Raw genomic sequence first — 57,671 nt, forward strand, 5'->3', positions numbered from 1 at the left:
AAGGGCGAAGCCAAGTCCGAGAAAAGCGAGAAGAAGCAGAAGAACAAGCCCGAGGCCAAACCTCGTGTGTTCGTGCTGGATTTCGACGGCGACATCAAAGCCTCGGCCACCGAGAGCCTGCGCCATGAAATCACCGCACTGCTGACCCTCGCCACGTCGAAAGACGAAGTCGTCCTGCGCCTGGAAAGCGGCGGCGGCATGGTCCACAGCTACGGCCTGGCGTCGTCGCAACTGGCGCGTATTCGCGAAGCCGGCGTGCCGTTGACCGTGTGCATCGACAAGGTCGCAGCCAGCGGCGGCTACATGATGGCGTGCATCGGCGAGAAGATCATCAGCGCGCCGTTCGCGATCCTCGGTTCGATCGGTGTTGTGGCGCAATTGCCTAACGTCAATCGCTTGCTGAAGAAGCACGATATCGACTTTGAAGTCCTCACCGCCGGCGAGTACAAACGCACCCTGACCGTGTTTGGCGAAAACACCGAGAAGGGCCGGGAGAAGTTCCAGGAAGACCTGGACATCACTCATCAGCTGTTCAAGAACTTCGTCGCCCGCTATCGCCCGCAACTGGCGATTGACGATGTGGCCACTGGTGAAGTCTGGCTCGGCGTCGCGGCGCTGGATAAACAACTGGTCGATGAACTCAAGACCAGCGATGAGTACCTCGCAGACCGGGCGAAAAAGGCCGAGGTCTATCACCTGCACTATGCCGAGCGCAAAAGCTTGCAAGAGCGCATTGGCATGGCCGCCAGCGGTTCAGTCGACCGCGTGCTGCTGAGCTGGTGGAGCCGCTTGACCCAGCAGCGCTTCTGGTAAATCGAACAGGCATAAAAAAACGCCGGTCACATGACCGGCGTTTTTTTGTTCGCGCTAAACCTGAAGACTTAGCGGCGACGGAACAGCGGCAGTGGCTCGTCGGTGGCGGCCTGATAGGTCACCGAGAAGTCCTTGAGACCTTCAAGGGCTTCGTACGGGTCTTTATCGGCGCGCACGGCGAAGGCGTCGAAGCCACAGCGGTGCATGTAGAACAGCTGATCACGCAGCACGTCGCCAATCGCCCGCAGTTCACCTTTGAAACCGTAACGGTCACGCAGCAGACGGGCGTTGGAGTAGTTGCGGCCGTCGGTGAACGCCGGGAAGTTCAAGGCAATCACCTGAAACTCGGCGACGTCTTCACCGATTTCTTCGGCTTCTTCGTCGGCGTCCAGCCACACACCCAGACCGCCGTCGCGAGCCTTGAGCATGCGGCTGTGTTCGCGCCACAGTTGCAGCGGCACGATCAGATCGTCGCAGTTGCTGATCTCGTCGATGTTGAAATCCTTGGGCAGCAAGTGCCAGGTTTCGTCGACGACCTCGTTGTTCTTAATGATTCGCTGCATAGACGCGTTCCTTGAAGAGGTCGATGCCAATACGCTGGTAGGTGTCGATGAAGCGCTCGTCTTCGGTACGTTGTTCAACGTACACGTCGATCAGCTTCGAGATCACGTCAGGCATGGCTTCCTGAGCGAAGGACGGGCCGAGGATCTTGCCCAGGCTCGCATCACGGCTGGCACTGCCGCCGAGGGAGACCTGATAGAACTCTTCGCCTTTCTTGTCGACGCCGAGGATGCCGATGTGGCCGACATGGTGGTGACCGCAGGCGTTCATGCAACCGGAGATGTTCAGGTCCAGCTCACCGATGTCGAACAGGTAGTCGAGATCATCGAAGCGGCGCTGGATCGATTCGGCAATCGGGATCGACTTGGCGTTGGCCAGCGAGCAGAAATCACCGCCAGGGCAGCAGATGATGTCGGTCAGCAGGCCGATGTTCGGCGTGGCGAAACCGCCTTCACGCAGTTCGCCCCAGAGGGTGAACAGTTGGCTTTGCTCGACGTCGGCAAGAATGATGTTCTGCTCGTGCGAGGTGCGCAACTGACCGAAGCTGTAGCGGTCGGCCAGATCGGCGACGGCATCGAGCTGCTTGTCAGTGATGTCGCCCGGGGCAACGCCGGTCGGCTTCAGCGACAGGGTCACGGCGACATAACCCGGCTTTTTGTGCGCCAGGGTGTTGCGGGTGCGCCAGCGAGCGAAACCCGGATGCTCTTTGTCGAGATCGCCGAGTTGCGCGGTCTGGTTTTCCAGCGCTTTGTAGTCCGGGTCGACGAAGTGCTTGGCCACGCGCTGCAGTTCGGCGTCGGTCAGTGTGGTCTGGCCACCGCGCAGGTGTTCCATTTCCGCATCGACTTTCTGCGCAAACACTTCAGGCGTGAGGGCTTTGACGAGGATCTTGATCCGCGCCTTGTATTTGTTGTCGCGACGGCCGTAGCGGTTGTACACGCGCAGGATGGCGTCGAGGTAGCTCAGCAGGTCCTGCCACGGCAGGAACTCGTTGATGAACGCGCCAACCACCGGCGTACGACCGAGGCCACCACCGACCAGAACGCGGAAGCCGAGCTCGCCGGCAGCGTTGTGCACCGGCTCAAGGCCAATGTCGTGGACTTCAATGGCGGCACGGTCAGCGGTCGAACCGTTGACGGCGATCTTGAATTTACGCGGGAGGTAGGCGAATTCCGGGTGGAATGTAGTCCACTGGCGGACGATTTCGCACCATGGGCGCGGGTCGATCACTTCGTCGGCGGCGACGCCGGCGAACTGGTCGGTGGTGACGTTGCGCAGGCAGTTGCCGCTGGTCTGGATCGCGTGCATCTGCACGGTGGCCAGTTCAGCCAGAATGTCCGGGATGTCTTCCACCGCCGGCCAGTTGAACTGCACGTTCTGCCGCGTACTGATGTGGGCGTAGCCCTTGTCGTAGTCGCGGGCAATCTTGGCCATCATGCGCGTCTGACGCGAAGTCAGCTGGCCGTAAGGCACCGCCACACGCAACATCGGCGCGAAGCGCTGGATGTAGAGGCCATTTTGCAGGCGCAGGGGGCGGAATTCTTCTTCGCTCAGCTCACCTGCCAGATAGCGTCGGGTCTGATCACGGAACTGCTTGACGCGGTCCTCGATGATCCGCTGATCGTACTCGTCGTATACGTACATATAAGTCCTGTTCTCAGGCTTTGGGCTACTCGGAAAACGCTGCGTTTTCGCTTGCTGAAGTCCGATGGTGCCTCTGCAATTCTGCGCGCACGGCCGCGCGCTCCCTAAGGGAGCCGGGGCAATATACCTGTTTGCAGTTATGCGCAAAAGTGATGTTTGAGTATATGGAAAGAACCAAATCGCCTAACGAGAATGGCTGTCAACTAACCCACATTTGTCGTGCGGACAATCATCGTCTTAACTGTGGTCGAGTCTTTCTGCAATCACCGATAAAACCGACAAGAGGCGATGCAATGAGCAACCCGACCAAGGCAAGAAAAAGCGACAGCAGTGTCGATGCGTGGGCCATTTTGTTCCTGATCATTCTCGTAGTAGGAACAGCGGTATTCTGGGTCAGCCATCAGTAAACGACCCATCCGGGCCCGCACCCGACGAATTGTCGGACAAAAACGGGATCAGGCATCAATAGCCGGTGGATCGATGGCTATAATGCGCGGCCATTTTTCCTTGGGCCCGGATGTTTCATGTTCAAGCTCTTCCACATCAGTCTTCTGTTGTTCGGTGCGTTGTTCCAGAGCGGCGCGCGGGCCGAGTCTGTGTTGTTTCTGAATCCGGGCTCGACGCAGGAAACCTTCTGGGTCAGTTACTCGCAATTCATGCAGGCGGCCGCCCGGGATCTGGGTATCGATCTGCACATCCTCTATTCCCAGCGCCAGCCCGAATTGACCTTGGCGCAGGCACGCCTGGCGTTGCAGGGGCCGAATCGTCCCGACTACCTGATTTTCGTCAACGAACAATACGTCGCCCCGCAAATCCTGCGCCTGGCCGAGAACAGCGGCGTGAAGCTCTTCATGGTCAACGCCGTGCTGACACCTGACCAACAGGCGCTGGTCGGCGAGCGTGACGATCGCATAGGCAGTCTGGTGCCGAATGACGAGGAGGGCGGCTACTTGATGATGAAGGAGTTGATCCGCCTGCATCCGGCTGCGGCAGGCACTGAGCCGATTGAAGTGTTGGCGTTTTCCGGGCTGAAGGTCACCCCTTCGGCGCAACTGCGCGAGCGCGGCATGCAGCGGGCGTTGGCCGAACATCCACAGACACGCTTGCGACAGCTGGTTTACAGCGGCTGGACGCAAGAACGCGCCTATGAGCAGGCCAAACAGCTGTTTGCCCGTTACCCGAAGGTGTCGCTGGTGTGGTCGGCCAATGATGAAATGGCCTTCGGCGCGATGCGTGCGTATGCCGAGACGGGCAAAGTCCCCGGCAAAGATGCATTGTTCAGCGCGGTCAACACCTCACCGGCAGCCTTGCAGGCATTGGTCGACGGACGCCTGAGCGCATTGGTCGGCGGGCATTTCACCCTGGGTGGCTGGGCGTTGGTCGAGGTGCATGACGTTGCGCAAGGCGTCGAACTGGATCGTTACGGTGGCCGCGACCGGCAGATTCCCTTGCTGCAACTGATCGACAAACAGCATGCCCGACAAATGCTGGCCATGGGCAAGTCGCCGGACTACGGCGTGAATTTCCGCAAGCTCTCAGCCAAGGGGCAGCCGGATTCCTACCGCTACCCGTTCAACTTGCAGACGCTGATGCGCTGACCGCGTCAGACCCCGGCGAAATGCAGCACCAGTTTGACGATGGCAAACAATGCCAGCGCAAACACCGCGGTGAAGAGAATGCCCAGGATGACGAAATGGCTGGGCTTGCCATGGGTGAAGTCCCTTGCCCGGTTCTTGCCGCTCTGCACACCGAATGCCGCAGCCATCACGCTGTGCAGCATCTGCCAGAAGGTCGGTGGCTTGTTGTCGACTGGATCGTCCATAAATCCCTCTTCGAAAATCGTGCCTCACAAGCATAGTCAAAATACGCGCATGCGCCTGAGGTGGCCGCCCAGACATATCGTTACAACTGCGTCATGGCGCGATAACTATGTACCGCAGAGGCGTTCGCCCGGGATGGTCTGCTGACGCTCCATTTACAGGAGCGATGTATGTCCCCCGATTCCAGCCCCCAGCAGGTCAACGACAAACCGGCCAAACCTGTGGTCACGGGCAGTCTCCACGCTGAGTATCTCGAAGGCGCGGTTGCGCAATGGCTGGTCGACGCTGCTGCGCAAAGGAAGAATGAGATCAAACAGGCCAGGCCAGTAATTCCGGCCTGGTACAGACAAGCGTCGTCGCAGCAACGCCAGGCGCTGGACAGCAGTTTCAGGGACAGTGTCATGGCCCAGTCTGCACTGGACAAAACAATGTCCCCGCTCAAGGACATCGACGCGTTTGCCCGGCCGCTACTGACGCAAGCGCTGCACGAGCACTACAAGATCACTGTCGATGTCGACAAGACTTTCCTCAGCCTCAGGCGTTCTTTGGCCGTGAGTATTTTCAGTGTGGAAATCGGCTCATTCGAAGTCTTGAACCTGACGATGCTTCAGGCTGCACTGCACAATTTCGAAATCCGCGAATGCCTGCCCGGTGCCTTTCACGACAGTTCGGGTTTTGAGGAAGAAACCACCACGGCCGGTACTTTTGCCCCGGTAACGGTCAACCTGAGCGTCATGGAGTTTCTGCGTTTGTGCCGTCATCTGGACCTTGGCGCGAAGTACCAGGCGTATCTCAAGGCGTTTTTCCACACTGCGGACCCAGACCTGGCAAAGACATTACGCACGCAGTTCATTGCCAGCCAGAAAGCCGCCATGCGGGCGGCGGCCGAGCAAGCGTTGCTGACCAAGGATATTCGGCCGGAAGATCACGCGATGATCCTCTCGGTCATCGCCGGTGAAAAACATCCTGAAGTGCGCGGCAGACAGGTCTGGTTTCATGATCTGGGCCTGATGCGACACAGACTGACCGGCTGCGTCGCTTTTGCTATCGGCCAGAGGCGTCGGGCCCCTGAAGCGGTCATTGTCTACGTGCCCAATGATCCTGAGCATCCGCTGAAGCGCTACACCGGGACGCAAATGGAGGAGACGTTCAAGCACCGGTTGACTGCCCGGGATGCACAAACCGCGCAGAGTGCCGAGCCGACGCCTTACCAGCGGTTCTTCAGCCAGTTCCTGCCTTACGACCAGCGCCCTTACTATTTCAGTCAGTTCGTGCGCGAGTCTGGCGATTCACCGCCGAGTGTCATTTCGTCGTCCTGGCGCAGAATTCCAGCGGCCTTCGGCTTGCTGTCGGCTTTCGTCGATTTCCGGGAATTGCCACCCGAACACCCGGAAATGCAGCCGGATCCTGATCCCTATATTGGCGTTTCGATCATTGCGCGAGACGAACACGATCCATGGGCTGAAAACAGCGACCTCTGGGCCAGGCTGTATGAGCGGCATCGCGACAAAGTACTGGCCGATGCCCGTAGTCATGCGGTGCCGTCGAGTGACATCGACGCCAAGGTGCGCGATGCAAAGCTTGCGGCCCTGCTGCAAGTCGGGCTGCTGGCGCTCAACCTGGTGTCCATGTTCGTGCCGGTTCTCGGCGAGGTCATGCTGGCGATCATGGCGGGGCAACTGCTGTACGAAACCTTCGAGGGCGCGCTCGAATGGAGTGAGGGCGACAAGCACGCTGCCAAGGCGCATTTGATCGATGTCGCGGAAAACCTCGCCCTCATCGGCGTAATGAGCGCTGCCGGGGCTGGGCTCAGCAAGCTCACGGCGGTCAAGCCGGAACCGGTGATCGAGGACTTGCACCCGGTGACCTTGCCCAACGGCGAAACACGCCTGTGGAAAGCAGATCTGAGTGGCTATGAGCAAGACATCAGCTTAAGCGACGCGACCGGCCCGGATCAGCTGGGCCGCTATCAACTCAACGGCAAAACGTATCTGCGTCAGGGCGAAAAGGTCTACGAGCTGATTGACGATCCGGGCACCGCGCAGTGGCGGATCAAACATCCCGGTGCGCCCAACGCTTACCAACCAGTGCTGCAACACAATGGCCAGGGTGCCTGGCGCCATACGCTGGAACAACCGATGAGCTGGAATCGCCTGACGCTGTTGCGGCGCATGGGGCATGTCACCGATGGGCTGTCCGATGAAACATTGCTGACGCTGGCCGATGTCAGCGGCGTCAGCGAAAACAGCTTACGCAAGATGCACCTGGATCACGCGTGCGCGCCGCCCGAATTGCGCGACGCCCTGCGCTTGTTCAAAGCCGATGCGCAGGTCGCGCAAATGATCGAGCAATTGCGCGGTGCGACACCGATTGATGATCGTTATTTGCTTGCTTTACCGCAGGTCACGCACATGCCGCGCTGGCCGTACGATCGGGTATTGGAGGTCTTCGCCGGCCCCGAGCTGTCGGGGCCGGCGATTGGCTATGGCAGCGAAAAAGCAGTGCCCGGCGTCAGCACCAAACCAGCGATCCAGCTCACGCGCGCGCAGGTGCTGAATGGGGAAATGCCTGAGCGGATTCTTGCGGCACTGGACGAGAACGAGATCAACTATTTGCTTGGCAGGGCCACCGCGCAATTTCGCGTAGCGAGGCCCGAGGCGTTCGGCCGGCAATTGCTGGAGCATGTTTATGCACGCCAGACTTCGATTGTTGACAGCCTGTACCGCAGCGGTGAAGCGGACAGTGCTCGCCTGCGTATCTTGCGACGGGAAACGCCCGGTCTGAGCGAGGCTGCCGCGCAGGATGTGCTCGATCACGCCACGCCGGCGGAGCTGGTGCGTCTGGACACCATCAAACGGGCACCGCTGAACCTGCTTGAAGAGGCGCGCTGGCATGCCGGTCGCGGTCGCCAGACTCGCGCATTTGCCGGTTTGCACAGCGAAAACCTTGCGTCGGCGGATAGCCGCCGCCTCGCTTTGCACGCGATGTCACAGTTGCCGGGCTGGCCGCAGTCGTTACGCCTGGAGATTCGCGAGGGCAGTCCGACTGGCGCGTTGCTCGACAGCCTCGGTGAAAACTCCGCGGCCAACCGAACCTATCTGATCAAGGACGGGCCGTTTTATCAGGCCTTCGACGACCGAGGGCAGCCGCTGAACAGCACGCCCAGACCGGCTGACAGCTTTTACCGCGCGATCATGCGCGTGCTGCCCGATGACGATGCTGCCGCGATGGGCTTGAGCGATGGCAGCCGAAGTCATCAGTTGCAGCGCAAGGTTATCGAGTCTGCGCTCAAGCACCGTGAGGGCGTTGCGCAATTGCTGGCGCCACAGGCCAAGCGGTTCAAAGCGCCGAGCCGAGTTGGCGCCACGCTGAAGGGCTATTACGCGAGTGGGCGAGGCTCCGGCCTGCGTCCCTCGCTTTGGGTGCGGGTGATGGACCTCTATCCGGGGCCGCAACAGGCAGAGGCATTTCTCCAGCAGCAACGTGGCCGGACTGACCAGCAAATCTACTCGGTGCTGCAGACGCGCCGACGTGAGTGGGAAGGGCTCAACGCTGCGCTTGACCAGTGGCAGGCCGGTCCGTCCGGCAGCGAGGCCGCGCAGGGCAGATTGCGGTTTGCCCAGGCCGTCCGGGACGCCTGGCGCAACGCACCTCTCGCCGCGCAGGTTGCGGACGCGGCACGCTTGTCGCTGGTGTGTGATGCGCCGTTGCCAGAGCTGAACACTTCTTTTGTTCACATACGCGAGCTTTCGGTGGCTGGCAGCGGCTTGACGGACGCTAATGCGAATGTCTTTCTGGCGCAGTTTCCCGAGGTGACTCATCTGTCGATAGGCAACCTTGAACGCGGTCTCGAATACCTGTCGTCCAGAACCCGTCCGCTCACGTCAGTGCCGTCGGCGGTCGCCCGGTTGCCCCGGCTTGTCAGCCTGCGCTTTTCCACCCATGCGCCGGTACTGGCGGCGGATTTTCCGGCAACGCTGGGCACGCTTACGTCGCTGGAAACGCTGCACCTCGACTATGCCGGCTTCGATGCCAGAAGCCTGCATGCGCTGGATCTGAGCCCTTTGCGGCACTTGCGTACCTTGCGCATCGACGCGCCCTATGCGTTATGGCAATGGCCGGCGTACGTCGAGGGGCTTGCGCAACTGCAACGTCTGGATCTGACGCACAGCGCAATCCGCGCGCTGCCCGAATCCCTGTATAGCGGACAAGAGCGGCTCTGGGCCGGTTTGTCGCTGGACTGGGCGGCGCTGGCTCCGGCGCAGTTCATGCGTGCTTACGAATATGTCCGCAACTACTCCGGTGAGCTCGGCCATCTGGTCGATCTGAATCAGATGGTCAGCCAGTATTGCCGGGCGGAGCTGGACTTCATGGCGACCTTGCCCGATCCGCACGATCCCTTACCGGCAAGCTTCGATGCCGCATGGACAACGCCCGAGGCGCGAATGACGGCGATTGCCCGACTCAGGGCTGAGCACGACGCAATCTTTGCCCGATTTCATATGCCGACCCATCCGCAGGCGATGCGCTTTACAGGGCTCCGCTGGCAATGGGCAACGGGGCGCAACGCGGCGACTTTACGCGCCCTCAAGCAAAGCTGGAATGCCGCCATCCGCCAACGTTATGGCGTGCCCGGCGACATTGCCACGTTTGAATTGCCGGTATCGAGAGTGGGGCTGGTTGAGCAGGCAGGCATGGAGCAAATCATCGAATTGCCTCCCTTGCCCGCCGGTAGCTTTGCCCACATCCGCACACTGCGTCTGGGGCAGCTGGATGTTCCCGTCGGGCAGGCCCGCGCCTTTATCCGGGGGTTCAGTGCGACCGAAACGCTGGTCATGACGGGGAACAACTTCACTGAGTTACCGTTTGCCGCTGCTGATCTGCCAGCGTTGATGCAACTCGACGTATCGGCCAACAGCATCGTGGTCACCCCGGCGGTGCAGGCGCAATTCAATGGTCTGCAGCGACTCAGAAGCCTGAACCTGCAAGCCAACCCGCTGGGCCAACTGGATGCAAGTGCCTTCAGCCAGCTTCAGGCGCTGAACCTCAGAGCGACGCGCTTGCAAGCCTGGCCTGCCGGTGCCGAGCGTCTTGAGCGGTTGTACTGGCTCGACTTGCGTGACAACGCGATCGCCGCGCTCTCGCCACAAGTCTTGGCCGATCCGCACGCGCTGATGAAAGTCAATCTGCGCGGCAATGCGTTCAGTCCTGCCGGTGAGGCTGCCCTGAACGCCGCGTTACAGCGCATCGAACACGACGTCGTGTTACCCGAAGGCTCACTCGCGCGTTTTGCCGAGGAGCCCGTCCCTGACAACACTTTGCCGAGCCAGTCGGGCTGGTCGTTGAGGAGCCTGTTAATGGCGCTTCCCGAACCCGCGCAAATCGCTCAATGGCATCAGGCTTGCGAAGGACTGATCCGGCAGTTGAACGGCTGGCTGTTTACGCGGGGTGTGTCCACGGGCGAGCGCCGAGTGTCTGCGCAAAGCCGTTCCCGCGCTGCGGTACGTATCCGCGATGCCTGGCTTGCGGGACTCGGACATGGCCCCGGTGCAGAAGGGCTGACGCTCAGCCTTGAGGGCTTGCAGACCGGCGATTTGCCAAGCCTGATGGTGCCGCTTGTGAGCGTCACCGTGCTGGATCTGAGCGGTGTGGGTATGACCACCGCCGGCGCATCCGGTTTTCTGCAAGCCTTTGCCAATCTCAGGACGTTGAGGCTCAGTGGCAATCAGCTGATGGGTGTTCCCCTGCCGTTACTGCACATGAGTCAGCTGGAGCGCCTGGAAATGCAGTATTGCGAGCTGTCCAGCGCCACCAGCGTCTATCCGTTGCTCGCTAGTACCCGGTTGCGCTGGCTCGACCTCAGTTATAACGATCTTCAGGTATTCAACCCGCCTGGATTAGCTGCTGTCGAAACGCTTGATCTGCGCTTCAACGAGCTGATTGATTGGCCCGGCGCTGTACTGGAGGCGCCAAACCTGCGGACGTTGAACCTCAGTGGCAACGACATCACCGACATTCCCGATGAAATCTTCGACGGTAGTCACGCGCAACTGATCGCGGGCACAGACTTGTCGGAGAACACGGAACTGTCACTTCACGCGTTGCAGCGACTCAGGTTCCACAGCCGCGTCAACCACGCTCCGGAGCTATTGGGCATTGCGCGCGAGGACATTGACGGCATGATCGACGCGCAAGTCTTTGGCATCGACGAAAGCGGTTTTTCAGAGGCGGGCAGTGACAGCAACGGTTCTGCCGAGGGAGCTGTCGGCATTGATATACATGCCGTGGTGGCGCCCGTTGAACCGCTCTTTAATCCGGCTCTGGCTATATCGCCTGAAGCATTGAATCCCTGGCTTGCGGGTGCTCCGTCGGCATTGGCCACTACGCGAACAACCCTTTGGACGCGGTTGGCGGAAGAACCGAATCACGAGCGTTTTTTTCAGCTGATCTACCTGTTGCGTTATGCCCAGGACTTTCGCCTTGCGCGCGCCGATCTGACCCAAAGGTTGTGGCGTGTCATGGAGGCTGCCAGTGAAAACAGCGAACTGCGCGAATTGATGTTCCACAACGCCGAGACGCACGGTGCGTGTCCGGATGGCCGAATTCTGACGTTCAGCGAGCTGGAGGTGCGCGCTTATGAATACACCGCGCTGCGCGATATTCCGCACGACCGCCCGGACCTTCGCGGGCGGGCCTTGCTCGATCTGACTCGACGGCTGTTTCGACTGGAGCGGGTCGACAGGTTGGCAGAAGCTGCCGGACGCCATCAGGACCGGGCGCAAATCCGCCTGCGCTACCGGATCGGCATGACTCGCGGCTGGCCGGACGGGCTGGAGTTGCCGGGCCAGCCGGAACACGCGCTGTACGACACGCCGATCAGCGGGCAGCGCTTGATCGACGCCCGGGCTGCGGTGTTGGCGGATGAGGCGTCCAGCCTGTTCCTCGACGACCTGATCTCGCGGGATTACTGGAGTCGTTACCTGAAAGATATTTACCCTGACGTTTTCGACGAACTGGAACGCAACGCCACACAACGCCTGGAAGAGGTCGAGGACGCCCATCCGGACAAACACGGCGATGACGCGTCACGCGAACGCTATCTGCAGGCCATGAACCTGCTGGAGATCGAGTTGGCGCTGGCACGCGCCGACAGGCTGAAGGAGCTGTCCCGAACGGAACTGCAAAAGCTGGCGACGGTGGTTATCGATGCACCCCCCGCGCCATCGTCACCGCAACCGGGGCCCTCAAGACGCCAATGAGTGACTGAACGGACCTGGGGCTGAGCGCCCAGGTCCTTGGCGGGTTTCAGTTGTCGTAGCCGAGGTTCGGTGCCAGCCAGCGCTCGGTCACGCTCAACTCCTGGCCTTTGCGCGAGGTGTAGCTGGCGACCTGATCCTTGTCGATCTTGCCCACGGCAAAGTACTGCGCCTGCGGATGGGCGAAGTACCAGCCGCTGACTGCGGCCGCCGGGAACATCGCGTAGTGCTCGGTGAGGAACACTCCGCTGCGGCCGGCGCGCATTTCTTCGGCTTCCGGGTCGAGCAACGTGAACAGCGCCGCCTTCTCGGTGTGATCCGGGCACGCCGGGTAACCCGGAGCAGGGCGGATGCCGCTGTATTGCTCTTTGATCAGCGCGTCGTTGTCGAGGGTTTCATCCTTGGCATAACCCCAGTGCTCTTTACGCACCTGCTGGTGCAGCCATTCGGCGCAAGCTTCGGCCAGACGGTCGGCCAAGGCTTTGACCATGATCGAGTTGTAATCGTCGCCAGCGTCCTGATAAGCCTTGGCCACTTCTTCGGCGCCGATGCCGGCGGTGGTGATGAAACCACCGACGTAGTCGGTCACTTCGCTGTCCTTCGGCGCCACGAAGTCGGCCAGCGAGAAGTTCGGTTTGCCGTCGGTCTTGATGATCTGCTGGCGCAGGTGATGCAGTTTGGCCAATGGCTGGCCGTCATCGCCGTACAGCTCGATATCGTCGTCATGCACCTGATTGGCCGGCCAGAAACCGAACACCGCACGGGCGCTGATCAGCTTCTCGTCGATCAGTTTGGCGAGCATCTCTTGCGCGTCCTTGTACAGCGCGGTGGCGGCTTCACCGACCACTTCGTCTTCAAGGATGCGCGGGAACTTGCCGGCCAAATCCCAGGAGATGAAGAACGGCGTCCAGTCGATGTATTCGGCCAGAACCTTGAGATCGATGTTGTCCAGCACCTTGCTGCCGGTGAAGCTCGGTTTGACCGGCTGGTACGCCGCCCAGTCGAACTGCGGCTTCTTGGCAATCGCGGCGGCGTAGCTCAGGCGCTCGGTACGGGCACTGCGATTCGAGGTGCGTTCGCGCACATCGACGTATTCCAGACGCGTCTTCTCGACGAAACCGGCCTTCAGTTCCTTGGACAGCAACTGGGTTGCTACACCTACCGCACGGGAGGCGTCGGTCACGTAGACCACGGCATCGTTGCTGTACTTCGGCTCGATCTTCACTGCCGTGTGCGCTTTGGAGGTGGTTGCGCCACCGATCATCAGCGGCAGATGGAAGTCCTGACGCTGCATCTCGCGAGCGACGTGGACCATTTCATCCAGCGACGGTGTGATCAGACCAGAGAGACCGATGATGTCGCACTTCTGCTCTTTGGCTACCTGCAGGATCTTCTCCGCCGGGACCATCACGCCGAGGTCGACGATGTCATAGCCGTTGCAACCGAGTACCACGCCAACGATGTTCTTGCCGATGTCGTGCACGTCGCCTTTTACGGTGGCCATGAGGATCTTGCCCTTGGCTTCCGGCTTGTCGCCTTTTTCCAGTTCGATGAACGGGATCAAGTGGGCCACGGCCTGCTTCATTACGCGGGCGGATTTCACTACTTGCGGGAGGAACATTTTGCCGGCGCCGAACAGGTCGCCGACGATGTTCATGCCGGACATCAGCGGGCCTTCGATCACTTCGATCGGGCGGGCGAACGACTGGCGCGACTCTTCGGTGTCTTCAACGATGTGCGTGGTGATGCCTTTGACCAGCGCATGTTCCAGACGCTTGTTGACCTCCCAGCTGCGCCACTCTTCGGTCTCGGCTTCCTTGACGCTGCCGTCGCCCTTGTACTTGTCGGCGATGGCGAGGAGGGCGTCGGTGCCTTCCGGGGTGCGGTTGAGGATCACGTCTTCCACGGCATCGCGCAGTTCCTGCGGGATCTGGTCGTAGATCTCCAGCTGCCCGGCGTTGACGATGCCCATGGTCAGGCCTGCGCGGATCGCGTACAGCAGGAACACCGAGTGAATTGCTTCACGCACCGGATTGTTGCCACGGAACGAGAACGACACGTTGGACACGCCGCCCGAGGTCAGCGCATACGGCAGTTCGTCGCGGATGTAGGCACAGGCGTTGATGAAGTCCACAGCGTAGTTGTTGTGTTCTTCGATGCCGGTGGCGACGGCAAAGATGTTCGGGTCGAAGATGATGTCTTCCGGCGGGAAGCCGACTTCGTTGACCAGAATGTCGTAGGAGCGTTTGCAGATTTCTTTCTTGCGCGCTTCGGTGTCGGCCTGGCCGGCTTCGTCGAACGCCATCACCACCACCGCAGCGCCGTAGCGCTTGCACAATTTGGCGTGATGGATGAACTGCTCGACGCCTTCTTTCATGCTGATCGAGTTGACGATGCCTTTGCCCTGAATGCACTTCAGGCCGGCTTCGATGACTTCCCATTTCGACGAGTCGATCATGATCGGCACGCGCGAGATGTCCGGTTCACCGGCGATCAGATTGAGGAAGGTCACCATGGCCTTCTTCGAATCGAGCATCCCTTCGTCCATGTTGATGTCGATCACCTGCGCGCCAGCTTCGACCTGTTGCAGGGCGACTTCCAGCGCTTCGGTGTAGTTGTCTTCACGGATCAGACGGGCGAACTTCGCCGAGCCGGTGATGTTGGTGCGCTCGCCGACGTTAACGAACAGCGAGTTGCGATCGATGGTGAACGGCTCCAGACCCGAGAGGCGGCAAGCCTTGGGAATGTCCGGAATTTCACGCGGTGCGTAACCGGCGACGGCTTTGGCGATGGCTTCGATGTGCCCTGGCGTGGTGCCACAGCAACCGCCGACGATGTTGAGGAAGCCGCTCTGGGCAAACTCTTCGATGACCTTCGCCGTTTCCGACGGCAGTTCGTCGTACTCGCCGAATTCGTTCGGCAGGCCGGCGTTCGGGTGCGCGGAAACGTGGGTGCTGGCCTTGTTCGACAGCTCTTCCAGGTACGGACGCAGTTCACTGGCGCCGAGCGCGCAGTTGAGGCCGACGGAGATTGGCTTGGCGTGCGCCACCGAGTTCCAGAACGCTTCGGTGGTCTGGCCCGACAGGGTGCGGCCGGAAGCGTCGGTGATGGTCCCGGAAATCATGATCGGCAGTTCGATGTGCAGCTCTTCGAACACGCCTTGCACAGCGAAGATCGCCGCTTTGGCGTTGAGGGTGTCGAAAATGGTTTCGATCAGGATCAGGTCCGCGCCGCCCTCGATCAGGCCTTTGGTGGCTTCGGTGTAGTTCTCCACCAGCTCATCGAAGGTGACGTTGCGATAGCCGGGGTTGTTGACGTCCGGCGACAGCGAACAGGTGCGGCTGGTCGGACCGAGCACGCCGGCGACGAAACGCGGCTTGGCCGGGTTCTCGGCGGTCTTGGCGTCGGCGACCTTGCGGGCCAGACGTGCGCCTTCTACGTTTAGTTCGTAGGCCAGTTCTTCCATACCGTAGTCGGCCATGGAAATGCGCGTAGCGTTGAAGGTGTTGGTCTCGAGGATGTCGGCGCCGGCATCCAGGTAGGCTTTCTCGATGCCGCCGATCACGTCCGGACGGGTGATCACCAGCAGGTCGTTGTTGCCCTTGACGTCACTCGGCCAGTCCGCGAAGCGCTTGCCGCGATAATCCTGCTCTTCGAGCTTGTAGCTCTGGATCATCGTGCCCATACCGCCGTCGAGTATCAGGATGCGCTCTTTGAGAGCTTGCTTGAGAGCTTGAAGGCGGACGCTGCGATCGGACATTTGGACTACTCGGAAAGACCATTACGAAGGAGCGGGATCATAGCAAACCTGTGCGCTTTTAGAGCATGTAGGGCTTTTGCATGAATATCACTCATGTTGGTACGAGCGTCATACTGTAGAATCGCGGCGTTTTTTTCAGGATCGGGATCAAGGGCATGTCGTACCGCGTCATCAGCATGGTTTTGCTGTTCTTAAGCTGGGGCGCCGTTGCGCAAGAGCCCACGATCTCATACAGCCGTGATATCCAACCGATCTTCACCGAGAAGTGCGTGGCCTGCCATGCCTGCTACGACTCGGCCTGCCAGTTGAACCTGGGCAGTGGCGAGGGCGCGGCCCGTGGCGCGAGCAAGATGCCGGTCTATGACGGCGAGCGCACACAAGCGGCACCGACCACTCGGCTGTTCTACGACGCCTTCGGCAAACGTGCCTGGCAGCAGAAAGACTTCTATTCGGTGCTCGATGCGCAGGGCAGTCAGGCGGCGCTGATGGCGCGCATGCTCGAGCTGGGGCATAAAACGCCATTGACGCCGAACGCCAAACTCCCGGAAGAGATTGTGCTGGGCCTGAACCGCGAGAACATGTGCTCGCTGCCCGCCGAGTTTGAAGGCTACGCCGGTGCCCATCCGAAAGAGGGCATGCCACTGGCGGTGACCGGGCTGACCGATCAGCAATATCAGACGCTGCAGCGCTGGCTGGCCTCGGGTGCGCCGATTGACGAACAAGGCCTGGCGCCGAGCGCGAAAGAGGCGCTGCAGATCGTCCAGTGGGAAAACCTGCTCAACACCCCCGGCGCCCGGCAAAGTCTGGTCGGCCGCTGGTTGTACGAGCACTGGTACCTCGCGCACATCTACTTCAAGGACGGCGAGCCAGGGCATTATTTCCAGTGGGTGCGATCACGTACACCCAGCGGTCAGCCGATCGACCTGATTGCCACCCGTCGTCCCAACGACGATCCGGGCACTCAGGTGTATTACCGCTTGTGGCCGGTGCAGGGCGTGATTGTGCATAAAACCCACATCACCTATCCGCTGAGCGCGGCGAAGATGGCGCGGGTGAAAAGCCTGTTCTACAGCGGCAACTGGCAGGTCAATGCGTTGCCCGGTTACGGCCCGCAGAGCCGTGCCAATCCATTCGCGACGTTCGAAGCGATTCCGGCGCAGGCGCGTTACCAGTTCATGCTCGATAACGCCGAATACTTCGTCCGCACGTTTATTCGCGGCCCGGTGTGCCGGGGGCAGATTGCGACCGACGTGATCCGCGACAACTTCTGGGCACTGTTCCAGGCACCGGAACACGACCTCTATATCACCGACCCGAATTATCGCGGTCAGGCCACACCGTTGCTGGCCATGCCGGGGCAGAACGACGATGTCGGCAGTGTGTTGAGTCTGTGGCACAACTATCGCAACAAACGTAATGAGTACGAGGCCCTGCGCCGCGACAGCTACGCCGATGTGCCCGCGCCGAGCTGGTCGACGTTGTGGGCCGGCAACGACAACGCGTTGCTGAGCATCTTCCGCCACTTCGACAGCGCTTCGGTGACCAAAGGCTTGATTGGCGAGGTGCCGCAGACGATGTGGCTGTTCGACTATCCCTTGCTCGAACGCACCTATTACCAGTTGGCGGTCAACTTCGACGTGTTCGGCAACGTCTCCCATCAGGCGCAAACCCGCCTGTATTTCGATCTGATCCGCAACGGCGCCGAGCAAAACTTCCTGCGCCTGATGCCCGCCGATTCCCGCGAGGATTACCTCGACGATTGGTATCAGAGCAGCGGCCAGTTCAAGATGTGGCTCGATTACGAAGCGATTGACGACGATAAGCCGACCGCGCTGAAACTCGACGAGAAAGACCCGAAATACGACTTCGCCATGCAATTACTGGCGCGTTACGGCGATCTCAATGCGCGGCCCGATCCGATCAATCGCTGCGATGGCGCTTATTGCTCGCGGCCGAATATCGACCCGGGGCTGCAAAATGCCGAACAGGCCTTGAGTCGCCTGACCTCACGTCCGGCGGCCGGTTTGAAGGTGATCGAGCAGTTGCCGGAAGCGACGATGCTGCGCATTGAAACCGCCAGCGGCAAACGCGAGGTCTACAGCCTGCTGCGCAATCGTGCACACAGCAACGTGGCGTTCCTGCTCGGTGAGTCGCTGCGCTATCAGCCCGGGCTGGACACACTGACCATTTACCCGGGCGTGCTCAGCAGTTATCCGAACTTCATCTTTAATGTCCCGGCCGATCAGGTGCCGGCGTTTGTCGATGCGATGGAAAACGCCAAGGATGCCAATCGTTTCGAGAAAATCGTCGAACGCTGGGGAATCCGTCGCAGTCATCCGCAATTCTGGTTCTATTTCCACGATTTGAGTCAGTACATCCACGAAACCGAACCGGTGGAAGAGGGCGTGCTGGACATGAACCGCTACGAGAATCTTTGATCGTTTGAAACAGGCCGACTGTCACAGCTTCAGGTAACACACAAATCCCCCTGTAGGAGTGAGCCTGCTCGCGATAGCGGAAAATCAGGCACTTGAGATGTTGAATGTGCCGCCGCCATCGCGAGCAGGCTCACTCCTACAAGGGATCTGCGGTGGTTTCAGGAATTGTGATCGGGAGCAGGTGATGTTGATTTCAGTGCAAGCCCTGCGTGCGCTTGCCGCGTGGACGGTGGTCTGCCATCACTTCATGCAGATTTTCTTCGACTTCAAGGCACGCGGGCCGATCGGGCAACTGTTCATCGACAAAGGCGCAGTGGGCGTGGATATTTTCTTCGTCATCAGCGGCCTGGTGATTTTCCTCTCGACCGAAAACAAACCGCTGCCGCCCGCGCGTTTTCTGCTTTATCGGCTGTTTCGCATCGTCCCGGCGTATTGGCTGTACACGCTGTTGATGGCGGTGCTGGTGGTATTCGCCCAGCCGTTGCTGCCTGACCAGACCGTGGATTGGGGTCATCTGCTGTTGTCGCTGCTGTTCATTCCGACTGAGAACCCTGGCGGTTACGGCATCTATCCGACGTTGAACGTCGGCTGGACGCTCAATTACGAAATACTTTTCTATGTGCTGTTCGCCTGGGCGCTGCTGTTTCGCTTGCAGGTGCGCCTGCTGGTGGTCGCGGCGCTGCTGTTTGCAGTGAGTCAGGCGTGGACCGGGTTTGGCTGGATTAGCGAGTTTTACCGTTCGGACATCGTCTACGAGTTTCTGCTGGGGATCGGCATCGGCATGCTCTATCGCCGGGGCTGGATTGGCCCGGGTTTCTGGCTGCCGCTGACCGCGATTGGCGCTGCGTTGCTGGCGATCTATCACTGGGCACCGGCGCCGAGGCTGTTGAATTGGGGTGTGCCGAGCGCCGTACTGGTGATGGCGTGTATCTCGCTTGAGCGTTATGTCGAGCGCAGTCGCGTGCTCAAACTGCTCGGCGATTGCTCGTATTCGGTGTACTTGATGCACGTTCTGGTGCTGTCGGTGGGTGGATTTATCGCGCGACGCTACGGCATCAACCCGTATTTGATGTTTGTCGTGTGTGCGCTGGCCATCGGCGTCGGCTCCTGGTTGAGCTACGAATGGGTGGAAAAACGCAGCTATCGCTGGCTCAAGGCGCGAATCGACGACGAGCCCGACGAGAATCTTTCCCGACAAAAATACTAGGACTTTGTCCGGCGCAACGATTGGCGTAAACTGCGCCCAAGCCTGCGAGGAGTTTCCATGACCGCTATTACCATTACCGACGCCGCCCACGATTACCTGGCTGATCTGCTCTCCAAGCAGAACACCCCGGGCATCGGCATCCGCGTCTTCATCACCCAGCCTGGCACCCAGTACGCCGAAACCTGCATTGCCTACTGCAAGCCGGGCGAAGAAAAACCTGAAGACACCGCGCTGGGGCTGAAAAGCTTCACCGCTTATATCGATCATTTCAGCGAAGCGTTTCTCGATGACGCCGTCGTCGACTACGCCACCGACCGCATGGGCGGCCAGCTGACCATCAAGGCGCCAAACGCCAAAGTCCCGATGGTCAACGCCGACAGCCCGGTCAACGAGCGCATCAACTACTACCTGCAAACCGAGATCAACCCGGGGCTGGCCAGCCACGGCGGTCAGGTCAGCCTGATCGATGTGGTTGAAGACGGCATCGCCGTGTTGCAGTTCGGTGGCGGTTGCCAGGGCTGCGGTCAGGCGGACGTGACCTTGAAGGAAGGCATCGAGCGCACCTTGCTTGAGCGTATTCCTGAGCTGAAGGGCGTACGCGACGTGACCGACCACACGCAGAAAGAAAACGCCTATTACTAAGGTGTTCGCTGCGGACATGAAAAACGGCGCCCCGTGAGCGCCGTTTTTTTATGGCTGAAATTCAAGAAAGCCTTCGCGAGCAAGCTCGCTCCCACATTTGATCGCATTCCCAATGTGGGAGCGAGCCTGCTCGCGAAAGGGCCTTCAAGGTCGATAAAGATGCGCATGCCCGGCGCGATACAGCGATGATTCGCTAAACACCTCACTGCCCAAAACGCGACCCACCAGAATCAACGCCGTACGCCGAAACCCTTTGGCCTCGACCTTCCCGGCGATATCCGCCAGCGTTCCCACCACCCAATCCTGATCCGGCCACGTCGCCCGGTGAATCACCGCAATCGGGCAATCCGCGCCGTAATGCGGCAGCAGTTCCACCAGAATCTTCGGCAAATGGTTAACCCCCAGATGAATCGCCATGGTCGCGCCATGCTGCGCCAGACTGCCGAGTTCCTCACCGGCCGGCATCGCGGTTTTATCGGCGTAGCGGGTCAGAATCACGCTTTGCGAGACGTCCGGCAACGTCAGTTCCGCACCCAGCAACGCCGCACAGGCTGCCGTTGCCGTCACTCCCGGAATAATCTCGAACGGAATATTCAGCTCGCGCAGATAGCGAATCTGCTCACCAATCGCGCCATACAGGCTCGGATCACCGGAATGCACGCGCGCCACATCATCACCGTTGGCGTGCGCGGTTTTGATCAATTCGATGATCTGTTCCAGATGCAATTCAGCGCTGTTGACCACGGTTTGCGCCTGATGACCGTCCAGCACCGCCGCCGGTACCAGCGAGCCTGCATAAATGATCACCGGGCAGCTGCGAATCAGCCGCTGGCCTTTGACAGTGATCAGTTCCGGGTCGCCGGGGCCGGCGCCGATGAAGTAGACGGTCATGGTTGAATCCTGTGAAAAAGGGGTACGGCAATCGCTTCAGATGAAGATTGCTCATGATCAGTGGCGGGGATTATCGGGAATTTATGCTGCGCCGGCCAATGCGAAGGTGGCCTGAGCGTATTTTTGCCGGGAAATCAGCAGTTTTGCCGGTGCCTGAATCAGCTGTTCGGCAAGGGCCAGCGCGGCACTTTCGGCGACGCCATAGCAACCGGTACGTTCGTAAGCGATCTCGGATCGGTGGCTGAGTCGTTCCTGATAACTGGCCAGTTCTGCGCTGCTGAAGTACAGCAACGGCAGCGCCAGCTGTGCGGCGAGTTCCTGGAGACCGGGCTCATCACGCTTCAGGTCGATACTGGCCAAGGCCTTGACTGCTTGCAGCTCAATCCGATGAGCCTGTAACGCCTGATCAAGTAACGCGCGCAGCGTACTGGCCGGGCAGCCGCGCTGGCAGCCCAGGCCGATCACGAAGGTCGGCGCTGCGCTGTCATCGGTCATGCGTGGTATTGGCCATCGCTTTTGCGGCGGAACAACCAGGCGCTGATCAGGCCGAGGGCCAGCCAGAACACCACGTTGGTCAACTGCGAAGCGATTTTGAACTGAGCTTCCAATGCCTCGGGAGCGAGCATCGAATGCACTTGCGGCTGGGGGGCACCGATTACGTGCGGCACAGCAAGGATGGCCACGCCGAGGATTTTCATCAGCCAGTGACGGCTGAACGCAATCAACGACAGGCCGACAGCGGTCGAAGCGGCCGTGCCGATCCACCACATCTGGCGCGAGGCCAGATCAGCAGCGGCAGTGCCCGGCAATTCAGGTGGCAGGCCCATCGTCGGTGCCAGTACGAATGTCGCGTAACCGGCCAGGCCCCAGAGCAAGCCTTGCGAGGTTTTGGTCGGTGCGCGCAGGGTGTACAGGCCCGCGAGCATCAGGGCGAAACCCACCGCCACCACCAGGTTGCCGCCAGTGGTCGAAACCACGCGCTGCCAACCGTCTTCCGGCTCCCAGGCTTCAGCATCGTGGGTGTGCGCAGCGGTGCCTGCGGCGTGTTCATGAACTTCAGCGACCGGTTCGGCTTTCTCGAAGGTTTCCGCCTGAAGGATCAACGGCGAGACCCAGAAACTTTGCAGCAGGGTGAGGAGCAGGGCGGCCAGCAGACCGGTGAAACCTGCGGTTTGCGCAATACGCTTGATCATGTCGACAGGTCTCAGTGGCACGGGAACGCGGCGCTGTGGCGGGTATCGTGGGCGGCGTTGTGCACCGCTTCGATGTGCGAGAAACCGGCAAAGTAGACCAGGCTGGCGCCGAGGATCGACGCGAAGATCGCGGCGGCCAGGCGTTGGCTCAGGGTGGTGGTGCTGGCGATTTTGTCCGTGTTGCTGCCGGTGCTGCTGATGATCGACATGGCGCTTCCCTCTGGAATGTCAGTGGGTGAATCGAGCGCATAAAAACCCCTGCGGGTCGGGCTCGCAGAGGTTCGAACAGCGCCCGCCCACCGCGGGTTTGTTATGTTCAGCGACGCACAAGGTGCGGGCTGTGTGTTGCGGGCCGGTCTCCGGGCTCACGAGGGGTTGGCGTCAGGCCGACCTGCAAGCGTCACCTTCCCATGCCGTACAGACACAGTGGTTTTGACGCTTCGCTCGCTTACCGTTGCGGGGGCAGCACCGGACTGACATGGCTCTGAGTAAAGCACATGATTCACCGGTTTCCCGTTTCACCCTGTGAAGGGCACCCGTAACAAGGTGTGTAGGAGAGCATGGGGGTGGGGTTTTGGTCAATTTTTGGGTGTATATCCGTTGCTGCGGGTGTGGCTGATTAGGGTTCCGCCCTTACGGCGGGTCACTTTTTCCAGACGCCGAAAAAGTAACCAAAAAGGCTTGCTCCTGCGTGCGGCCCGCTCGCTGGGGCTCGGGGTTCCTTCGCTCCGGGATCGATCCGGGCGCAGCGCCTACGGTTTGCTTCGCTGCACCTCCTCTCGCTGTGTTTGGCTGCGCCAAACGGTCGCTACGCTCCCACGCCCGGATCAATCCCTCCACTCAGCCTTCCGACGTCGCCCGTGGATCAAGATCAAGAGCAGGCGAGCTGACACTCGGCCTATTGAGTGGTGAAGAGCGGGGCGTGGTCGGCTTTGGATTTGTGGTGGTGCTTCCCCTCACCCCAGCCCTCTCCCGAGGGAGAGGGGGCCGATTTTTGGGCTTTTCAAAGCTTGAGTTCAACTCGGTATCGCACGTCGGCGTAGCTCTCCCAAACACCTCGGTCAGTCCCCTCTCCCTTGGGGAGAGGGCTAGGGTGAGGGGCTCTTGATCTGGTTTTTGATCCTGCTTTGGCTTTGGCTTTGGCTTTTGATCTTTTGCCCCTTCGGCAGGCCGAGCGAAGGTGTTCATCCGGGGGTAGGCGCGCAGCGCCGTGCGGCGCAGCCGCATTCATCGAGAGGAGGTGCAGCGAAGCAAACCGTAGGCGATGCCCCCGGATGGACACCGTAGCGAGGGAACACTGAGCCTAAGCGAAGTGCCGTACGCCAGGGGCAAAGCCTTTTGGTTCCTTTTTGGCGTTTGAAAAAGGGACTCGCTGTAAGAGCGAAACCGCCGGCGGCAGCACCCGCAGCAACGGATATGCCCCCAAAACCAAAACTCAACGCCCATTGACCCACCCTTAGACGATGCGTAGCCTTGCGCTTTCGAGGTTCTTCGGCCGTTGCCGAAGCTAAGAAGGGAACGCGGTCAATGCCGCGGCTGCCCCCGCAACTGTGAACGGTGATGTTCGCTGCCACGCCACTGCCAGCTCAATCGATGAGCCAGCGGGAAGGCGCAGCCAACGCCAGGCCCAATGCCTGAACACCGTCAGCCAGGAGACCTGCCTCGTCACAGATTCTCACTACAACCGGGCGGGGTGATCCGGTGGCGAACGCTTCCGGCGCGCACGCGCGTGGCCGGTTCTCGTCCCGTATGCCCGCCGCTTGCCAAAGGGCATACCGATGAAAACACTGGCCAAACTCCCCGTCACCATCGTCACCGGCTTCCTCGGCTCGGGCAAAACCACGCTGCTGCGGCACATGCTCGATAACGCCCAAGGCCGTCGCATCGCGGTGATCGTCAATGAGTTCGGCGAGCTGGGCATCGACGGTGAAATCCTCAAGCAATGCACCATCGGCTGCACCGAAGAAGAAGCCACCGGCCGCGTCTACGAACTGGCCAACGGCTGTCTGTGCTGCACCGTTCAGGAAGAATTTTTTCCGGTGATGCGTGAACTGGTCGCGCGTCGCGGTGACCTCGATCACATCCTCATCGAAACCTCGGGCCTGGCCCTGCCGAAGCCACTGGTGCAAGCCTTCCAGTGGCCGGAAATCCGCAGCGCCTGCACCGTTGACGCGGTGATCACCGTGGTCGACAGCCCGGCCGTAGCCGCTGGCACCTTCGCCGCGTTCCCGGATCAAGTCGATGCGCAGCGCAAACTCGACCCGAACCTCGATCACGAATCGCCGCTGCACGAACTGTTCGCCGACCAACTGGCCAGCGCCGACCTCGTCATCCTCAACAAGGCCGACCAGACCAGCCCCGAAGACTTGGCCCGTGTACGCGCCGAAGTCGCCGAAGAACTGCCGCCCGCCGTCAAAATCATCGAAGCCAGCAACGGCCGTCTGCCACTGGACGTGCTGATCGGCCTCGGCGCCGGTTCCGAAGAACACATCGACAGCCGCCACAGCCACCATGATCACCACCACGGTGAAGGCGATGACGACCACGATGACCACGATCACGACGCCTTCGATTCGATCTCCATCGAACTGCCACAAGCCGACGAAAGCCTACTGCTCGATGCCCTGACGCAACTGGTGGTCAAGCACGGCATCCTCCGTGTCAAAGGTTTCGCTGCCATTCCGAACAAACCGATGCGCCTGCTGATCCAGGGCGTGGGCACGCGTTTCGACAAGCACTTCGACCGTCAGTGGGGCGCCGATGAAGCGCGCGTGACGCGTCTGGTGCTGATCGGTCAGGAACTCGACGCCGCCCAACTCGAAGCGCAACTGCGCGCTGCGCTCAGCGTTTAACCATGCACCTGCTCAGGACTCAGCCCGGCGGTTTCGTCTCGGATGACAACATTGCCGACCTTGGCCAAACCCCCGCCGAGCTGGTGATCCTGTGCAGCGGCGACTCCAGCCTGGCGCTGCTCGCCGAAGCCGCGCAGCAGTTGCCGGAAGATTATCCGAGCCTGCGTCTGGCCAATCCGATGCAGGTGCAGAATCACGCTTCGGTCGATCTGTACGTCGACGAAGTGCTGCGTCACGCCAAGGTCATTCTGATCTCGCTGCACGGCGGCATTGCCTATTGGCGTTATGGCGTCGACCGCTTGGTCGAGCTGGCCGAACGTGGCGTGCAGGTGATTCTGGTACCGGGCGATGACCGTCCCGATCCGGAGCTCAGCGACTTGAGCACCGTCAACGCCGAAGATCGCGACCGGCTCTGGCAATTCCTGCGACAGGGCGGCCTGGGCAATGCGCTGGATTTCTTCCGCTGTCTGGCCAGCCGTTGGCTCGCCCGCGATTACGCCTGGGAAGAACCGCAAACCCTGCCGCGCACGGCGATTTACCACCCGAACAAAACCAGTGCCGCACTGAGTGACTGGCAAGCCGAATGGCTGCCGGAAAACCCGGTGGCGGCGGTGCTGTTTTACCGCTCGCACCTGCAAGCGGCGAACACCGCGTTCATCGATGTTTTCTGCCAGCGCTTGCAGGCAGCGGGGTTGAATCCGCTGCCGATCGCGCTGGCCAGTCTGAAAGAACCCGGCTGCCTGGCGGTGGTCGAGGATTGGCTGGATGAAGTCGAGGCGGGGGTGATTCTCAACACCACCGGATTCGCTCAGTCCAGCCCTGAAGCGCCGCATCTGCGGCCGTTTCGCCGCAATATTCCGGTGATTCAGGCGATCTGCGCGCAGGACAACGAGCCCGGCTGGCGTGACAGCGAGCAAGGTCTGGGGCCACGGGATCTGGCGATGCACATTGCCTTGCCGGAACTCGACGGGCGCATCATCAGCCGGCCGATCAGTTTCAAGGATCTGGCCTGGCGCAGTGAGCGCAGCCAGTCCGATGTGGTCTGCTACCGCGCGCAGCCTGAGCGCATGGATTTTGTCGCGGAACTGGCGCGGCGCTGGATTGCTCTGGCACGGGTGCCGAATGGCGAAAAACGCATTGCGCTGATTCTCGCCAATTACCCGACCCGCGACGGACGCATCGGCAACGGCGTCGGCCTCGACACGCCCGCAGCGGCGCTGAATATCCTGCGCGCGTTGCAGGCTGAGGGTTATCCGCTCACCGCTGAACTGCCGGGCAGCGGCACCGAGTTGATCCAGCAATTGCTCGGCGGCGTCAGCAACGATCTCGACACGATTGATCTGCGCCCGTGCCAGCAAAGCCTGGCGATGGACGCGTACCTGACGATGTTCAATGCGCTGCCCGAGGCCAATCGCGCCGCCGTTGTCGAACGCTGGGGCCCGCCGCAAAACGATCCGATGTGCCGCGACGGGCGGATGATGATTGCTGGTCTGCGCTTCGGCCTGACCTTCGTCGGCATTCAGCCGGCGCGCGGTTATCAGGTCGATCCGAGCGCGGTCTATCACGATCCGGATCTGGTGCCGCCGCACGGTTATCTGGCGTTTTATTTCTGGTTGCGCAACACCTACGGCGCCCACGGCGTGATTCACGTCGGCAAGCACGGCAACCTCGAATGGCTGCCGGGCAAAGGCGTTGGCCTTTCGGAAAACTGCTGGCCGGACGCATTGCTCGGGCCGCTGCCGAACATCTATCCGTTTATCGTCAATGACCCGGGCGAGGGCGCCCAGGCCAAGCGGCGTACGCAAGCGGTGATCATCGACCACCTGATGCCGCCGCTGACCCGCGCCGAAACCTATGGGCCGTTGCGCAATCTGGAGCTGCTGGCCGACGAATATTACGAAGCGCAGTTGCTCGATCCGCGTCGCGCCCGCGAGTTGCAGCGCGACATTCTGCAACTGGTGCGGGACACGCAGATCGACCGCGAACTGCAACTCGACGCCGGGATGGACAGCGACGCCGACGCGGCGATCTGGTTGCCGCGTCTCGATACCTATTTGTGTGATTTGAAGGAATCGCAGATTCGCGATGGCTTGCACATTTTTGGCGAGTCACCGAGCGGGCGATTGCGCATTGATACGTTGTTGGCGTTGTTGCGTATTCCGCGCGGAGACGGGAAGGGCGCGCAGTCGAGCCTGCTGCGCGCACTGGCCAAAGCATTCGAACTTGGTTTCGATCCGCTCGACTGTGCGTTGGCCGATCCATGGACCGGCCCGCGTCCCGCAGAGCTGCAAGAGCAAAGCGACGAAGTCTGGCGCACCGCCGGCGACACCCGCGAACGCCTCGAATTGTTCGCCACTGAACTGATCTTCCAGACGCTGCAATCCCCTTGTAGGAGTGAGCCTGCTCGCGATAGCGGAGTGTCATTCGATACAGATTTGCCTGATACACCGCCATCGCGAGCAGGCTCACTCCTACAAGGACCGCGTTGGGCTGAAGTCGGCGCAATCATCGACAATCTGCGCGAAGTCGTCGCCCCACGCCTCGATGCCTGCGGCCCCGCTGAAATGCGCGGCCTGCTCGACGCCCTCAGCGGTCGTTTCGTCCCCGCCGGCCCGAGCGGCGCGCCCAGCCGTGGTCGCCTCGACGTGCTACCGACCGGACGCAATTTCTACTCGGTCGACGTGCGCAATCTGCCGACCACCACCGCATGGCGCATCGGTTTCCAGTCGGCGACGTTGATTCTCGAGCGTCACCTGCAGGACCACGGCGATCACCTGCGTCAGCTCGGATTATCGGTGTGGGGCACCGCGACCATGCGCACCGGCGGCGACGACATCGCCCAGGCCATGGCGCTGATGGGCGTGCGCCCGGTGTGGGCCACTGGCAGTCAGCGTGTCGATGATTTCGAGATTCTGCCGCTGAGCCTGCTCGACCGCCCGCGCGTTGATGTCACCCTGCGAGTCTCCGGATTCTTCCGCGATGCCTTTGCCAACCTGATCCGCCTGTTCGACGCCGCTGTGCAAGCAGTGGCGGCACTGGACGAGCCGGATGATCTCAATCCGCTGGCGGCTAAAGTGCGCGCCGAGCGCGAGTCTTTGCTGCAATCGGGTCTTGATGACGAAACGGCGCGGCGTCAGGCCGGTTGGCGAATCTTCGGGGCCAAGCCCGGTGCCTACGGTGCGGGCGTGCAGGGCGCTATCGACGGGCGTTTGTGGCAGAGCCGCGAGGATCTGGCCGAGGTTTATCTGAATTGGGGCGCCTACGCTTACGGCGGTTCCGACGAAGGCACCGCCGCCCGTGAACAATTCGTGCAGCGCCTGAGTCAGGTGCAAGCGGTGTTGCAAAATCAGGACAATCGCGAGCACGACTTGCTCGATTCCAACGACTATTACCAGTTCCAGGGCGGCATGCTCGCCGCCGTGGAAACCCTGCGCGGCGAAGCGGCGGCCAGTTATCACGGCGATCACAGCCAGCCGGATCTGCCGAAGATTCGCACCTTGAAAGAAGAGCTGAACCGGGTGATTCGCTCACGTGCGGCCAATCCGAAATGGATCGACGGGGTCAAGCGGCACGGCTATAAAGGCGCGTTCGAACTGGCGGCGACGGTTGATAACCTGTTTGCGTTTGACGCCACCACGCAGTTGATCGATGACCACCAGTACGCATTGTTGGCGGATGCCTATTTGCTCGACCCGGCGACTCGGGAGTTTGTCCGCGAGCATAATCCGCATGCGCTGCGGGATATGACCGAACGCATGCTTGAGGCGCAACAGCGGGGGATGTGGCAGGAGCCGGGGGCTTATAAAGAGGCGCTGGAGAATCTGCTGCTGGATATTGAGGAAGATATGTAGCGTCCTCAGGAAAGTCACCCCCTCACCCCAGCCCTCTCCCCCAAGGGGCGAGGGGGAAAGGGAGCCGATTTGTGTGCTGTTCAGAATCGAAGTCAACTCGATAATTCAGGTCGGCGTACCTTGCAAAAGCAACTCGGTCAGTTCCCTCTCCCTCTGGGAGAGGGCCACCCCAACTGACACCCCACAATGCCAAGTACACCCACGACCACGACAGAGAAAACCCAAATGACCGACACACCACATTTCCCGCTCTCCGCCGTGGTCGGCGCCGATGACTTGAAACTCGCCCTGTGCCTCACCGCCATCGACCCGAAAATCGGCGGCGTGTTGATCGAAGGCCCGCGTGGCATGGCCAAGTCCACGCTGGCCCGTGGCCTGGCCGATCTTCTCGCCAGTGGTCAATTCGTCACCTTGCCGCTGGGCGCCACCGAAGAACGTCTGGTCGGTACCCTCGACCTCGACGCTGCCCTCAGTGAGGGGCGTGCGCAGTTTTCGCCGGGTGTGCTGGCCAAGGCTGACGGCGGTGTGCTCTACGTCGATGAAGTCAATCTGCTGCCAGATCACCTCGTCGACCTGCTGCTCGATGTCGCCGCCAGCGGCACCAACCTGATCGAGCGCGACGGTATTTCCCATCGGCATTCGGCGAAGTTCGTACTGATCGGCACCATGAACCCGGAAGAGGGCGAGTTGCGTCCACAGTTGCTCGATCGCTTCGGCTTGAACGTCGCCCTCAGTGGCCACACCGCACCGACCGAACGCGGTCAGATCATTCGCCGGCGACTGGATTTCGACAGCGACCCGCATGTGTTCTGCGCGCAGTGGGAAGCTGAGCAACAAGCCCTGCGTACTCGCTGCGAAACCGCTCGCGTTGCCTTGGTAAACATAGCGCTGGACGACGTGTCGCTGGCACAGATTACCGAGCGCTGTTTTGCCGCCGGGGTCGATGGTCTGCGTGCCGACCTGGTCTGGTTGCGCGCCGCCCGGGCTCATGCTGCATGGCGCGGGGCTGAGGTGATTGGTGAAGAAGATATCGACGCCGTGGCCGAGTTTGCCCTGCGCCATCGTCGTCGTGAGCAACCGGCATCGAGCCCTCAACAGTCAGCACAATCACCCGCCGAGGCTCAGGCTTCGCCGAGCGAAGGGCAGGGCCAGTGGGGTGACATGCCGGCGCCCGCGCTCGCCACGGGCGCTCGCCGTGAAGTGCCGAGCTGGCCAAAAAAGCCTTAGGCATTCGCCCCCGGTCCGACGCGGGGGCGAATGCCAGACCCCGCGCCGGACGACTGGACAACGGACGCCAAGGCAAGCGTCATGTCGCTCGCAGCGGTACGGTGAACTGGCCGGGCACGTTGCTCAACGGGCGTCCTCGGGGGCGTGAGGATCTGCTGTTTCAACTGCGCACGCGCTCGCCGCATGAACTATGGCTGGTCATCGTCGATGCGTCGGCCTCGACACGGCGCCATCAGGCTTTGAGCGATGCCAAAGGCCTGCTCGCGCAACTGTTCGATGACGCTTACCGCCAACGTGCGCGCCTGGCGTTGTTGACGGCCAGTGGCGCGGCGCCGAAATGGCAGGTGCAAGGGTTGAAAGCGTCGAGCGGCTTGCGCGTCTGGCTGGAGACTTTGGGTGCCGGCGGCGGCACGCCGTTAATGGCGGCACTGATGCAGGCCGAGCAATGGCTGGCGGTGCGGCGCAAGCGTTTTCCTGCGGAGCAGCAGCGGTTGCTGGTGGTGACCGATGGGCGTTTGAAACAGTGGTCGGGATTGCCGACGCTGGCGTGTCCGGGGTTGTTGATCGATATCGAGCGCGGGCCGATCCGGTTGGGCCGGGCGCGGGATCTGGCCGAGGCGTTGGGGTCAGAGTATCGACATATCGATGAGCTGAATTCTCTCTGAGCTTTTCGGCGATTGTTCGAACGTCTTCGCGAGCAGGCTCGCTCCCACCCTGGAATGCGTTCAAATGTGGGAGCGAGCCTGCTCGCGAAGGCATCACCTCGGTTTTTCATTTAAACACTCAAACCCGCATCCCTGCTCTATGCTGCACCCAGCCCCAATCACAAGGAGTGAGCGATGCGCGTACTGGTCAGAAATCCCGCAGACGATTTCCGCGTCAAAGCCTACGCCGGCACCAACGGCGTGCTGCTCGCCATGGATCTGGCCGAGCCCCGGCGCAAAGGCCTGCTGGGGTTTGCCATCGAAAAGCAGCAGGGCGCCAAACCCTGGTTGTTTCTGTTTAACAGCCTGACCTTCCCCGGCAAGCCGCACACCTTTGCGCAGTTCCACGCCACACCGAGCGATACCGCTCCGCTGCAGAAATTTCGCTGGGCTGATTACGCGGTCAATCCGGGCATGACCCTTCACTATCGTGTGCACCTGGCCTACGGCTCTGCCGACGCCGTGCAGTTGGGTGAATCGCTGGAGCTGACGATCACTTCCGATGACGGTCACCCGAGCAACCAAAGCGTGATCTTCAATCGCGCCGTTGCCGCCAGTCAGGCATTCCAGCGCAAGTTTCCCGATCTCGACGCACAGATCAGCGCCAACAAAAACATGCCCATCGAAGCCTGGCCCGATGCGGCCCGTCAGTGGCTGGAAAACGGCTTGCTCGGGCGCTTGCGGGGTTTTATCGAGCGTGCCGTCGATGAGCAATGGGCGCTGGACATTGCCATCTATGAATACCAGTTGCAGGCGATCATCGAGGCGGTGAACGCGGCATTCGCGCGGGGCGTAAAGGTGCGGGTGCTGTATCACGCGCGGCTGGATGACGAAGACACCACGATCAACCAAGCGAGTCTGGCGGCGCTGCCGCTCGCGAGCAAACGCGGGCGGGTGACCCATAACATCTTTCACAACAAGTTCATCGTTCTGAGTCGCGTCGATGGCAGCGGCGAGCATCAGCCTGCAGCGGTTCTGTGTGGCAGCACCAATTTCACCGCCAACGGGGTTTATCGGCAGGCCAACGTGGTGCATGTGCTCGACGATGAATCGGTTGCCGCCAGTTATCTGCAAATGTTCGAGCAGATCTGGGTGCAGCCGGATGATGTCGGTGTAACCCGCGACTGGGTCACCGAACACAACCCGATGAATGCGCAACAGCCGTTATTCGCCGGTTTTTCACCGCGTACCGGCGGGGCTGACCTGAAAGCGTTCGTTGAGATCATCAGCGCGGCAAAAAAGGACGTGCTGTTCGTCACGGCGTTTTCGCTGCCGGACGCGATTCTTAACGCGTTACTCGGCCAGCCGCACGATGACATTCTGCGTTATGGTCTGCAGAACACTGCCAGTCGCATCAGCGGATTCCACGCCGACCGCAGCGCCGAATTCGCCGCCACTGCGTTGCTCAATACCGGGCTGGAAGGCTGGCTGCGCGAGAACATGAAAGGCCAGAAAGGCAATCTGCTGGTGCACACCAAAGCGGTGGTCACTGACTTCACCACAGACACCCCGACCATCATCAGCGGCAGCCACAACCTCAGCGCTTCGGCCAGTAATGGCAATGATGAAAACTACCTGATCATTCGTGGCGACACCGATCTGGCGGATCGTTATGGCCTGGAGTTGCTGCGGTTTTATGAGCATTACCGATTTCGTTATTTTGCGAAAAAACTGGCGTTGAAGCAGGTGAACCCGTTAGCGGTGGATGACCGTTGGACCAATGATTACTACATCGAAGGGGATTTGCGGCAGCTGTCGCGGTTGCGCTTCGCTGGCCGTTGACACGGTACTGTAGGAGCCGCTGCAGGCTGCGATCTTTTGACTTTGGCATTAGAAAACAAGATCAAAGGATCGCAGCCTTCGGCAGCTCCTACAGGGGTATCTGGAGAGCTGTTACAGATTTTGAAATGATTTGCCGCTGTAGGAAATGTTCCCAAAGCCTGTACGCTCCAAGGCCATTTTTCATTCAGGATCTACATGAACACCCTCTCGGAGCCTCCCAGTTACCGCTTCCCCTCGCGCCATGGCGCGGTCTTGATGCACTCGCAACATTCAGTTTTCCGACATCCGACTATCGTTGCTAACGCGGCTCCAGAGCTTTCGCGTTGCGCTTTGCCGTGTCCGGCAGCCTGAATTCACTGAGAGAGATCGAGACGTTTTATGGAATGGTTAGCGGATCCCACAGCCTGGTTAGGCTTGTTGACATTGATCGTGCTGGAACTGGTGCTGGGTATCGACAACCTGGTGTTCATCGCAATCCTGGCGGACAAACTGCCGCCGCATCAGCGCGACCGTGCGCGGATTATCGGCCTGTCGCTGGCGCTGATCATGCGCTTGGGCCTGTTGGCGAGTATTTCCTGGCTGGTGACCCTCACGCAGCCGTTGTTCGAGGTATTCGACAAGAGCTTCTCCGGCCGTGACCTGATCATCCTGTTCGGTGGTGTGTTCCTGCTGTTCAAGGCGACCATGGAATTGCACGAACGTCTTGAAGGTCATGTCGGCGAACGCACGACCAACAGCGCTTATGCGATGTTCTGGCCGATCGTTGCGCAGATCGTGGTACTCGACGCGGTGTTCTCGCTGGATGCGGTGATTACCGCCGTGGGCATGGTCGATGAACTGGCGGTGATGATGATTGCGGTGATCATCTCGATTGGCTTGATGATCGTTGCCAGCAAACCGTTGACGCGCTTCGTCAACGCGCACCCGACGGTAATCATGCTGTGTCTGGGCTTCCTGATGATGATCGGTTTTGCCCTGACGGCCGAAGGTCTGGGCTTCCACATTCCGAAAGGCTATCTGTATGCCGCCATCGGCTTCTCGATTCTGATCGAGGTGTTCAACCAGATTGCCCGGGCTCGCCGCAAACGTTCGATGCAAGGCCTGCGACCGATACGCGAACGTACTGCTCACGCGGTCATGCGCTTGCTGGGCGGGCGCAAACTGGCGGCGGAAGACGTCGGCGAGGAAATCTCCGACCTGCTCGATGACGGTGACGCGCCAAGTGCCGAACTGTTCGACCGTCGCGAGCGGGTGATGATCAGCGGCGTGCTGCAACTGGCCGAGCGGCCGATTCGCGGGCTGATGACCGTGCGCGCCGATGTCGACACAATTGATCTGGCCGATGACCGCGAGGCGATTCGTACCCGCTTGATGCACTCGTCCTACTCGCGTCTGCCGTTGATTCGCAACGGTGCGGTGGATGAGCCGTTGGGCTTCGTGCACAAGAAGGAACTGCTCAAGGAGTACCTGGCCGGTACCGAGCCGAATCTGGAACATCTGGCGCGCAAGACCATCAACCTGCTCGACAGTTATTCGATCCTCAACGCACTGGAGCAGATGCGCGCTGCGTCGACGCACATTGCTTTCGTGGTTAATGAGTTCGGTGATTTTGTCGGCGTGTTGACCATGACCGACATTCTCGAATCGATTGCCGGTGAGTTGCCGGATGCCAGCGAAATCGAAGGCCCGGATGTCGTCGAGGAGCAGGGCGGGTTTATGGTCAGCGGTGCGCTCAACCTGGCGCGGGTGCGCCAACGCACCGGGTTTGGCGCCAAGCCGACCGAGGACTATCAGACCATGGCCGGGTTGGTGATGAGCCTTCTGGATCGATTGCCGGTGATCGGTGATCGTCTGGAGCTTGAAGGCTGGCACATGACGGTCAAAGCCGTGGAAGAGCGGCGGGTGACGCGGGTGCTATTGGAGCGCGCGCCAGCGTAATCCTGGAGTTCTCTACTCACTGTGCCGGCCTCTTCGCGAGCAGGCTCGCTCCCACACTGGAACGCGTTGCAAATGTGGGAGCGAGCCTGCTCGTGAATGCTTGGGTTCAGGCACCGCAGTATTTACTGATGAAAAGTGTGCGATCCTTCCTGTTCCCACCCAAGTGCGAGAAATATCTGACGGACAACACAGAAACGTCGTTGGAAATCACGTGGTATCGTCAAATGGATCGAAGTTAAGAGCTTCGAGGGTGCTATTTTAGGTGCTGTTAAAAGTACTTCAGGAAGCACCTTAATGGCACACATCGTTCTTTCTCACGTAGTAGCGAGTATTTCCGAATTGAAAAAAAATCCGATGGGCACTGTAGCTGCTGGAGGTGGACGCTCTGTAGCGATTCTCAACCGAAATGAACCAGCGTTTTATTGCGTACCTGCCAAAGAATACGAGGCAATGATGACGCGCCTTGATGATCTGGAGTTGATCGCGCTTTGCAAGGAGCGAGAAAACGACCCCACCATCAAGGTCTCAATAGATGACCTATGAGCTGGAATTTTCTGAAAAGGCCTGGAAAGAGTGGGAGAAGCTGGGCGCAGGTCTACGAGATCAGTTCAAGAAAAAACTAGCGGAGCGGCTGCTTAATCCACATGTACCGGCGGATCGACTCAAAGGCCTCGGTAATGCATACAAAATTAAGCTGCGGAGCGCCGGATATCGGATGGTGTATCGGGTCAAGGATGAAGTATTGGTGGTCGCGGTGATAGCCGTTGGCAAGCGAGCGCGAGGCGAAATCTATACAGAGGCTGCCAAGCGCTGAAATAGATTTCCAAAGGACGTCCGTTGCCTGACACGCTGGATTTATCCCCTGGCACCGAACAGGGATCTCCACCACACCACGATTCGCTCAAGAGTGTTTTTCGCTTCTCTAGTCTCCAGACTCATTAGCGTCAGACTGCCAAGTTGCGCGGCGGCGACGCCGATTGCTCCATCTGTCTGGAGTTTGACCGTGGCTCCGGTCGTGCCGGCTGGCGCGAGGATCCAGTCGGTTCGCACTTGCCAGTTGGGATCGTCTGTCAGCGCCAACTCAAGTTCGTCGCCAGCAGGATGTAGCGTCAATATCACGCGAGCCGTGGAGGCGGATGCAGTCTTCATTCTGGCGGACAGTGCATATTCTTCGGCTTCAGATTGGAAAATGACGTCCTGACTGATGTATCCGGGTGAAGTGATCTCGCAGTCATCCTTGTTAAATTTCACGTGCTCTGGAAGGCTCACTGACCAGTCTTTTTCGCCTTCGTAAAACTCGCCATTGCTGATCAAATTCGTCATGTCCTATCCTTCTCTGAGACTTTTTGGTTAACGCGGCGTCGGAACCTTCAGCCTGTTCAGCACTGACTCCGCAGACGCGCACGTGCAACAGTGCGCAGAGTACGAAGTGTCTGACGCAGCCAAGACAGATCATGCGTTCGCTTTCGGGGCGCAGTGGGCGCTTTGGTCTTGCCGATGTGCTCGGCAAAATCCCGTGCGAGGGTTTCTTCCGTGCCGATGCCTTTGAGTTTTTTCACCAGCCTGCCGTTCTTGTAGAACAGTACGGTGGGCGTACCGGTGACCAGCGGATGACGGGCAGTTTCGCTGGTATTGAGCATGTAGATATTGGCGCGATGCCGGTACGGCTCGGCCGTCTGGCGAAAAATCGGGCCGGCCCATTCGCAGGCGGGGCAGTGTTCGTTGGCGAAATACAGGATCACTGGGCGCCAGGTTTTCAGGGCTTTGCGGTAGGTGGCCGGCAAGGCTTCGAAAGGGGTTGTCGAGTCCATTGGAAACTCCCTTTTTCGGAATGCAGTGGTGATGCGTTCACGGAGAAAGCAAGCCGTCACGAGATGAAAGCTTGCTTTCAAGAGTATTGGCTCAGAGCAGCCTGGATAGCGTTACATCGCCGAAATAAGAGCCAAGTTCATCAAACGTACCGTCATTGCACTCTACCGTCACCGTGAACTTGAGTGTCGCGAGAGGGGCGTCGAACTCTTGGAACTTGATCGTCCAGCCTTGGTTACCTCCGACGTCAAGTTGAACCGGGTTGCCTGTCGGATGTGGTTGCACAGTGATGCGGCCCGCATAGCCATGCAGTGTTTTCATTCTTGCCGAGATCATGAATTTACCGCCGCCCTCGCTACCCAGGAGAACGTCCTGACTAATGGAGTCAGGAGGCGCGATTATGCAGTGACCAACTACGTAACTGACGTTACTCGGGGTTGTTGCTGTCCAGTGATCGCCTTGATTCGCAAAATCACCATTTTTAATCAGATTGGCCATTTCAAAAGTCCTTATTGAGATTTTAAGTTCGGTTCCTGACCCGTTCGGTCCGGACCAGTAGGCCTATCAATTCACCGGTCAACAACTGTCAACTCTGACAGGTCGAGCGGTAAATCCGATGAGCGGTCACTTGCGATCAAGCCATTTTCCAAGTCCGATTCAATGCTTTATCTGTGCATCAATCGGTCGCGCACACGCCCTTAAATGTGACATTACTTCCCAATCGGTTGCCTTCAGTAGCGAAGGTGAAATTTCTACTGGCAATAGTCGCGCGCAGATCCGCGGGCTAACTTGTTGAACCGATTAATGTTTCCGAAGGCCTGGGTTTTATTGCCAAAGCTATGGCACACTTTCTGCTGTCTATTCCGTAGCAACAAACCGTGTTCCGGTATAGCGGAATAAACACAATTCTGGAGTGCTTGCCATGCATCGCCGTCCTTCGTTGTTCAAAGCATGTGTTTTTGTTCTTGCGGCTTCGTCCGCTGTCATGGGTATGGCCCAGGCAGCCGACAGCAAGCTCGACAGTGTTCTGGCCCGTGGCAAATTGATTGTCGGCACTGGCAGCACCAATGCGCCGTGGCACTTTCAGGGCGCGGACGGCAAGTTGCAGGGTTTTGATATCGACATCGCCAGAATCGTCGCCAAGGGTCTGTTCAACGACCCGAGCAAAGTCGAGTTCGTCGTGCAGTCGTCTGATGCGCGGATTCCCAATCTGCTCACCGACAAGGTCGACATGAGCTGCCAGTTCATCACCGTTACCGCCAGCCGCGCGCAGCAAGTGGCGTTCACGCTGCCGTACTACCGCGAAGGCGTCGGCCTGCTGCTGCCGAACAACAGCAAGTACAAGGAAATCGAAGACCTGCAAGCCGCTGGTGACAGCGTCACCGTGGCGGTGCTGCAGAACGTGTACGCGGAAGAGCTGGTGCATCAGGCCCTGCCGAAAGCCAAGGTCGATCAGTACGACAGCGTCGACCTGATGTACCAAGCCGTGAACTCCGGTCGTGCCGATGCTGCCGCCACCGACCAGTCTTCGGTCAAATACCTGATGGTGCAGAACCCTGGCCGCTATCGCAGCCCAACCTACGCGTGGAGCCCGCAAACCTACGCGTGTGCGGTTAAACGCGGCGATCAGGACTGGCTGAACTTCGTCAACACCGCATTGCATGAAGCCATGACCGGCGTTGAATTCCCGACCTACGCCGCCTCGTTCAAGCAATGGTTTGGTGTAGACCTGCCGTCGCCTGCGATCGGTTTCCCTGTCGAATTCAAATGATCCCGTGAGAGCGGGGCGGTTCACGTCGCCCCGCTCAAGGTACTGCTGACCATGAACTATCAGTTGAACTTTGCCGCCGTGTGGCGCGATTTCGACACCTTGCTGGCGGGGCTCGGTCTGGGTCTTGAACTGGCGCTGGTGTCGATCGCCATCGGCTGCGTGATCGGCCTGCTGATGGCGTTTGCCTTGCTTTCCAGGCATCGCGCCTTGCGGGTGCTGGCCTCGGTGTATGTCACGGTGGTGCGTAACACGCCGATTCTGGTGTTGATTCTGTTGATCTACTTTGCCTTGCCGAGTCTCGGCATTCGGCTGGACAAGATTCCGTCGTTCATCATCACCCTGTCGCTGTATGCCGGGGCATACCTGACCGAAGTGTTCCGTGGTGGTTTGCTGAGTATCCCCAAAGGTCAGCGCGAAGCCGGGCTGGCGATCGGTCTCGGCGAGTGGCAGGTCAAGGCCTACGTCACCGTGCCGGTGATGTTGCGCAACGTCTTGCCGGCGCTGTCGAACAACTTCATCTCGCTGTTCAAGGACACCTCGCTGGCCGCCGCAATTGCAGTCCCGGAGCTGACCTATTACGCGCGCAAGATCAACGTCGAAAGCTACCGGGTGATCGAAACCTGGCTGGTGACCACGGCGTTGTATGTCGCGGCCTGTTACCTCATTGCCATGCTGCTGCGTTACCTCGAGCAGCGTCTGGCAATCCGCCGATAGGAGGCTGCGATGTACGAATCTCCCAGTTGGTTACATGAATTGTGGATTGCGCGTGAGCCGCTGTGGCAGGGCTTTTTGACCAGTGTGCAAGTGTCGGCGCTGGCGATTCTGCTCGGCACTGTGCTCGGCGTGGTCACCGGTCTGGTGCTGACCTACGGCAAATTCTGGATGCGCGCGCCGTTTCGTTTTTACGTCGACCTGATTCGCGGCACACCGGTATTTGTGCTGGTACTGGCCTGCTTCTATATGGCACCGGCGCTGGGCTGGCAGATCAGCGCGTTCCAGGCCGGCGCCTTGGGTCTGACCTTGTTTTGCGGTTCTCATGTGGCTGAGATTGTCCGTGGTGCGCTGCAAGCCTTGCCGCGCGGGCAGATGGAAGCGAGCCAGGCCATCGGCCTGACGTTCTATCAATCCCTTGGCTACGTATTGTTGCCTCAGGCGCTGCGGCAGATCCTGCCGACCTGGGTCAACTCGTCCACTGAAATCGTCAAGGCCTCGACCTTGCTGTCGGTGATCGGCGTCGCCGAATTGCTCCTCAGTACCCAACAGATCATCGCCCGGAACTTCATGACTCTGGAGTTCTACCTGTTCGCCGGTTTTCTGTTCTTCGTCATCAACTACGGCATCGAATTACTCGGCCGGCACATTGAAAAGCGGGTGGTCTTGCCATGACTCAAGCTCAAGTTTCCCCACAGCCTCAGGCGTTGCTGGACATCCGTGGCCTGCACAAACAGTACGGCGCGGTCGAAGTGCTCAAGGGTGTCGATCTGAGCATGCAGCGCGGCAACGTGGTCACGCTGATCGGCTCCAGCGGTTCGGGCAAGACCACGCTGCTGCGTTGCGTGAACATGCTCGAGGAATTCCAGGGCGGGCAGATCCTGCTCGACGGTGAATCCATCGGCTATGACGAGGTCAACGGCAAGCGTGTCCGGCATGCAGAAAAAGTCATCGCCCGCCATCGTGCGATGACCGGCATGGCGTTCCAGCAATTCAACCTGTTCCCGCACCTGACCGCGTTGCAGAACGTCACCCTGGGTTTGCTCAAGGTGAAGAAAATGCACAAGGACGAAGCCGTCGTCCTCGCGGAAAAATGGCTGGAGCGCGTCGGCTTGCTGGAGCGGCGCAATCACTTTCCCGGCCAGTTGTCCGGCGGTCAGCAACAGCGCGTGGCGATTGCCCGGGCGATTGCGATGAACCCGAGTTTGATGCTGTTCGATGAGGTCACCTCGGCCCTCGATCCGGAACTGGTCGGCGAAGTGCTCAACGTGATCAAGGGCTTGGCCGAAGACGGCATGACCATGTTGCTGGTGACCCACGAGATGCGTTTCGCCTTCGAGGTCTCGGACAAAATCGTTTTCATGAATCAGGGGCGGATCGAAGAGCAGGGGCCTCCCAAGGATCTGTTCGAGCGCCCGCAATCGCCGCGTCTGGCGGAATTTCTCAAAAGCACGCGGTTCTGACTTTTCACATTTTCAATCAGGAGAAACACCCATGAGCATTACGCGTTACGGCACCGGCAGCACCGCCGCTGGCGGTCAGCCACGGCCATTCGCTCGCGCCGTTGAAGCGGATGGCTGGCTGCACGTTTCCGGCCAGGTACCGGCGGTGGATGGCGAGATCATTGTCGGCGGCATCGTCGAGCAGACCCACCAGACCATGAAGAACCTGATCGCGATTCTCGAAGAAGCCGGTTATGGCCTGGAAGACGTGGTGCGCGCTGGCGTGTGGCTGGACGATCCGCGGGACTTCAGCAGTTTCAACAAGGTTTTTGGCGAGTACTTCAAGCCTGAGCACGCACCGGCCCGCGCCTGTGTGCAGGCGAGCATGATGGTTGATTGCAAGGTCGAGATCGACTGCATTGCGTACAAGAAACCCTGACCAATACGCGGATCGTTCCCACGCTCTGCGTGGGAATGCCTCTCGGAACGCTCCGCGTTCCAAGGGACGCAGAGCGTCCCGGGCTGCATTCCCACGCGGAGCATGGGAACGATCATTAGCGGTAAACTCCCGGCGACTTTGAATGGGAACCACTGAAATGACCGAAGACACCATCAAGCGCCGGGCCCGCGGTCTGGACCGGGCGTTCGATATCCTCGATTTCCTCAAGGAAGTCGGCCAGCCGCTGCGTCCGAACGACATCGCCAACGGCATCGGCAGCCCGAAATCCACCGTCTACGAACTGGTCGCTTCGTTACTCGAACGACGGATTCTGGAGCCGGTGGGCAAGGACGGTCACGTCTATCTCGGCCGGCAGTTGTACTTCCTCGGTCAGGCGCATTTGCGTCATTTCGACCTCAGTCGCGAAGCCGATCACGCCTTGCAGGAGATCGTCAGCCAGACCCGTGAAACCGCGCAGATGTGCCTGCTCAACGGGCGCAAATACACGGTGGCGTTGATGAAGGAGGGCGAGCGGCATTTCCGTATTTCCTCCGACATCGGTGAAAACGCGCCGATCCCGTGGACGGCTTCCGGGCGCGTGCTGCTCGCACACCTGAGCGATCAGCAGATCATCGACCTCATCGACGAGGACGATTACATCCTGCCCGACGGCGAACGTTTGCCATTGGAGCGTTTTCTCGCCGAAATCCGTCAGGCCGGCATCGATGGATTTTTCTCCTTCGACAGCGTTGCCGACACCTTTACCCATTGCTTCGCCGCACCGGTCAAAGACTCTCAAGGCGTAGCGATTTGCACGTTGTGCATCGTCGCCCCACGGGCCGATGCGAAGAACAATTACAACGACTATCGCCGGGTGCTGATCGAGAGTGCCAACAGCCTCGCCCGGCGTATCAACGAATAACCGCGGCTGCCTGCGGCCGTGAAAAAAGTGAGGAGTTCGACCATGACGACTGCCATCAATACTGCTGTGGAAAAGGGCGACGCGGCCATTGGCGCGCACCTGACGCGTGACGTCAGCCTGCCGGCGCTGGTGCTGCACCGCGAAGCGCTGGAGCACAACATCCGCTGGATGCAGAAGTTTGTCAGCGACAGCGGCGCGGAACTCGCGCCCCACGGCAAAACCAGCATGACCCCGGCACTGTTCAAGCGTCAGCTCGACGCCGGCGCGTGGGGCATCACCCTCGCCAGCGCGACCCAGACCCAGGCTGCTTACGCCCATGGCGTGCGCCGCGTGCTGATGGCCAACCAATTGGTCGGCACGCCGAACATGGCATTGATCGCCGATCTGCTCGCCGATCCGTCGTTCGATTTCTATTGCATGGTCGATCACCCGGACAACGTTGCCGATCTCGGCGCCTACTTCGCCTCGCGTGGAGTGAAGCTCAACGTGATGATCGAATACGGCGTGGTTGGCGGACGTTGCGGTTGCCGTAGCGAGCAGGAAGTGATTGAACTGGCCAAGGCGATCAACGCGCAACCGGCGCTGGCCCTGACCGGCATTGAAGGTTACGAAGGGGTGATTCACGGCGATCACGCGGTCAGCGGGATTCGTGAGTTTGCTGCATCCCTGGTGCGTCTGGCGGTGCAGTTGCAGGACAGCGGCGCGTTCGCCATCGCCAAACCGATCATCACCGCCTCGGGTTCGGCATGGTACGACCTGATTGCCGAATCGTTCGAAACGCAGAACGCGGCGGGGCGTTTCCTCAGCGTGTTGCGCCCGGGCAGTTACGTGGCGCACGACCATGGCATCTACAAAGAGGCGCAGTGCTGCGTGCTCGACCGCCGCAGTGATCTTCACGAAGGTTTGCGTCCGGCGCTGGAAGTCTGGGCCCACGTGCAGTCGCTGCCGGAGCCGGGTTTTGCGGTGATCGCACTGGGCAAACGAGATGTCGCGTTCGATGCCGGTTTGCCGGTGCCGTTGCTGCGTTACCAGGCGGGTGTGGTGCCGGCGCTGGGCGAGGATGTCGGTGCGTGCAAGGTCACGGCGGTGATGGATCAGCACGCGTTCATGACGGTAGCGCCGGGCGTTGAGTTGCGCGTGGGTGACATCATTTCTTTTGGTACGTCGCATCCGTGCCTGACGTTCGACAAGTGGCGTGTGGGGTTGTTGGTGGATGAAGAGTTGTCGGTGATCGAGAGCATGGAGACTTGTTTCTAAGACTCGATACCGAGTCGCGGCCATTCGCGAGCAGGCTCGCTCCCACACTTGGAATGCATTCCCCTGTGGGAGCGAGCCTGCTCGCGAAGGCGCCAGTCCAGACACCATCGATCAACAGAGACAGCACAAGATGAACACCCTCAGCCCTCTGGGCCCGAACACCCCGCGTATCGCCCTGATCGGCGAATGCATGATCGAACTGCAGCAACGCGCCGACGGCAGCCTGCAGCAAAGCTTCGGTGGCGACACCCTGAACACCGCGGTGTATCTGTCGCGTGCGATGGGCGACAAGGCCCGGGTCGATTACGTCACCGCGCTGGGCGATGACAGCTTCAGCGATGCCATGTGCCGGATATGGACCAGCGAAGGCATTGGTCTGGATCTGGTGCAGCGTCTGCCGGGACGCTTGCCGGGCCTGTATTGCATCCAGACCGATGCCAGCGGCGAGCGACGTTTTCTCTACTGGCGCAATGAAGCGGCGGTTCGCGACTGTTTCACCACCCCGGCAGCCGAGCCGATTCTGGCGGCGCTGCCGGATTACGATGTGTTGTATTTCAGCGGTATCACCTTGGCCGTCCTCGGTGCATCGGGCCGGGAAAAACTGATCCAGACGCTGATCGAAGCGCGCCAGCGTGATGCGCGGATTGTCTTCGACAACAACTATCGGCCACGCCTGTGGGCCTCGGTAGAAGACGCGCGCGCGGCCTATCGCAGCGTATTGCCCTACGTTGATCTGGCGTTATTGACGGTAGATGACGAACAGGCGCTGTTCGGCTTCGCCGATGGCGACGCGGTGTTTGCCGCTTACGCGCAATTCGGCACGCCGGAAGTGGTGCTCAAGCGTGGCGCCGAGGCGTGCCTGATTCGTTGTGATGGCGAGGCTTTTGAGGTGCCGGCGCAGAAGGTCGAGAAGGTGGTGGACACCACGGCGGCGGGGGATTCGTTCAGTGCGGCGTATCTGGCCAGTCGATTGCTGGGCGCAAGTCCGGCGGAGGCTGCCGAGGCCGGGCACTTGCTGGCCAGCCAGGTGATTCAGGTGCCGGGGGCATTGATTCCGAAACAGGCTTGAATGGCCGCTTGCTGCGCAATCGATCGCGAGCAGGCTCGCTCCCACAGGGGAATGCATTCCAAATGTGGGAGCGAGCCTGCTCGCGAAAGGGCCCTGAAGCCAACCCGTCAATCGCGGTAAAACACCTGCACCAGGTGATACCCGAACTTGCTCTTGATCGGCCCATGCACGGTCCGCAGTGGCTTTTTGAAGATCACCGCATCAATCGCCCCAACCATCTGCCCCGGCCGCACTTCACCCAGATCGCCGCCGCGCTTGCCGGACGGGCAGGTGGAAAATTTCTTCGCCAGCACATCAAACGCTTCACCCTTGGCGATGCGTTGTTTGAGCTGTTCGGCCTCTTCGGCGGTTTTCACCAGAATGTGGCGGGCTTGGGCTTTCATCGTGCGGTACCTGATAACGGGGTGACGGCGGGGCGCGGATTATGCCTCAAGTCACGGGGTTTGGCTGAGCATCGTGCGGATCTTGCTGGCCAGCAGCTCAATGGCAAACGGTTTGGCGACCATGTCCATGCCGTCCTCGAGGAAACCCTGGCGCTCGGCAGCTTTCTGCGCGTAACCGGTCATGAACAGCACCTTGAGGCCCGGCCGATGCTGACGGGCGATTTCCGCCAGTTGCCGGCCATTCATGCCGGGCAGGCCTACGTCGGTGACCAGCAGATCCACGCGCAGATCGGACTCAAGCAGCGGCAGGGCGGTCTTGGCATCTTCGGCTTCGTGGGCTTGATAACCCAACTCCCGGAGCAGATCGAGCACCAGCATGCGCACGGCCGGGTCATCTTCGACGACCACCACGGTTTCGCCGGTCGCCGTCGTCGGCGCTTGCTCAAGCGGCACGATCGCTGGCCGTTCCGGCTCGATGCCGTACAGACGCGGCAAGTACAACCGCACACAGGTGCCCTGGCCCGGCAAGCTGTCGAGGCTGACATGCCCGCCCGACTGCTGGGCAAAACCATAAATCATCGACAGGCCCAGCCCGGTGCCCTGGCCAATGGGTTTGGTGGTGAAGAATGGATCAAAAGCCTTGGAACGCACCGAGGGCGTCATCCCGGTGCCGTTGTCGCTGACTGCCAGCATCAGGTAATCGCCGGCCTTGACCGGTTCCAGCGTGGTGATGTCACTGCCATCGAGATACACGTTGGCGGTTTCAATCACCAGTTCGCCGCCATCAGGCATCGCATCCCGGGCATTGATGACCAGGTTGAGCAGGGCGTTTTCCAGTTGGCTGACGTCGGTGCTGACCGGCCATACATTCTCGGCCAGATGCAGTGTGAGTTCGATCGGATCGCCCTTGGTCCGGCGGATCAGGTCTTCCAGAGAATGCACCAGCTCATTGACGTTCAGGGTTTTGCGATCCAGCGACTGTCGCCGCGAAAACGCCAGCAACCTGTGGGTCAGTGCTGCCGCACGATTTGCCGAGGACACCGCCGCTTCGGTAAATCGACCAATTTCGTCGGCCCGGCCGTTGGCAATGTAGCGCTGCATCAAATCGAGACTGCCGATGATCCCGGTGAGCATGTTGTTGAAGTCGTGGGCGATACCGCCGGTGAGCTGACCGACAGCCTCCATCTTCTGCGCATGTCGCAAGGCATCTTCGGCACGCTCGCGTTCGAACATCTCGTTCTGCAAACGCTGGTTGGCCTGCGCCAGTTGTTCGGTGCGAGCGCTGACCCGTTCTTCAAGGGTTTCGTTGAGATTGCGCAAGGCTTCTTCGGTTTTCTTGCGCTCGGTCTCGTCGATCACAAAGATGTAGAAACCATTCACCGCGCCGTCCGCACCGTAACGTGGAAGGTAATTCATCAGCGCGTGGCGACTGCTGCCATCACGGTGCGGGGTGTACAGGCTGAACGAACACGGTCTGCCGGCCAGGGCTTCGGCAATGTAAGGCAGACGCAGGAAATAGGCCTCTTCACCGATGACTTCACGAATCGTGCGGCCGTAGAGCTCCTGTGGCGTGAGTCCGTACCAGTCCAGATAGGCCGCGTTGTTCAGGCGAAAGCGCTCTTCACAGTCGACATAGCTGATCAGGATCGGCATGGCGTTGATGATCAGTTGCAGTTCGGTCTGGCTCTGGCGTAACGCCTGTTCGGTGTGTTTGCGCTCGGTCAGGTCCAGCGCCGCGCCGAGGAAGCGCATGGGCCGGCCATGATGATCCTTGTAGCAGCGCCCGCGAGCGAACACCCAGCGGACCTCGCCGTCAGCCTGCAACAAGCGGTATTCCTCAGCGTATTCGGTGCCGTGGGTGATGCAGTGTTTGATGCTGCGCGCGATCATCGCGCGGTCTTCGGGGTGCACGCCCTGCAAGTAATCGCTGATCGGCAATTGACCGGACAGGGCGGGGTCGACGCCATGCAGTTGGGCGAAATGCGCATCGGCGATAAAGCGATCTTCGCCGATATCCCAATCCCAGGTGCCAACGGCATCGGTCGCGGCCAGGGCCAGTTGCAGGCGTTCCTCGGTTTCGCGTTGAGCCTTGAGGCTTTCTTCGGAGCGTCGCTGCAGTTCCAGAGCGATGCGTCGGCGTTCGTTGGTTTCGATGGCAGTCACCAGAATTCCGGCGACTTGCGCGGTTTCATCACGGATCGGACTGTAAGTCAGATCCAGCCAGAAGTCGGACTCTTTGCCGTCACGTTGCAGGGTGAAGCGTCTTTCGCTGTAGGTGCGCACCTGGCCTTGCAGGACTGCTCTGTAAATGGGGTCGGTAAACTCTTGAAGTTCGGGCCAGATCTGGTGCGCAGGTTGTCCGAAAGCGTGCGGATGCTTGTGCCCGGCGAGCAGGGCGAAACCGTTGTTGTAGATCTGCGTGAGCTGCGGGCCCCACAACAACAGCATCGGCATGGGCGAGTGAATCACGATGTCCACCGCCGTGCGCAGGCTCTGCGGCCAGTTGCCGGCAGCACCCAGCGGGCCACGGCTCCAGTCGGTGCGGGCGATCAATGCCTGCGCGTCGTCGGTGTTCGGTACAGCATTCATTACATCAGTCCTGAGCGTGGTTCGGTGAGGCGACGTCTATCATTGTTGCAGTTGAGCTGCGCCAGGCGCAGGCCATTTTCTGTTCATTGAATGCTTCGCGGGTGTTTTTTGCCATGGAAATCGATGCACTGTTGTCAGTTTTGTCCAATAAAAACGGTTCGGATCTGTTCCTGTCCACGGGCGCACCGCCCAGTGCGCGGGTCGACGGCGTGCTCACGGCGTTGAGCGAGCAGCCTTTCAAGATCGGTGAAACCGCCGCCATCGCCGCCTCCCTGATGGACGCCGAGCAACGACGGGAGTTCGACCGGGATCTGGAAATGAACCTGGCGATTTCGCGAACGGGCATCGGCCGCTTTCGCGTGAACATCTTCAAACAGCGCAACGATGTATCGATCGTTATCCGCAACGTCAAACTCGACATCCCGCGCTTCGCTGACCTGAAACTGCCGCCGGTACTGCTCGACACCGTCATGCTCAAGCAAGGGTTGATCCTGTTTGTCGGCGCCACCGATTCGGGTAAGTCGACTTCGCTGGCGGCATTGATCGACCACCGCAACCGCCACAGCACCGGGCACATCATCACCATCGAGGATCCGATCGAGTACATCCATCGGCACCAGCGTTCAATCATCAATCAACGTGAAGTCGGGGTCGATACGCGCAGTTTTCATGCGGCGTTGAAGAACACTTTGCGCCAGGCGCCGGATGTAGTGCTGATCGGTGAAATCCGTGATCGCGAAACCATGGAACATGCATTGGCGTTTGCCGATACCGGACATCTGGTGCTATCGACGTTGCATGCCACTAACGCCAATCAGGCGCTGGATCGAATTATCAATATGTTCCCGGAAGAGCGGCGACCGCAGTTATTGCAGACGCTGGGCAATAACCTGAAAGCATTTATCTCGCAACGATTGGTGCGCACTGTCGATGGCCAACGACGGGCTGCTGTCGAGGTGCTGTTGGGCACGCCAACCATCGCTGATCTGATCCGACGCGGTCAGTTCGATGAACTCAAACCGATCATGGAGAAATCCACCGAACTGGGTATGCAGACATTTGATGCAGCGTTGTTTTCGTTGGTTGCCGAAGGTGCAATCAGTGCGCAGGAGGCTTTGAAAAATGCAGACTCGATCAATAATCTTAAATTACGAATCAAACTGGCTGGAGATGAAAGTAGTAATAATGGTTCGCCGTCAGGGGAGTGGGGACTAATGGATTGATGTTTAATTGATTGCTTTGAATATCCGTCAGGAAATAGCGCCTCATATTTTTGAAGTGGAAGGGGTGTGTCAAAAACAGTAGAACGTCATCGAGCTGAAGTTGTCGGCTGGTTAACTTGATGAGGTTCTAAGTATGAATGATAAAACCAGAGGTAAAACATTCTGGTCTTCGGCTGTCGCTCTTTCCGAGTGGAAATACAGGGCTGAAGCAGATGCAGTAGAGCGCCAATTGGTCCTGGCTCAACTGGAACAAGCGTTAAGCCAATACACGGATGATCAAAAGATCAATTGGTATACACACGAAGTGGCGTTGCAGGCGGGATCTTCGTTGTATGAAATTTATAATCCCGGCAGGCTTATGCTCAGCGAACTGCTTGAGACCGGTCCGGTCGTCGGTGCACTTGCCCGGGAAGGTGCGCGCGACCATGACGGACTTGTACGAGTTACACCTGACGGCAAGATGGAAGTCCGAGCAGACAGGGGGTGGGTGGATCTGGTAGCAGCGCGTCACTTTGAAAAAAGTGTTCCGATACAATCTGCATTGACGTTGATTTCGGATATAGCAGCGGTCGTCGGCGGCTACGTTTGGCCTGATATCGATTTGACGCTCGATCAATGGTTTCGATTCCATGACATAAGTTTGCCCGAGAACAACGTGAAGGTCAGAGAACTGATCGCCTTGTTCAAGTTTGATCCGCAAGTGAAAGAGCCTTCAAACTATTGGGAGCACTTTCAAACAGAGGACCAGACATCGATTGCATTGTCCGGGGAGCAGTTTTTCGCCATTCGTAATGCGACTGCCAAGTTGATGAGTGGGAAAAAACTCCTGACAGCCCTCTACAATGTTACCGGGCGCGCCGCTGTCACCCATGAAAGTGCGGCTCAATTGGTTGTCGAATTCGTCAATCATCCAGTTACCCGGAATCTCGCAAAAGAGTATCTGAAAGAGCTGGGTTGGTTTGGCGTAAACAAGGGGCAGGAAGTCGCTGATGACATCCTCGGCCAATTGCTGATGACGGCAATATTGCTTGATCTGGATCCGTCAGTTGGTCATGACATACAGCGCAATCACGTCGCTGGATTTGATCTGTATGCGCCGAAAAATGTTGACCGTCACCCGTCGGTCATACGAGAGGAACTGACGACTGTTCTGCGAACCAGAAAATGGGTTGATAGTGGTTTGGAACCGCTGGTAGCTCACCTGCTGTTGGCACGTAATGCCCCAGAGTTTCTGGCCAGGGAGATTCCATCGTCGATCACCCTCGGCTCGATTGGCTGGATCAATTTTTGTCGTGCCGTCATGCTCGTCGAGACTGTAAAAACCGGTGCGACGCGAGTCATGACGTATGCCCAGATAATGGCTTATGGCGAACTGCAACCGGTCAGTGAGTCGCAGAAGCACAAGCGTGACCTGGCCATGATCGACCCTATCGTCGATTGGGCGCTGATCAACCAGATTGTGACAACGGCGGAACTCGAGCAGGCCGAAGAAACCAGCACCCGGCGTGCAATTGACGCATTCGAGCAACACTCGGAAAAGTTCGCTCAAATCGCCAAGGTATTTTCGACACCGTTACCCGACAGAGCGAAGATTGCCCGTGCGGCTTTGAAAATTGCCGCACCGGGTTGTGACACCCTGGACGCAAAAGCACTGTCCGAGCGAGGCGGGCAGCAGGTCATGTCCATGGTCGACCTGCATCAATCGGGCGACTTGGTCACTGGTCAGTGGGACAGGCGTACGGTGCGTCTGGTTACTAACGGTGTCCCCAAGCCGGCCATCAACTACAACCCGTCCGGTGTCAGCCTCTACAAACGTTATCCGGGTTTATTGAAACTTGCATCCTGTGACGAGGAGATGGATCGGCAGTTGGCCGTGCATTTCAATGATTTGAACAGCGCCATGTTATCTACCGTGAAACTGGCTTTGGCGCAGATGCCAGAGGCGGATCTGCGCGTCTTCATGAATGCCGATATTCACTTCCTCACGGTACGCGAGTCCGCCGTTTATTATAAATCGCGTCGGGCGAGCGGCCCCCTGACTGTCAAAGTGACACAAGAAACACGACAAAGCAGAGATGCCGCCACAGGACGTTTTGGCATCGTGATGTATGCGTCTTGCGAGAATGCTGACCTCTGCTATGAACTGTTTACGTCGCGCGCAGAAACTCGAAAAAATGACGCCTTGGCTGCTTTCATCAAACGAGAGCAGAAACTGCAACAACGCTCGAGAATGAGTGCGAGCGGGGATGTAACGTTTCCACTGAGTATTACCGCGACGCAAAGCCTCCCGCTCGACGTAAAGCGCTATACCCATGCCACTGCCGAAGACTCTTCGATTACCAGCAGCATGGCCATCATCGATAATTTTGGCATGCTGAAAGGATCGCAGACACCTTCGACGCCACCATCCGGGTTCTATCGGAAATTCAACGATCCGAATATCGAACGTATCGCCGAGTTTCTCGTCAAGAATCGACCCTACCTGAATAAAAATGAGCTGAGAGAAATAGTCCGAATACCGACCCCGCTCGAGCTCTCCAGGGAAGAGGGTGATCGACTGCTGACGTATTTCATCGACTTGCTGGTGCCTTTCAAAAAATGCATCGAGGATATTGCCTCGGGTGAACATGACAAGGTGGTGGATGGGATCTACGGATGTTTGATGGACGGTATCGGTCTGGTCGGAACGGTGGCGGGAGCCAGTTCCAAAGTGTTGAGCATTTCGGCCAAGGCTATTTCAACGACATCCAAAGCTGCGCGGTTTACCCGGTTGGCATTCACCTCGGCCATTGGCCTTTTCAATCCGCTGGATGGTGTGCCGTCTGGCATCCAGGCGGGCGCTAAACTGGTGCGCAAGGGCTTGTTGCGCTTTAACAAAAACAGCCATGAACTCGTCGCTATAGCGAACAGCCAGTTGCACAGACTCAGTGGCCGCCGGCAATCCTATGATCTGATCAGTGCTTCCGAGAGTGCACATCGGGGAGTGGGGCACTGGCAACCACGTGGCAGCACCGGCAACCTCGTTACGGTTCTGGCCGCACGCAGTGGCAACAAATGGTATGCCTTGAACCGTCGTGGCAATCTGTGGGGGAAACCACTGACAGGCTTCACCTATCAAGCGCCTCTACAGTTGCCGTACTCACTCAAGACACTGCCGGCAAGTTACACGCGCAACTTCATCGAAAAAAGCCTGCCCCGTGCTCGGGCGAAGATCGACAACGCCATCGAAGCCATCAGCCGACATGAATTCAAGCGAGATGGCGATCTGCTAATGAAGGCACTGTTCGGTAACACCTCGCAGACGGCTACTAATCGGCTGGTTAATTATTTGCGGTTGATTCGCTTTGACTTTGCTGGTTTCTCGATGAGCAATACGCTGCTCAATGCGTTCAAGCATAACGAGACAATCGCCTCTTTTGACGTGAACAACTACAAGCGCTGGAAAAGCGCTAGCTCCAGCGACGCGGCTGATATCGCGTTTGTCGAGATTTACACTCAAAACCTGAACAAGCATTTCGTCAATCTAGGCTTCAACCATGATGTGGTGGCAGACGACCTGATTCATGAACTGTTCCACGGTAGTGCGCAGACCGCGGATGTTGGCTACGCCACCGATACCGAGCATCAAAGCAACACCGGGCAGCGGCTGGATGTGGCGCAACTGCTGAATCTTGCGTCCGGCAACCTGGCTGTGGCGGACTCGATCGCGAGTTACCATGCGGTGTCCGAAGCTTTTGAAAATGCTGACTCTCTAGCAGTTGCCACCTCGTTACTGAGTCAAATGGCTACGGACAAAGCTACATTCGACCACAACATGACGATCATCCGCGATGCACTCGACCGTAGTGGCGGTAGAGCGATTGTTCAGCCGGTTGTCATTACGCTGAACAAACCCCTCTGACGACCAGCGCTGCCAGCAACGTTTATTGTCAGAGCGTCAGCGCGCGATTCAAGTATCAAGCTCCGGCCGATCCCGAAACTGCTCCAGCGCTTCGGGATTGGCCAGCGCATCGGTGTTTTTCACCGGTCGGCCGTGCACCACTTCCCGCACGGCCAACTCCACAACCTTGCCACTGATGGTGCGCGGAATGTCCGTCACCGCAACGATCTTCGCCGGTACATGCCTTGGAGTGGTATTGGCGCGGATCACCTGCCGGATTCGTTGTTCCAGCGCCTCTTCGAGTGTCAGCCCTTCACGCAACCTGACAAACAGCACAACCCGCACATCGTCCTGCCACTGCTGACCGATGGCGACGCTGTCCAGCACTTCAGCGACTTTCTCGACCTGACGATAAATCTCCGCGGTGCCTATGCGCACGCCGCCGGGATTGAGCACGGCGTCCGAGCGCCCATGGATCAGCATCCCGCCATAAGGCCGTTGTTCAGCGTAATCGCCCTGTGCCCAGACACCGGGAAACAGGCTGAAATACGATTGGCGCAGTTTTGCGCCGTCCGGGTCATTCCACAGACCGATCGGCATCGCCGGGAAGTGCCGGGTGCAGACCAGTTCGCCTTTTTCGCCCACGACCGGCTGGCCGGCGTCATTCCAGACTTCAACCGCCATGCCCAGGCTTTTGCCCATGTTCTCGCCGCGACGCACGGGCGACAGCGGGTTGCCATTGACGAAGCACGAAACGATGTCGGTGCCGCCAGACATCGAAGCCAGACACACATCAGGTTTGAAGTCGCGATAGACGAAGTCATAGCTTTGCGGCGACAGCGCCGAGCCGGTGCACAGCAGCGTTTTCAGGCTTCCCAGATCATGGATTTCGCGGGGTTTGGTGCCGCTGCTTTCCAGGGTGGCGAGGAACTTGGGGCTGGTGCCGAACACGCTGATGCGTTCATCGTCGATCAAGTCGAGCAAACGCTGGTTATCCGGGTAAAACGGCGAACCGTCATACAGCACCACGGCGCTGCCGACCGCGAGCGCGGAGACCAGCCAGTTCCACATCATCCAGCCGCACGTCGTGTAGTAAAACAGTCGATCGCCAGGACCCAGATCGCAATGCAGGCCGTGTTCCTTGACGTGTTGCAGGAGCACGCCACCGGTGCTGTGAATGATGCATTTCGGCATGCCAGTGGTGCCGCTGGAATACAACACGTACAGCGGATGATTGAACGGCACCGCGACAAAATCCGCTTCGCCGCCCGCTTGATAGAAGTCATCCCACAAGGTCACTTCGGCGCGAGTCCGGTAAGTCTCGATGCGGGCGTGCGGGTGAGCGTAAGGCACGATGATCAACTGCCTTAGCGTTGGCAGTTGTTCGAGTATTTCGTTGATTTTGTCGCTCTGGTCGATCGCCTTGCCGGCATAGCGATAACCGGCGCAGGTGATCAGTACCTTCGGTTCGATCTGGCCGAAGCGGTCGATTACGCCGTGGGTGCCGAAGTCCGGCGAAGAGCACGACCAGATCGCGCCAAGGCTGGTGGTGGCGAGCATTGCGACCAAGGTCTGCCAGGTATTGGGCATGCAGGCTGCGACGCGATCGCCGAGGCCAACCCCGGCGGCCTGCAAGCTCGCCTGAAACCCGGCGACATGCTCGGCCAGTTCAGCCCAGGACAATTGCTCACGCTGGCCATTTTCCGCCACGCTGACCACGGCCACAGAATCGTCGCGACGACGCAGCAAATGTTCGGCGAAGTTCAGCGTAGCGCCGGGAAACCACTCGGCATCCGGCATTTGCGCGCCTTCACGCAGCACGGCATCCGGTTGTGTGTGGAAGCGGATATCGAAGAAATCGACGATCGCCTGCCAGAACTCGGCGCGCTGCTCGACGCTCCATTGGTGCAGGGCCGGGTAGTCGTCGAGTTTCAGGTTGTGGCGTTGATTGGCCGCACGACGGAAAGTGTCCATGCGCGACTTGGCGATACGGTTGGCATCGGGTTGCCAGAGGATGTCGGACATTGGTTGCCTCTTGTTATCGGATTACAAAAATTCCCTTGTAGGCCTTCGCCTGCTCGCGATAGCGGTGTGTCAGTTAACTGTTACGGGTCTGACACACCGCTATCGCGAGCAGGCGAAGGCCTACAGGGACGCAGCATTACTGCGCCAACCACCCACCATCAATATTCCACGCCGCTCCACGCACTTGGCTACCCGCCTCGCTGCACAGGAACAGCACCAGTTCGCCCAGATGCTGCGGTGTCACGAACTCGAGTGACGGCTGCTTCTCGGCCAGCAGATCATGCTGCGCCTGCTGCGGATCGACACCTTTGGCCGCACGGTCGTCGATCTGCTTCTGCACCAGCGGCGTCAGCACCCAGCCCGGACAAATCGCGTTGCAGGTGACGTTGCTGGTCGCGGTTTCCAGGCCGACTACTTTGGTCAAACCGATCACGCCATGCTTGGCGGCGACGTAAGCGGCTTTGCCGGTCGAGCCCACCTGACCATGCACGGAGGCGATATTGATGATTCGTCCCCAGCCTTTGGTGCGCATCCCCGGCAGGCTCAGGCGCGTGCTGTGAAACACCGAAGACAGGTTGATGGCAATGATCGAATCCCAGCGCTCGATCGGGAATTCCTCGACAGCGGCGACATGCTGGATGCCGGCGTTGTTGACCAGAATGTCGACACCGCCGAACTCGCGTTCGGCGTAAGTGATCATCTCGGCGATCTGCGCCGGGTCACTGACATCCGCCGGATGATGGCCAACCTTGCCGCCAAACCGGGCGACTTCAGCGATGACTTTCGACGCATCGCCGAAACCGTTGAGAATCAGGTTCGCGCCTGCCTTGGCCAGGCTCAGTGCGATGCCCAGACCGATGCCGCTGGTGGAGCCGGTAACCAATGCGGTCTTGCCGGAAAGAGTGGTCATGAATACCTCACACAAGGCCAGTGGCGTAGAAAGTGCCGATCACTACGAAAACCGCCAGGGTCTTGATCAGCGTAATACAGAAAATGTCTTTATAGGCTTCGCGGTGGGTCAGACCCGTCACCGCAAGCAAGGTGATGACCGCGCCGTTGTGCGGCAGGGTGTCCATACCGCCGCTGGCCATCGCGGCGACGCGGTGCAGCACTTCCAGCGGAATGTTCGCGGCATGAGCGGCGGCAATGAACTGCTCGGACATCGCCGCCAGCGCAATGCTCATGCCGCCCGACGCCGAGCCGGTGATACCGGCCAGCAGCGTCACGGTGATGGCTTCGTTGACCAGCGGATTGGGGATCTGCTTGAGCCAGTCAGCCAGTACCAGAAAGCCCGGCAGCGAAGCGATCACTGCGCCGAAGCCGTATTCCGACGCGGTGTTCATTGCCGCCAGCAACGCACCGCTGACCGCGCTTTTGCTGCCCTCGGCGAGCTTGCTGCGAATCGCCTGAAAACCGAACGCCAACACCATCAGAATGCCAACCAGCAAAGCCGCTTGCACCGCCCAGATCGCCGTCAGTTTGGCGATTTCGGTGGTGACCGGTGTGGCCATGCCCGGCAGCGCAAGGCTGTGAGTCTTGCCATACCACTGCGGAATCCACTGGGTGAACAGCAGGTTCATGATGCCCACTGCCAGTAGCGGCGACAGGGCAATCCATGGGTTCGGCAGCTTCAGGTCTTCGGCGGTTTCCGGTTCGTTGCGCAGTTCAGTGCCGTAGCCTTCACCGGCGCGCTGCGCTTTGTTGCGTTGACGCTGGAGAAACAGCATGCCGGCGCAGAACACGAAAATCGTACCGATCACGCCCAGCCACGGCGCCGCCCAAGCGGTGGTGTTGAAGAACGTGCTGGGGATGATGTTCTGGATCTGCGGGGTGCCGGGCAGGGCGTCCATGGTGAACGAGAACGCGCCAAGGGCGATGGTTGCCGGGATCAGCCGTTTGGGGATATTGCTCTGGCGAAACATCTCGGCGGCAAACGGGTACACCGCAAACACCACCACGAACAGCGACACGCCGCCATAAGTGAGCAGGGCGCAGACCAGCACGATCACCAGCATTGCCTGTTTGGTGCCGAGCAAGCGAATGGCCGCGGCAACGATCGAGCGGGAGAATCCCGACAGTTCGATCAATTTACCGAACACGGCGCCGAGCAGGAACACAGGAAAATACAGTTTGATGAACCCGACCATTTTTTCCATGAACACCCCGGTGAAGGCAGGGGCGACGGCGGAGGGGTCGGTAAGCAGCACCGCGCCAAGGGCGGCAATCGGCGCGAAGAGGATAACGCTGTAGCCACGGTAGGCGGCGAGCATCAGCAGCGCGAGGGCCGCCAAGGCAATGATCACACTCATGGTGTGTCTCTCCAGAATTGTTATTTTTGTGGGTGGAACGGGTTTGGGAGAGGCGTTAGCGAGATCTGTGCCAGATGTTTAAGTTGTTGAAATATATGGAATTTACTGGTTGTAGGTAAAGGTTTTCAACGGTTTTGTCTCGTTTTAGAGACTACGTTAAACCGAAAAGATCGCAACCTTCGGCAGTTCCTACAGTGCGAGCGCGAATTTCCCCTGTAGGAGCTGCCGAAGGCTGCGATCGTTTGATCTTCAAACAATCCATCTACAGAAAGAGATCATTGTCTCTATTTAGAGACTCAGGCAATCCCCAACGCCACCATTTTCTTGTACAGCGTCGAACGTCCCAGCCCCAGTCGAGCCGCAGCTTCCGGCACTTTCCCCTGACATTGCGCAAGAGCTGCCTGAATCAATTGCCGATCAAATCTCTCCCGCGCCTGAGCAAATGTCTCGCCAGCCAGCGTTTCCACGGTACCCATCGACGCACGTTCAACCGGTGTAAACGTACCAATCGCCGCACGAATATCCTGCTCGGTCAGCATCAAGTCATCACTGAGCAACGCCGCCCGTTCCAGCACATTACGCAGTTCGCGAATGTTCCCCGGCCACGCGTGCTGTCCGAGCAACGCCAGCGCATCCCGGTGCAGTTCATGCTGGCTGCGCAGCTCTTCCAGAATCGCTTCGCTGAGCGCCGGCAGATCATCAAGACGCTCACGCAATGGCGGCACCTGGATCGGCAACACATTGAGGCGGTAGTACAAATCGGCACGGAATTCACCGCGTTTGATCGCCGCTTGCAGATCGGTCGAAGTCGCGGCGATCACGCGAACGTCGCTCTGAATCACCTCGTTGGAACCGACCGGTTCGAATTCCTTTTCCTGCAGCGCACGCAGCAGCTTGCTCTGCAAGGGCAGCGGCATGTCACCGATCTCGTCGAGAAACAGCGTGCCGCCCTGGGCGATCTGCAGCTTGCCGGTGCGGCCCTTGCGGTCGGCGCCGGTGAACGCACCGGGTGCCGTGCCGAAAAATTCCGCCTCCAGCAGTGCCTCGGGAATCGCCGCGCTGTTGATGCTGACGAACGCTTTGTGCGCCCGTGGCGAGGCGCTGTGAATGGCCTGGGCCAGCAGCTCTTTACCGGTGCCGGTCTCGCCGAGCAGCAGCACCGGCGATTCGGCGCTGGCACTGCGTCGGGCACGGCGTTTGACCTCAAGGCTGGCGGCGCTGGTGCCGATGAAGTGGGCGAAGTTGTATTTGGTTTGCCGGGCG

General features: G+C 59.5%; 41 protein-coding genes and 2 riboswitches (2 of these 43 cut by a window edge). Of the genes, 24 read left to right on the top strand and 17 right to left on the bottom strand.

Annotation, left to right across the window (positions count from 1 at the left end; genetic code table 11):
• Nucleotides 1-813, top strand: partial view of a protease SohB gene (gene sohB / locus QOM10_RS12900; protein WP_127927073.1) — the 3' portion only. It extends 219 nt beyond the left edge of the window; only the last 813 of its 1,032 coding nucleotides appear in the window; its start codon lies off the left edge, out of view; its stop codon occupies nucleotides 811-813.
• Between the two features lie 68 nt (nucleotides 814-881).
• Here sohB and QOM10_RS12905 read toward each other — a convergent pair whose 3' ends face one another.
• Nucleotides 882-1,376 (bottom strand): DUF934 domain-containing protein, encoded by a 495-nt coding sequence (locus QOM10_RS12905; protein WP_007912572.1) that lies wholly within the window; start codon nucleotides 1,374-1,376, stop codon nucleotides 882-884.
• The gene (locus QOM10_RS12910; protein WP_316918211.1) at nucleotides 1,360-3,018 is read right to left on the bottom strand and encodes a nitrite/sulfite reductase; all 1,659 of its coding nucleotides are present in this window, start codon (nucleotides 3,016-3,018) and stop codon (nucleotides 1,360-1,362) included. Before QOM10_RS12910 ends, QOM10_RS12905 begins: the two co-directional genes overlap by 17 nt.
• 524 nt (nucleotides 3,019-3,542) lie before the next feature.
• Between QOM10_RS12910 and QOM10_RS12915 the strand changes: the two genes are divergently transcribed.
• Nucleotides 3,543-4,616, top strand: a complete 1,074-nt coding sequence (locus QOM10_RS12915) for an ABC transporter substrate-binding protein (RefSeq protein ID WP_316918212.1) — start codon at nucleotides 3,543-3,545, stop codon at nucleotides 4,614-4,616.
• A 5-nt stretch (nucleotides 4,617-4,621) separates the two neighbouring features.
• On the opposite strand, the gene QOM10_RS12920 is transcribed toward QOM10_RS12915, so the two are convergent.
• Nucleotides 4,622-4,840, bottom strand: coding sequence for a DUF2970 domain-containing protein (locus QOM10_RS12920; protein WP_127927077.1), 219 nt, complete (start codon nucleotides 4,838-4,840; stop codon nucleotides 4,622-4,624).
• 168 nt (nucleotides 4,841-5,008) lie between these two features.
• On the opposite strand from QOM10_RS12920, the gene QOM10_RS12925 reads away from it, so the two are divergent.
• Nucleotides 5,009-12,097 carry a dermonecrotic toxin domain-containing protein gene (locus tag QOM10_RS12925; RefSeq protein ID WP_316918213.1) on the top strand — a complete coding sequence of 2,363 codons (7,089 nt, stop codon included), beginning with the start codon at nucleotides 5,009-5,011 and terminating at the stop codon, nucleotides 12,095-12,097.
• 46 nt (nucleotides 12,098-12,143) lie between these two features.
• Here QOM10_RS12925 and metH read toward each other — a convergent pair whose 3' ends face one another.
• Nucleotides 12,144-15,854: a methionine synthase gene (metH, locus tag QOM10_RS12930; RefSeq protein ID WP_316918214.1), complete on the bottom strand. Its 3,711-nt coding sequence runs from the start codon at nucleotides 15,852-15,854 to the stop codon at nucleotides 12,144-12,146.
• A gap of 155 nt (nucleotides 15,855-16,009) precedes the next feature.
• On the opposite strand from metH, the gene QOM10_RS12935 reads away from it, so the two are divergent.
• The 3 genes from QOM10_RS12935 (at nucleotide 16,010) to nfuA (ending at nucleotide 20,141) form a co-directional block, all read left to right on the top strand.
• Nucleotides 16,010-18,292: a fatty acid cis/trans isomerase gene (locus QOM10_RS12935; protein WP_316918215.1), complete on the top strand. Its 2,283-nt coding sequence runs from the start codon at nucleotides 16,010-16,012 to the stop codon at nucleotides 18,290-18,292.
• Nucleotides 18,293-18,476: 184 nt separating this feature from the next.
• Nucleotides 18,477-19,499, top strand: coding sequence for an acyltransferase family protein (locus QOM10_RS12940; protein ID WP_160039695.1), 1,023 nt, complete (start codon nucleotides 18,477-18,479; stop codon nucleotides 19,497-19,499).
• A 57-nt stretch (nucleotides 19,500-19,556) separates the two neighbouring features.
• Nucleotides 19,557-20,141, top strand: coding sequence for a Fe-S biogenesis protein NfuA (gene nfuA / locus QOM10_RS12945; protein ID WP_007912592.1), 585 nt, complete (start codon nucleotides 19,557-19,559; stop codon nucleotides 20,139-20,141).
• A 144-nt stretch (nucleotides 20,142-20,285) separates the two neighbouring features.
• On the opposite strand, the gene cobM is transcribed toward nfuA, so the two are convergent.
• The 4 genes from cobM to QOM10_RS12965 all read right to left on the bottom strand — a co-directional run bounded on the left by cobM (nucleotide 20,286) and on the right by QOM10_RS12965 (nucleotide 22,434).
• A complete protein-coding gene (cobM, locus tag QOM10_RS12950) occupies nucleotides 20,286-21,032 on the bottom strand; it encodes a precorrin-4 C(11)-methyltransferase (RefSeq protein WP_316918216.1) in 747 nt (248 codons plus the stop codon).
• Nucleotides 21,033-21,113: 81 nt separating this feature from the next.
• The gene (locus QOM10_RS12955; RefSeq protein ID WP_127927090.1) at nucleotides 21,114-21,527 is read right to left on the bottom strand and encodes a cobalamin biosynthesis protein; all 414 of its coding nucleotides are present in this window, start codon (nucleotides 21,525-21,527) and stop codon (nucleotides 21,114-21,116) included.
• Nucleotides 21,524-22,225: a CbtA family protein gene (locus QOM10_RS12960; RefSeq protein WP_127927092.1), complete on the bottom strand. Its 702-nt coding sequence runs from the start codon at nucleotides 22,223-22,225 to the stop codon at nucleotides 21,524-21,526. Before QOM10_RS12960 ends, QOM10_RS12955 begins: the two co-directional genes overlap by 4 nt.
• A gap of 11 nt (nucleotides 22,226-22,236) precedes the next feature.
• Nucleotides 22,237-22,434, bottom strand: coding sequence for a CbtB domain-containing protein (locus tag QOM10_RS12965; RefSeq protein ID WP_122844784.1), 198 nt, complete (start codon nucleotides 22,432-22,434; stop codon nucleotides 22,237-22,239).
• A gap of 123 nt (nucleotides 22,435-22,557) precedes the next feature.
• Nucleotides 22,558-22,780, bottom strand: a riboswitch (cobalamin riboswitch).
• Nucleotides 22,781-23,692: 912 nt separating this feature from the next.
• Nucleotides 23,693-23,905, top strand: a riboswitch (cobalamin riboswitch).
• Nucleotides 23,906-24,003: 98 nt separating this feature from the next.
• On the opposite strand from QOM10_RS12965, the gene cobW reads away from it, so the two are divergent.
• From cobW to QOM10_RS13005, 8 genes are all read left to right on the top strand, one after another.
• Nucleotides 24,004-25,077 (top strand): cobalamin biosynthesis protein CobW, encoded by a 1,074-nt coding sequence (gene cobW, locus QOM10_RS12970; protein WP_034154301.1) that lies wholly within the window; start codon nucleotides 24,004-24,006, stop codon nucleotides 25,075-25,077.
• 2 nt (nucleotides 25,078-25,079) lie between these two features.
• Complete coding sequence (cobN, locus tag QOM10_RS12975; RefSeq protein ID WP_316918217.1) at nucleotides 25,080-28,928, top strand: cobaltochelatase subunit CobN; 3,849 nt, start codon at nucleotides 25,080-25,082, stop codon at nucleotides 28,926-28,928.
• 225 nt (nucleotides 28,929-29,153) lie between these two features.
• Nucleotides 29,154-30,155, top strand: coding sequence for an ATP-binding protein (locus QOM10_RS12980; protein ID WP_150774543.1), 1,002 nt, complete (start codon nucleotides 29,154-29,156; stop codon nucleotides 30,153-30,155).
• 2 nt (nucleotides 30,156-30,157) lie between these two features.
• Complete coding sequence (locus QOM10_RS12985; protein ID WP_224790156.1) at nucleotides 30,158-30,820, top strand: vWA domain-containing protein; 663 nt, start codon at nucleotides 30,158-30,160, stop codon at nucleotides 30,818-30,820.
• Nucleotides 30,821-30,994: 174 nt separating this feature from the next.
• On the top strand, nucleotides 30,995-32,641 hold the full coding sequence (locus QOM10_RS12990; RefSeq protein WP_316918218.1) for a phospholipase D-like domain-containing protein: 1,647 nt from the start codon (nucleotides 30,995-30,997) through the stop codon (nucleotides 32,639-32,641).
• Nucleotides 32,642-33,019: 378 nt separating this feature from the next.
• The gene (locus QOM10_RS12995) at nucleotides 33,020-34,579 is read left to right on the top strand and encodes a TerC family protein (protein ID WP_316918219.1); all 1,560 of its coding nucleotides are present in this window, start codon (nucleotides 33,020-33,022) and stop codon (nucleotides 34,577-34,579) included.
• 294 nt (nucleotides 34,580-34,873) lie between these two features.
• On the top strand, nucleotides 34,874-35,122 hold the full coding sequence (locus QOM10_RS13000; protein ID WP_038368375.1) for a type II toxin-antitoxin system Phd/YefM family antitoxin: 249 nt from the start codon (nucleotides 34,874-34,876) through the stop codon (nucleotides 35,120-35,122).
• Entirely contained in the window at nucleotides 35,112-35,393 is a 282-nt protein-coding gene (locus QOM10_RS13005) for a type II toxin-antitoxin system RelE family toxin (RefSeq protein ID WP_127927109.1), read from the top strand. Before QOM10_RS13000 ends, QOM10_RS13005 begins: the two co-directional genes overlap by 11 nt.
• A gap of 41 nt (nucleotides 35,394-35,434) precedes the next feature.
• Here the strand turns inward: QOM10_RS13005 and QOM10_RS13010 are convergent, their stop codons facing one another.
• From QOM10_RS13010 to QOM10_RS13020, 3 genes are all read right to left on the bottom strand, one after another.
• Nucleotides 35,435-35,902: a hypothetical protein gene (locus tag QOM10_RS13010; RefSeq protein ID WP_127927111.1), complete on the bottom strand. Its 468-nt coding sequence runs from the start codon at nucleotides 35,900-35,902 to the stop codon at nucleotides 35,435-35,437.
• Nucleotides 35,903-35,958: 56 nt separating this feature from the next.
• Entirely contained in the window at nucleotides 35,959-36,390 is a 432-nt protein-coding gene (locus QOM10_RS13015; RefSeq protein WP_127927113.1) for a thioredoxin family protein, read from the bottom strand.
• 91 nt (nucleotides 36,391-36,481) lie between these two features.
• On the bottom strand, nucleotides 36,482-36,886 hold the full coding sequence (locus tag QOM10_RS13020; protein WP_150774548.1) for a hypothetical protein: 405 nt from the start codon (nucleotides 36,884-36,886) through the stop codon (nucleotides 36,482-36,484).
• Nucleotides 36,887-37,310: 424 nt separating this feature from the next.
• Here QOM10_RS13020 and QOM10_RS13025 point away from each other — a divergent pair, with 424 nt between their 5' ends.
• The 8 genes from QOM10_RS13025 to QOM10_RS13060 all read left to right on the top strand — a co-directional run bounded on the left by QOM10_RS13025 (nucleotide 37,311) and on the right by QOM10_RS13060 (nucleotide 43,999).
• Complete coding sequence (locus QOM10_RS13025; protein ID WP_064117896.1) at nucleotides 37,311-38,159, top strand: transporter substrate-binding domain-containing protein; 849 nt, start codon at nucleotides 37,311-37,313, stop codon at nucleotides 38,157-38,159.
• 51 nt (nucleotides 38,160-38,210) lie between these two features.
• Nucleotides 38,211-38,873 carry an amino acid ABC transporter permease gene (locus QOM10_RS13030; protein ID WP_038368362.1) on the top strand — a complete coding sequence of 221 codons (663 nt, stop codon included), beginning with the start codon at nucleotides 38,211-38,213 and terminating at the stop codon, nucleotides 38,871-38,873.
• Nucleotides 38,874-38,882: 9 nt separating this feature from the next.
• Nucleotides 38,883-39,545: an amino acid ABC transporter permease gene (locus tag QOM10_RS13035; RefSeq protein WP_316918220.1), complete on the top strand. Its 663-nt coding sequence runs from the start codon at nucleotides 38,883-38,885 to the stop codon at nucleotides 39,543-39,545.
• On the top strand, nucleotides 39,542-40,333 hold the full coding sequence (locus tag QOM10_RS13040) for an amino acid ABC transporter ATP-binding protein (RefSeq protein ID WP_150752044.1): 792 nt from the start codon (nucleotides 39,542-39,544) through the stop codon (nucleotides 40,331-40,333). Before QOM10_RS13035 ends, QOM10_RS13040 begins: the two co-directional genes overlap by 4 nt.
• A gap of 31 nt (nucleotides 40,334-40,364) precedes the next feature.
• The gene (locus QOM10_RS13045; protein WP_096797669.1) at nucleotides 40,365-40,751 is read left to right on the top strand and encodes a RidA family protein; all 387 of its coding nucleotides are present in this window, start codon (nucleotides 40,365-40,367) and stop codon (nucleotides 40,749-40,751) included.
• Between the two features lie 157 nt (nucleotides 40,752-40,908).
• Nucleotides 40,909-41,673, top strand: coding sequence for an IclR family transcriptional regulator (locus tag QOM10_RS13050; protein WP_316918221.1), 765 nt, complete (start codon nucleotides 40,909-40,911; stop codon nucleotides 41,671-41,673).
• Nucleotides 41,674-41,715: 42 nt separating this feature from the next.
• A complete protein-coding gene (locus QOM10_RS13055; RefSeq protein ID WP_316918222.1) occupies nucleotides 41,716-42,930 on the top strand; it encodes an amino acid deaminase in 1,215 nt (404 codons plus the stop codon).
• A gap of 130 nt (nucleotides 42,931-43,060) precedes the next feature.
• The gene (locus tag QOM10_RS13060) at nucleotides 43,061-43,999 is read left to right on the top strand and encodes a sugar kinase (protein ID WP_150752047.1); all 939 of its coding nucleotides are present in this window, start codon (nucleotides 43,061-43,063) and stop codon (nucleotides 43,997-43,999) included.
• A gap of 107 nt (nucleotides 44,000-44,106) precedes the next feature.
• On the opposite strand, the gene QOM10_RS13065 is transcribed toward QOM10_RS13060, so the two are convergent.
• Both QOM10_RS13065 and QOM10_RS13070 read right to left on the bottom strand, forming a co-directional pair.
• Nucleotides 44,107-44,382: a peptidylprolyl isomerase gene (locus QOM10_RS13065; protein ID WP_007912322.1), complete on the bottom strand. Its 276-nt coding sequence runs from the start codon at nucleotides 44,380-44,382 to the stop codon at nucleotides 44,107-44,109.
• A gap of 51 nt (nucleotides 44,383-44,433) precedes the next feature.
• Nucleotides 44,434-46,971: a PAS domain S-box protein gene (locus QOM10_RS13070; protein ID WP_316918223.1), complete on the bottom strand. Its 2,538-nt coding sequence runs from the start codon at nucleotides 46,969-46,971 to the stop codon at nucleotides 44,434-44,436.
• 113 nt (nucleotides 46,972-47,084) lie between these two features.
• On the opposite strand from QOM10_RS13070, the gene QOM10_RS13075 reads away from it, so the two are divergent.
• The gene (locus tag QOM10_RS13075) at nucleotides 47,085-48,194 is read left to right on the top strand and encodes a PilT/PilU family type 4a pilus ATPase (protein WP_127927131.1); all 1,110 of its coding nucleotides are present in this window, start codon (nucleotides 47,085-47,087) and stop codon (nucleotides 48,192-48,194) included.
• Between the two features lie 133 nt (nucleotides 48,195-48,327).
• Nucleotides 48,328-52,095, top strand: coding sequence for a hypothetical protein (locus tag QOM10_RS13080; protein WP_316918224.1), 3,768 nt, complete (start codon nucleotides 48,328-48,330; stop codon nucleotides 52,093-52,095).
• Nucleotides 52,096-52,143: 48 nt separating this feature from the next.
• On the opposite strand, the gene QOM10_RS13085 is transcribed toward QOM10_RS13080, so the two are convergent.
• The 4 genes from QOM10_RS13085 to QOM10_RS13100 form a co-directional block, all read right to left on the bottom strand.
• Nucleotides 52,144-54,099 carry an acetoacetate--CoA ligase gene (locus tag QOM10_RS13085; RefSeq protein WP_316918226.1) on the bottom strand — a complete coding sequence of 652 codons (1,956 nt, stop codon included), beginning with the start codon at nucleotides 54,097-54,099 and terminating at the stop codon, nucleotides 52,144-52,146.
• Between the two features lie 136 nt (nucleotides 54,100-54,235).
• On the bottom strand, nucleotides 54,236-55,009 hold the full coding sequence (hbdH, locus tag QOM10_RS13090) for a 3-hydroxybutyrate dehydrogenase (protein WP_316918227.1): 774 nt from the start codon (nucleotides 55,007-55,009) through the stop codon (nucleotides 54,236-54,238).
• 7 nt (nucleotides 55,010-55,016) lie between these two features.
• Nucleotides 55,017-56,408, bottom strand: coding sequence for a GntP family permease (locus QOM10_RS13095; RefSeq protein ID WP_316918228.1), 1,392 nt, complete (start codon nucleotides 56,406-56,408; stop codon nucleotides 55,017-55,019).
• A gap of 296 nt (nucleotides 56,409-56,704) precedes the next feature.
• Nucleotides 56,705-57,671, bottom strand: the 3' portion of a protein-coding gene (locus QOM10_RS13100) for a sigma-54 interaction domain-containing protein (RefSeq protein ID WP_316918229.1). 440 nt of this gene lie beyond the right edge of the window; only the last 967 of its 1,407 coding nucleotides appear in the window; the start codon falls outside the window, past its right edge; the stop codon is at nucleotides 56,705-56,707.

The organism is Pseudomonas sp. P108 (genome assembly GCF_032613195.1).
Taxonomy (GTDB): domain Bacteria; phylum Pseudomonadota; class Gammaproteobacteria; order Pseudomonadales; family Pseudomonadaceae; genus Aquipseudomonas.

Bases quoted from the DNA above. Each gene is read 5' to 3' on its own strand.
- QOM10_RS12920 (WP_127927077.1), bottom strand. From the start codon at position 4,840: ATGGACGATCCAGTCGACAACAAGCCACCGACCTTCTGGCAGATGCTG.
- QOM10_RS13040 (WP_150752044.1), top strand. From the start codon at position 39,542: ATGACTCAAGCTCAAGTTTCCCCACAGCCTCAGGCGTTGCTGGACATC.
- QOM10_RS12990 (WP_316918218.1), top strand. From the start codon at position 30,995: ATGCGCGTACTGGTCAGAAATCCCGCAGACGATTTCCGCGTCAAAGCC.
- QOM10_RS13025 (WP_064117896.1), top strand. From the start codon at position 37,311: ATGCATCGCCGTCCTTCGTTGTTCAAAGCATGTGTTTTTGTTCTTGCG.
- QOM10_RS12925 (WP_316918213.1), top strand. From the start codon at position 5,009: ATGTCCCCCGATTCCAGCCCCCAGCAGGTCAACGACAAACCGGCCAAA.
- QOM10_RS13060 (WP_150752047.1), top strand. From the start codon at position 43,061: ATGAACACCCTCAGCCCTCTGGGCCCGAACACCCCGCGTATCGCCCTG.
- QOM10_RS13085 (WP_316918226.1), bottom strand. From the start codon at position 54,099: ATGTCCGACATCCTCTGGCAACCCGATGCCAACCGTATCGCCAAGTCG.
- cobN (WP_316918217.1), top strand. From the start codon at position 25,080: ATGCACCTGCTCAGGACTCAGCCCGGCGGTTTCGTCTCGGATGACAAC.
- QOM10_RS12960 (WP_127927092.1), bottom strand. From the start codon at position 22,225: ATGATCAAGCGTATTGCGCAAACCGCAGGTTTCACCGGTCTGCTGGCC.
- QOM10_RS13080 (WP_316918224.1), top strand. From the start codon at position 48,328: ATGAATGATAAAACCAGAGGTAAAACATTCTGGTCTTCGGCTGTCGCT.
- QOM10_RS12915 (WP_316918212.1), top strand. From the start codon at position 3,543: ATGTTCAAGCTCTTCCACATCAGTCTTCTGTTGTTCGGTGCGTTGTTC.
- QOM10_RS13000 (WP_038368375.1), top strand. From the start codon at position 34,874: ATGGCACACATCGTTCTTTCTCACGTAGTAGCGAGTATTTCCGAATTG.
- QOM10_RS12965 (WP_122844784.1), bottom strand. From the start codon at position 22,434: ATGTCGATCATCAGCAGCACCGGCAGCAACACGGACAAAATCGCCAGC.
- QOM10_RS12995 (WP_316918219.1), top strand. From the start codon at position 33,020: ATGGAATGGTTAGCGGATCCCACAGCCTGGTTAGGCTTGTTGACATTG.
- QOM10_RS13015 (WP_127927113.1), bottom strand. From the start codon at position 36,390: ATGGACTCGACAACCCCTTTCGAAGCCTTGCCGGCCACCTACCGCAAA.
- QOM10_RS12940 (WP_160039695.1), top strand. From the start codon at position 18,477: ATGTTGATTTCAGTGCAAGCCCTGCGTGCGCTTGCCGCGTGGACGGTG.
- QOM10_RS13055 (WP_316918222.1), top strand. From the start codon at position 41,716: ATGACGACTGCCATCAATACTGCTGTGGAAAAGGGCGACGCGGCCATT.
- QOM10_RS13010 (WP_127927111.1), bottom strand. From the start codon at position 35,902: ATGACGAATTTGATCAGCAATGGCGAGTTTTACGAAGGCGAAAAAGAC.
- QOM10_RS12955 (WP_127927090.1), bottom strand. From the start codon at position 21,527: ATGACCGATGACAGCGCAGCGCCGACCTTCGTGATCGGCCTGGGCTGC.
- QOM10_RS13050 (WP_316918221.1), top strand. From the start codon at position 40,909: ATGACCGAAGACACCATCAAGCGCCGGGCCCGCGGTCTGGACCGGGCG.
- cobW (WP_034154301.1), top strand. From the start codon at position 24,004: ATGAAAACACTGGCCAAACTCCCCGTCACCATCGTCACCGGCTTCCTC.
- QOM10_RS12935 (WP_316918215.1), top strand. From the start codon at position 16,010: ATGTCGTACCGCGTCATCAGCATGGTTTTGCTGTTCTTAAGCTGGGGC.
- hbdH (WP_316918227.1), bottom strand. From the start codon at position 55,009: ATGACCACTCTTTCCGGCAAGACCGCATTGGTTACCGGCTCCACCAGC.
- metH (WP_316918214.1), bottom strand. From the start codon at position 15,854: ATGTCCGATCGCAGCGTCCGCCTTCAAGCTCTCAAGCAAGCTCTCAAA.
- QOM10_RS12905 (WP_007912572.1), bottom strand. From the start codon at position 1,376: ATGCAGCGAATCATTAAGAACAACGAGGTCGTCGACGAAACCTGGCAC.
- QOM10_RS12980 (WP_150774543.1), top strand. From the start codon at position 29,154: ATGACCGACACACCACATTTCCCGCTCTCCGCCGTGGTCGGCGCCGAT.
- QOM10_RS13005 (WP_127927109.1), top strand. From the start codon at position 35,112: ATGACCTATGAGCTGGAATTTTCTGAAAAGGCCTGGAAAGAGTGGGAG.
- QOM10_RS13070 (WP_316918223.1), bottom strand. From the start codon at position 46,971: ATGAATGCTGTACCGAACACCGACGACGCGCAGGCATTGATCGCCCGC.
- QOM10_RS13095 (WP_316918228.1), bottom strand. From the start codon at position 56,408: ATGAGTGTGATCATTGCCTTGGCGGCCCTCGCGCTGCTGATGCTCGCC.
- QOM10_RS13075 (WP_127927131.1), top strand. From the start codon at position 47,085: ATGGAAATCGATGCACTGTTGTCAGTTTTGTCCAATAAAAACGGTTCG.
- QOM10_RS13020 (WP_150774548.1), bottom strand. From the start codon at position 36,886: ATGGCCAATCTGATTAAAAATGGTGATTTTGCGAATCAAGGCGATCAC.
- QOM10_RS12910 (WP_316918211.1), bottom strand. From the start codon at position 3,018: ATGTACGTATACGACGAGTACGATCAGCGGATCATCGAGGACCGCGTC.
- QOM10_RS13045 (WP_096797669.1), top strand. From the start codon at position 40,365: ATGAGCATTACGCGTTACGGCACCGGCAGCACCGCCGCTGGCGGTCAG.
- nfuA (WP_007912592.1), top strand. From the start codon at position 19,557: ATGACCGCTATTACCATTACCGACGCCGCCCACGATTACCTGGCTGAT.
- QOM10_RS13030 (WP_038368362.1), top strand. From the start codon at position 38,211: ATGAACTATCAGTTGAACTTTGCCGCCGTGTGGCGCGATTTCGACACC.
- cobM (WP_316918216.1), bottom strand. From the start codon at position 21,032: ATGACCGTCTACTTCATCGGCGCCGGCCCCGGCGACCCGGAACTGATC.
- QOM10_RS13035 (WP_316918220.1), top strand. From the start codon at position 38,883: ATGTACGAATCTCCCAGTTGGTTACATGAATTGTGGATTGCGCGTGAG.
- QOM10_RS13065 (WP_007912322.1), bottom strand. From the start codon at position 44,382: ATGAAAGCCCAAGCCCGCCACATTCTGGTGAAAACCGCCGAAGAGGCC.